Raw genomic sequence first — 57,545 nt, forward strand, 5'->3', positions numbered from 1 at the left:
GTGATCATTTTCAGTGAATATATAACATGCAAGCGGTTTAGGAAGAGTCTGCTGATATGCAATTAAATCTTCGAGGTGCTGATAGGTAATAATCGGTAAAATAGGTCCGAAGATTTCTTCTTCCATGACTGTTGAATCAAAAGTACTGTTTGGCAAGAGAGCCGGTGCAATTTTTTGAGCCTCTTCGTTTAAGCTGCCGCCAAGGACCATTTCATCTTCAAGCAGGCTGCTTAAGCGCTGGTAATGTTTTTCATTAATAATTTTAGGATAATCTTCACGATATTCAGCACCCTTGTAGCGTTCTTCTATTTCAGCGAGTATGCTGTCGATAAAGGCCTGCTTTTTTGATTCGTGAATAATCACGTGATCAGGGGCAACACATGTCTGTCCAGCATTTATAAATTTACCCCAGGCAATTCTTTTGGCCGCAATATCAATATTTGCTGATTCATCGATAATTGCAGGGCTCTTACCGCCGAGTTCTAAAGTGACAGGTGTTAGAGATTGACTGGCAATACTCATAATCTCCTTGCCGACACTCGTGCTGCCTGTAAAGAATATATAATCATAATTCTGTATGTTGACGTCATCGTGCGGTGTATCCGCTGGAAGACAGTGGATATATTCTTTGGCAAAAGTATAATTCAATATTTTCTCTATAATTTTCCCGGTGTGAGGACTCGTTTCCGAAGGTTTGACTACTGCACAGTTACCGCCTGCGATTGCGCCGATGAGCGGCATCATAGTTAAATTAAAAGGATAATTCCATGGTGATAAAATAAGAACGACACCGTATGGATCACGAAGGATATAATTTTTAGCAGGAAAACTCATCATGGATGATGAGATTTTTTTTGGTGCATTCCATTTCCTGAGATTTTTAATCACGTGATCGAACTCCTGGTAGACGATACCGATTTCCGTCATAAAAGCTTCGGCTGATGTCTTACCAAGGTCTTTATTTAAAGCTTCCAGTATCATTTTTTCATTGGACTGAATATTGGCTTTAAGTTTCTTTAGCTGACGTATTCGAAAGCTGACTGATTTAGTGTGCGCTTTAAAGTAATATTCACGCTGATCATTAACAATAGATTCTATCGTCATAATTGAACTCCTCTCAATAATTCTATATATCGTATTCCCTTTTATTTTGTTTTTAATAGGGTATATAGGATTATTCCCTATTTTAATACATATAAATAACTTCTGAAAATTTAGAGGAGCGGATCAGATGATAGAGTTCAAAAATGTAACGAAAAAATACGGCAGTAAAAAAGCTGTAGATAATGCAAGTTTTCGAGTAGAAGAAGGAGAATTTTTTGTGCTGATTGGTCCTTCGGGCAGCGGTAAAACGACGACGCTTAAAATGATTAACAGACTGATTCCGCTGACTGAAGGATACATATATTTTAAAGATAAGCCGGTCAGCGACTATGAGGTGTATGAAATGCGCTGGGATATCGGCTATGTTCTGCAGCAAATCGCGCTATTCCCGCATATGACAATTGGTGAAAATATTGCCCAAGTACCAGAAATGAAAGGCTGGAAAGACAAAGAGACATTAAGCCGCACAAAAGAGCTGATGGAAATGGCGGGCTTAGATCCGGATACATATATCGACCGTAAGCCGGCAGAACTGTCAGGCGGTCAGCAGCAGCGTGTTGGGGTAGTGCGGGCACTGGCGGCAGATCCCCCAGTTGTATTAATGGATGAGCCATTCAGTGCGCTCGATCCGATTACACGGGAAAGTTTTCAGGATGATTTGATTAAGCTGCAGCATGAAATAAAAAAAACAATCGTTTTTGTAACGCATGATATTCAGGAAGCTATGAAACTCGGTGACCGCATTTGTTTATTTAATGAAGGAAGAATTGAACAAATCGGTACACCTGAGGAATTTAAAAAACATCCGAAAAATAAGTTTGTCGAAGAATTTATCGGAAATCTTATAGAGCAAAGAGTCACTGCAGGTGATTTTGTCAGTGACAAGCATGTAACAGATAATATTGATGGATACCCTGAAATTGAAAGTAATATGGATATTAAAGAAGCTTATACATTATTTACAGAATATGAGACGGTTGCTGTACAAACTGAAGCGGGATTTAAACTGCTGAGCAGACAGGATATATTTAAGTATTTAACAGAGAAGCCGGGTGACAGCGCATGAGTACATTTTTAGAAACATTGAATTCCAGAAAAGGTGAATTGTTATCAACGCTGATTGAACACATACAAATTTCATTTATCGCTTTGCTGATTGCAGCACTGATTGGTATACCCCTTGGTATTATTTTAACTAAAACGAAGCGGACGGCTGAAGTCGTTATAAATATCGCTGCAGTACTGCAGACGATACCGTCGCTGGCCTTACTTGGATTAATGATTCCGCTGTTTGGGATTGGGGTAGTACCGGCGATTATAGCGCTCGTTATTTATGCGTTACTGCCGATTCTGAGAAATACTTATACTGGTATTGCAGAAGTGGATGAGTCGCTGACTGAAGCGGCTCGTGGTATCGGGATGAAACCGATGCGGCGTCTTATAAAAGTGGAAATCCCGATTGCGATGCCCGTCATAATGGCAGGCGTCAGGACTGCTATGGTGCTGATTATCGGTACAGCGACACTGGCTGCTTTAATCGGTGCCGGCGGACTGGGTGACTTAATTCTCCTTGGGATAGACAGAAATAATACGCATTTGATTTTAATTGGAGCAATTCCTGCAGCGCTGCTTGCGATTGTCTTTGATGTTGTACTGAGAATGATTCAGAAACTGTCTTATAAAAAGGGAATAACGCTTATCGTTACTATATTTACAGCTGTCCTGCTAGTTGCCTTGGCTCCGCTCTTATCAAGCCGTGGAGACAGCATTACAATAGCCGGTAAACTGGGCGCTGAGCCATCGATTATAACGAATATGTATAAGATTCTAATAGAAGAAGAAACAGACTACAGTGTAAATGTTGAAGACGGGATGGGTAAAACAGCCTTCCTATTTAATGCATTGGAATCGGATGAAATTGACGGCTATTTGGAATTTACAGGTACAGTGCTCGGTGAACTGGTGAATATACCGCCGGACTCAAATGAAGCGGGTGCAGTATATGAACAAGCGAACACAGCACTGGATGAACAATATAATATGACTATGCTGGATCCAATGGCATTTAATAATACTTATACACTGGCTGTTAAAAGAGAATTTGCAGAAGCGAATGGTCTTGAAACGATTGGAGATCTTAAAAGTGTAGAAGATATCATTAAACCAGGCTTTACTATGGAGTTTAACGACAGGGAAGAAGATGGTTATCCTGCCATACAGGAGGCTTATAATTTAAACTTTAACGATGTAGTGACTATGGAACCGCAGCTTCGCTATCAGGCGATTGAGAGCGGTGATATTAATCTGATGGATGCTTATGCTACAGATGCAGAGCTGAGAGAATACGACATGATTATTTTGGAAGATACTGAAGCGGTATTTCCGCCTTATCAAGGGGCACCGATGTTTAAACAGGAATTCCTGGATGAGCATCCTGAGATTATCGACCCTTTAAATAAACTGGGCGGTCAGATTACCGATGAAGAAATGCAGGATATGAATTATCGTGTTTCGGTAGAAGATGAAAGTCCTTATGATGTTGCAAAAGAGTATTTAGAAGAAAATAATATTTTAGAATAAATAATCCGTACGTCAGCTATTCCCTCGAGGAAAGCTGACGTACGGATTTTATCTGTTATATATTCTGTGAGCAGTTGTCCGAGTTTTTGACTATTTAAAACTCTTCATATTCGTTTGGGTTTTGATTATCGATACGGCCTTCTTCTTTTGTCAGGGCATCGATGTTCTCCATTTCTTCATCTGTCAGTTCAAAATCAAAAATATTTATATTTGCCAGCTGGTGTTCAGAACTGGAGGCTTTAGGGATGGGCACAACACCATGCTGATAATGCCAGCGTAATATAATTTGTCCAATATCTTTATTTTTCTTCTCGGACATATTTTTCAAAGTCTCATCGTGAATAACAGTGCGTGCACGTGACAAAGGACTCCAAGCTTCAGTGATAATATTATTGTCTTCGTTAAAAGCTCTGACTTTAGCCTGATTAAAATAAGGATGCATTTCAATCTGATTGACGACAGGTTTTACGCCGGTTTCATCGATTAGACGATTGATATGCTCGGGTTCAAAATTAGAGACACCAATCGAACGTACAAGGCCATCCTTTTGAGCTTGTATCAGTGCTTTCCATGCCTCGACATATTTATCCTGCTTTGGGTTTGGCCAGTGCAGCAGGAACAAATCGATGTAGTCGAGCCCAGTACGATACAGGGATTCTTCAATTGATGCGAGCGCTTTGTCATAATCATATAAGCCGCCGCGCAGTTTGGATGTGACGAATAATTCTTCTCTGTCTACACCGCTTTGTCTGATACCTTCACCGACAGCACCTTCATTATCGTAGCGAATAGCAGTATCGATTAGACGATATCCATTTTTAATAGCATCACTGATATCTGAAGCGCCTTTACGTCCATTCATATATACTGTGCCAAAGCCAATGGCAGGTATTTTGTATCCGTTATGGAGTTCATATTCGGGTATATTTTGTGTCATGAAATCAGCCTTTCTTTCTTTAATAGTTTAATTATCAATCAAATTTGAGAAAACATAAAAGAATCAGCTCATCATTAATTTTCGTGCTGACTTTCCTCGTAGCGTAAGCGCTGACGATAACCATAAGTACTTTTCTGAATGGTTTCTTTATCCTGCAAGCCGGCACCAATTGCTCCGGCAACGGTTGTAATCGATGCTGCAAACCAGGCAAGCTCTAAGTAAAATTGAATGCCTATATTGTCAGCCTGCAGAGTTTCAGCAACGAAATCAGGCGGCAGTAAAACCGCACTGCCTGCAAGGAAAAGCAAGTAGAGCAGCAGGTAGTAAAGCAGCAAGGAAATAAATAAAGTCAGCAAAGTCGTACTGTTATACAAAGAAACAATACGCCGGCTTTCTCCTTCTTTCTGATTTTCCCACAGGTCATGGGAAAATATAATCCATATCAGCATGCCGATAATTGATAGTACTGATACTGCCACCAGGCGCCAAGTCGGAAACAGATAGGATAAATTCCACATCGTAGAGAATATAATACCGAATGAGCCGGTAGCAAAAGCAATGGCTGTGACACCGCTTAAGCTTTGCATCATGTTATAGGGGTTGTTTGAAAATGTCATGCCGCTGATCAGCCTGGCCATACCGCCAATTTTAGAACGCATATAAAAAAGCAGGTGTTTTTCTTTGGAGTTCTCGATATATCCTCTTGAAGATTTAAGTTTAGAAAAGGTGAATAGATTATTTAATGCATGGACTTCCTGTTTTATATGGTATTCATTATCGGCTGTTTTATCGATAATGCTGACGGTATTAATAATGGCATTTTTAATTTTCTGTTTCATGGGTCTCCAGCCGAAAGCCGGCAAAGATATCATGGAAATGCCCTTTGTGGTATCAATATCAATAACGACAGGTTTATATTCATAGAAAAGCGGTAAGTCTGTCAGACTGATTAAATAATCCAGACTGTTTTCCCTAAGGTATTCATCAATACGTGTATATATTTTCTCTGAGAGTTCGGTCTTTCCTGTCAGAGGATCGGTAAAGATATCGATTTCCCAATCACTGCCGTCTGCCAGCTCGGCTTTTAATTCAGCAGTTAACTCGTCCTTAATTTTATTTACAAAATCTGCGGCAATGCCGGGTGCTGTGACTAGTGCGAGACGTCTCATTATTTACCTCCTCAAGTACTTTCATTCCAGTCATTATCTTCCTGTAATTTTTCATGACGGTAGGCCTGTCTGTATGAATAAGTGACATTTCTTATCTTCTCTTCACTTTCTGCAGTTGATCCAAGTGCACCTGCCATCATGCCGAGGGATGTAGTGAACCATATTAGATTCATATAGTTTGGCACTGTTGAATTGGCATCAGACTGAGTCCAATCATTGAATAGAGCAGGCGGCACAAATATAGTGATAGAAATAGTCAGCAGAATGTAAAGAATGATGTAGTTAGCAAAAGTGATGAACAAGAGTGTCATAAATGTCGTGAAGTTATATAAACGCCGGTAATGATGGTGCGTTTTATAAGACGAAGGTTCCCATAACTTATGCGCATACATCAGCCAAATAACCATACCGATGATTGAAAAAAACGTGAGTAATATTAGCCGCCAGGGCTGATAATCAATACTGAGCTGCCAAGGGTTAGAAAAGATTGCGATATAAGTGCCGGTAGCAAAAGCAAGGGAGACCAGAGTTTTAAAATTAGTAATAATTGTCCAGGGCTCATTAATATAAGTCATACCTAAAAGGAGCTTCAGCCAGCCGAGAATGTATGAGTTAATAATATAGCGCTGTGTACTGTCGCTGCCTTTTATTGGCGTTTCTAAACGAGTCTGTCCAACTTTTGGTGTTGATAAATCATCGCTGGTCTTAGATGTGTTTTTATCAAATTTATAAAGATATTCCAAGTGGTGAATAATCATCCTTTTTAACTTGGTTTTTATAAAAAGGAAACCCAGGGAGGGCAGAGAAAGCAATGATACCGACTTTGGAGAATTAAATTCGGAAATGACAACCTGCCGGTGAGATAAGCTGGGCAGATCGCTGACAGCCACGACAAAATCCCAATCATTCCGTTCTTTAATCGCTACCATGTTATGAACGGATTCATTTATATATTCAGACGAACTGGTCAGGACACTGACTTCCATTTCGAAAGTCCATTGGCAATCACTGCTTATATTTTCTGCAGCCAGTTCAGACAGATCATCAATAATGTTATCCAGCAGTTTTTTTGGCAGGCCGGGTGCTGGTATTAAGCCGACTTTAATCGCGGTCATAAAATTCTCCTTTCGTAAAAAAAATGAATGAAGCAACAATAAAATATTACCCTGTTTTAAGAGTTTTTAAGCTGATTTTGTCTAATGTGAACAAAATCACATTATATTATCGTTCTTTCTCCTATGTTGTCTGAAAATTTAGATGATATAACAAGAGTAAGCAAGAAAATCATTTTGGAGGTAATAAAATGGCAAAACTACAAGACAAAGTCGTCATTATCACAGGTGGTATTTCAGGAATCGGAAAAGCATCAGCAGAATTGTTTAATAAAGAAGGCGCAAAACTAGTACTTGTTGACCTGGACGAGAATAAAGGGAACGAAGCGGCAAAAGAAATCGGCGGAGAAACGATTTTCGTGCAGGCAGATGTTACTAGTGAAGAAGATGCAAAAAAAGTATTTGATACAACTATAGAAAAATTTGGACGTGTGGACATTCTATTCAATAACGCTGGTATTGGTGTAACTAAAGCAACGCACGAAGTTACTTACGCTGAATACCGTAAAACGGTAAATGTAGACCTCGATGCAGTGTTCTTGTATTCTAAACTGGCAATAGACTACTTCCGTGAGCAGGGCAGCGGAAATATTATTAATACAGCATCGATGTACGACTGGATCGGTGCCGCAGGTAACGCTGCATATAACGCTGCAAAAGGCGGAGTCATTAACTTAACACGCTCACTGGGTATTGAGTACGCAGCAGAAAACATTCGTGTGAATGCACTTTGCCCGGGCTTCATTGATACACCGATTATTCCGGTTGAAATGAAAGAAGCACTGATAGGAATTACACCAATTGGCCGTCTGGGTACATCCGAAGAAATGGCTAAAGCGGCGTTATTCTTAGCGTCAGATGATTCTTCATTCATGACAGCAAATACACTCACTGTAGACGGCGGCTTTACAGCGCAATAATAAATTACGAAAGCAATTAAAGGCTGAGGTTGCAACCTCAGCCTTTTTCTTGCGCAATATAGAAGTTTAGCTGATAAAACATTGTTTATGTTCTATATAAATTATGGTATGATATATTTCATTATTCAGAAAATTAGGTGTTGCCATATGTCCATGGATTTTATTCTATCTGTTTTACCGCCAGTTATTGCAATTGCACTCGCATTTATTACAAGAAATGTTATTATCTCATTATTTATAGGCTGTCTGGCTGGTGTTCTTATTATTTTAAATGGTAATGCGTTGATAATGATACAAACACTTATCGGTGATTACTTTTTTGTTCAGCTGACTGAGGGGTACAATGCAGGTATAATTGTTCTGTTGTTATTTATAGGTGGATTTGTTACTTTAATTGAACAATCCGGAGGTGGACAGGCATTTGCCGGAATGTTCATTAAGTATATTAAGACACGTGTATCTGCTCAACTCGGCGCTTTTATAGGCGGACTGATTATATTTTTCTCAGATCTTGGATCACCACTGATCAACGGTCCCGTATTTGAATCTATTTTTGATAAACTGAAAATTTCCCGAGAAAAACTCGCTTGGATTATTGACTCCACAGCATCTCCAGTAGCAGTTATGATTCCATTTATAGGCTGGGGAGTATACATAATGGGGCTGCTAAACTCACAAATCGAGCAATTATCTTTAAACATTACCGACTGGGATTTATTTATGCAGTCTCTGCCGTATTTTATTTACCCTATACTTGCTGTTACAGTCGTACCAGTGATCATACTTTCAAAACGTGAGATTGGTCCAATGAGAAAAGCTGAGATTCGAACGCTTCAAGGTAAAAAGTACTGGGATCAATCGAAACCGATGAGAAATTCAACATTGCTTGGTAGTGATTCAAAGAAAGCCAAACCCATCATGGTATGGCTACCGCTTTTCGTTATGTTGGCTGTACTAGTTACTTTACTCATACCTCTCGGATTTCCATTTGGACAAATTGATGGTAATGGCTTTAGAGTGGCGCTAACGACTTCTTATTTTCTGGCAGCAATGGTCATGATTGCTTTACTCGTCTACTATAAAGTTGATACTGCAAATAATGTATTTACCATTTATCTGAATGGTATGAGTAAGATGACTCAGATTATTATCGTGCTTATTTTAGCATGGTCTCTTGGAGCTATTATAGATGAACTCGAAACAGCTAGTAACATTGCACAGTTATTGGATGGTAATGTTCCTGCATTTATCATTCCAGCATTGATTTTAATTGTTGGTGCCTTTATGTCTTTTGCAAGTGGATCTTCATGGGGGACTTTTGCAGTTATGATGCCGTTAGCTATTCCACTAGGCGAATATTTTAATTTACCATTAATGATTTGTGTAGGTGCAGTTATATCTGCAGGGCTTTTTGGCGATCACTCGTCACCTATTTCTGATACTACAATTTTATCGTCGACTGGTGCAGGCTCAGATCTTACAGATCATAACAAAACACAAATACCAATATCTTTAATGAATGGTGGAATTACATTAATCACGCTGCTAATCGCGCCAATTCTAACGGTACCTTGGCTCGTTTTCCTGAGTATCGCACTTATGATTGTTTGCGTATTTATATTTGGGCGGAAAATAATTATAAAACAAGAAGTATAGAATTTATAAGTTAAATAGAAACAGCTTGGAGATCAATAGTTTGATTTCCAAGCTGATTTTTATTAGATGTATGATGACGGTCGAATGAGTTATATGATTGTTACTAGTTAAGATATCGGTGTTTCATTAAAGTTTTCAGCATATCAATTTCATATCTCAGACGCTTGCCGATTTCTGTATCTCTGACTTTTTTTCGCTCGAGTTCTTCGTCGACGATTCTTCTGACGGCGAGAACGTCTGACTCGTTTTCCAGTACCTTATCTTTTGAATTGAACTCCTGATGCGCTACCAGCTGCATACCGTATGAATTAAACAGCAATGTATAGCCGGCTATACCTGTTGTTGACTGATAAGCTTTAGAAAAACCGCCGTCAATTACAATTAATTTACCGTCAGCTTTAATCGGGTTTTCCCCTTCTTTTTCTTTCACAGGTGTATGGCCGTTGACGATGTGTCCGTGTTCAGGGTCAAGATCAAATTCCTTCAAGAATTTTTGTGCCATTTCCGGTTTTTCACGTAAAGAGTAGTATGGGTTTTTCACTTCTTTATGAGTGGCCTTATCACTGATAAAGTATCTTTCAAAAGTTGTCATCGCACGTTTTCCAAATAGAGAAGATTTTTTACCTGTCCATAAGTACCAGATTAAATCTGTTGCCAGATCTTCAGTATCGTCAAGGTGTGTAAAGGCATGGCGTAAATATATTTCGAACTGATCAAGCAGTTCTCTGCCGTAATACATTTCACCATTGATTTCCATACCCTCCATATCGCAGTTTTCAGTGACTGGAATACAGCCGTGAATTAAAAGATTGCCGTTATAACGTAAGTACAGACTGCCTTTTTTCATCATAAAATTCATATGGCGTTTCAATTTCTCTGACTGCTGCACCGAGATAAGCAGTGTATTCATCACGTCTGCTTCTTCGTCAGTCAGCTGGGATGGGTTATTTCTGTTTACAGTGCTGAAACAAGTATTTTCAAGCGGATAAGTTTTATCTCCGACAGTATATTCCATCGTGTCGTAATTAATGTTTTCCAAGACGAGACGGTCATCCATATCAAATGACGGCCGTCTTTTAATAATTGGTGATTCTAATTTGAACTGAATCATCGATATTGCCTGCTGCACTTTAGTCATCTGCAGCTGCTCATCTTCTGTTAAGGGCTTGCCGGACGTTTTCTTTGGATGAAAGGCCGGGTTATCATCATAATATTTATCAGCTAAAGTAAAGAGCGGTCGGAGATTAATACCGTACGCATCTTCAATAATATCGAGGTTATTGTAACGGGCACAAATCCGTATAATATTCGCAAGACAGACCTTTGAACCTGCATAGGCACCGAGCCACAGCACATCATGATTTCCCCATTGTATATCTACGGAGTGATAATCAATAAGCGTGTCCATAATTTTGTCGGGCTCCGGTCCGCGGTCGTATATATCTCCAACGACGTGCAGGTGATCGACGACTAAACGCTGTATGGTAAATGACAAGCCGGTAATTAATTTGTTAGCCTGGCCGAGTTCGATAATCTCGTTTAAGATTCGATCATAATAGCGTTTCTTATTATCGTGCTCATCTTTTTTATAGAGCAGTTCTTCAATAATATAGGCAAACTGGGGCGGCAGTGCCTTACGCAGTTTTGAGCGCGTATATTTTGAAGAAGAATGGGCAACCAGCTCGATGAGCTGTTCAATTTTAGATTTATACCATGCTGCTAATTCTTCTTTATCCGTAAACTGATTTTTAATCAGCGTGAGTTTTTCCTTTGGATAGTAAACGAGGGCAGCCAGCTCGCTGAGTTCGTCATCGGTCAGCCGGTCTTTGAAAATATCATCAATTTTTACTTTAACATTACCTGAACCATTGCGAAGTACATGCTGAAATGACTGGAACTCTCCGTGTAGGTCACTCACAAAGTGCTCGGTTCCTTTTGGCAGCTCCAGTATAGATTCTAAATTTATAATTTCAGTTGCTACTTTTTCTTCTGAATCAAACTTCTCAGCCAAAAGCTGAAAATATTGGGATTTATAATCTGTCGTCATATTTGATACAGTCACTGTCTAACACTCCTATAGTAAAGTCTCACATTATCTCTATTATATCCGTTACTGTATAAATGATAAATGATTGTATGAAAAAGTCGTATTATATTAGAGAAGTAACGTTTGACAGATTTTATCTGGACATGTTTGGCAGGGCAGACCGCCGATCTTTATAAAGCTTAAACAGGACATTATGACTGGGTTTCTCGACATAGTGCAGTATCAGATGTGCAAGAATCAGGCTGATGCCTATCGGTATAATTAAAAACACTTCATGCATGTAGCCCATTGATTCCAGCTTGTGAATAATAATATAACCAATGTTCTGATGAATTAAATACAGCGGGAAGGACAAGGCACCAAGATATACGAGCGTATCTGATTTCAGCCACTGCATTTTATCGTTTAAAATAAGATAAAATACGCCGATGAAAAATAGAGTGAACATGCCGTTAGTGAACCCTTCAAATGAAAAATCATATACGACGGCTACAAGAATCATTAACGTGTACTTTAAATGATTGCCGTGCTGCCAAATATAATAGAACATAATACCAATAATAAACATCTGGCAGTAATTGGACATTGAGAATTTTTCCAGCAGAGATGTCATTTCAGTATCCATGACCCCGTTTGTCAGCTGGATAGCTGCTGAGACCAGGAGCCAGAGGCCGGTGAAAATCATCACCTTCCGTTCCAGTTTAAAGATTAAAAGTATTGCCATTAAAAGATAGAAGGTCAGTTCAACACGCAATGACCAGTAAACACCGTCGACATTTTTAAAGCCGAAGAAATCCTGGAACATTGTAAGGTTAACGAGCATGTCGGCCGCACCGGTTTTCAAAGTGCCGAGCGAAGATATACCGACGACAGCAAAAGTGACAATAATAGCAAAAATATAAGTTGGATACAGACGGATTGCCCTTTTAGTTAAAAAATCGGACGTTGATCTTACCTTTAGGACAGACATGTAAATCACAAAGCCGCTGATTATAAAAAACAGCTGTACACCGTAATGTCCAAATGAAAATATTTCGATATAATTTTCTTTTATGTGTCCAAATTTTTCATCATATAAAATTATATAGTGATATAAAACAACAATTATTGCTGCGATGCCTCTTAATGCATCGATTTCTGTAAATCTTTTCTTTTCACTCATTATGATACTCCTCATAATCCGACAGATTTATATATTCTGCGTATTTTGCGGTGTGTTCTAATAATTGAATCAATATATAACATCACCCTTGAGAAATTCAAATAAAAAGCGGCTGGAAAAGAAAAAACTGTTCAGGATACTCACCCTGAACAGTTGATATTATAAATCATTTTCTTCTTTTTTCTTCGTCACATAGCTGAGTAAATCCAGCATAATCCGTGCTGCAGTTTGTCCGGTCATTCCGGTTAAATCGTAAAAGAGGCCAAATCGCCAAATTCTCCAATTCTTAATTCATAGTAACGCATACCGTTATTTTAATCTGTCCAATACTGTCTTATAACCTTCACTGCCGTAGTCTAGGCAGCGTTTTACACGCGATACAGTGGCGCTCGATGCACCCGTTTCTTCTTGTATTTTAGAATATGTTTTTCCTTCATCGATGAGTTTTGCAACTTGAAAACGCTGCTTCAATGCAACGAGTTCATTTGATGTGCAAATATCATCAAAAAATTTATAGCAGTCCTCTTTTGTTTCGAGTGACAAAATTCCATCGAACAAATCGTCCAGTTCCTGGCCTTTTAATTTGTCTATTTGCATAGCTTCAACTCCCAGTACTGATTTTAATATTACTTTAACATACTAAATCGATAAAGAAAATGGTTGTATATATAAATTATCTTTGTTACTATTTTAATTATTAAGTAATTCTTTATCTCGCTAAAGTGCTAAAGGAGAGTAATTATGACAAACAACATTTTAATTTTAAAAAGACTGGATCTCGGTCAGAAATATTTAGAGCAGCTCGACACTGCAGGCTACACACTGGTGGATATGAATATGATTGAGCCATTTTCTATCGATGATAAATACCACCATCCAACAAGTGTTGTTTTCGAAAGAAATAATACGATGTATGCCATACGGAGTGACTGGACACGTACATTGATGAACTTTAACAGCAATTATTACTCTGACGATATTAGATTCGGCTATTTTGGTCCTGTAGTGAGAGAGAATGAATCATTCTACCAGGCAGGTGTTGAATTATACCGGGCAAATGAAAAGGATATGATAGAAGCCGTGTTAATGCATATGAATTTTGTTGAGGACTATGCAGAAACTTCTATTAAAACTATGGTCATTAATAATGATCAGTTGATCGATTTATTCATTGAAAAATATCAGCTGTCAGAGGATATACGACAATTAATTTACAGTAAAAACATCTCAGAGCTGAGAAGAGTGCTCGGCAAAGATCATGATTTATACAAAATAATCAGTGCAAAAGTCAGTGATCAGTTCGATATGGTGAGTAAAATTTTTGGAGACACAAAAGCCATGCAGGCTATCGCTCATTTAAAAGAAGAAATTACCGAAGAAAACACTAAATTTATTTTAGATTTATCATTCCGTTCGCCCCAAAATTATTATAATGGTTTGTATTTTCAAGCATTTTTAAATTCAAACTCTCCTATATTGAGCGGCGGAGAGTATAACAGCAATGCATTCGGTATCGGTTTAAATTTAGCAGACGGAGGACTTATATGATTACAGTAGCTTTATCCAAAGGACGTTTATTTGATGATTTCGTGTCCTATTTAGAAAAATATGAGCTATATAAATACAGCAAAGTGCTGCAGGATGAATCCCGCACCTTATACACCATTGTCGATAATATCCGCTTTATTTTTGCTAAAGGTCCGGATGTTCCTGTTTACGTTGAACGGGGTGTGGCAGATATCGGCATCGTCGGCAGTGACATTATTGAAGAGGAAGTCTTCAGTTACTTAAATGTATCAGAACTGCCGTTTGGTAAATGCCACTTCGCACTGGCAGGCCCGCCGAATGTAGAACATTTCAATACGGTGGCATCGAAATACACAAATATAGCGAGAAAATATTTTAATACGCAGCAGCAGCCTGTCTCTCTGATTCATTTAAATGGATCTGTCGAACTGGCGCCGATTCTAGGACTGGCCGATGGTATTGTCGACATCGTTCAAACAGGGAATACGCTTCGCGACAACGGTTTGATTGAATACGAAAAAATTCTAGATGTTCAAGCACGTTTAATCGCAAATAAGCAGACTTTTTATACTAAAGAAGACAGCATCTATGAATTTTTAAGTGAAATTGGAGTGATTGAATGAACGCCGAAACTTTTAAGAAAAAATTTGTAACTTTTGATGATACAGACAAGGAAAGTCTAGAAAATGTTCTTTCTATTATAGAAGATGTTAAGAAAAATTCAGACTCAGCTTTAAAAAAATATACAGAACAATTTGACGGTCAGACGGTTGAAGATTTCAGAGTACCTGAAGAAAAACTTAAGAGGAGCTTTGAAAATTTAAGTGATGAAGAAAAGAATGCGCTGATTTTAATTAAGGACCGCATTGCTGATTATCAGCAGTCGATTAAATATAAGGACTATCAGGACGGTGAGTTCTCTTATGTTTATCATCCGCTGGAACGTATCGGTATTTACATCCCGGGAGGAACGGCATTATACCCCTCCAGTGTACTGATGTCAGCTGTTCCAGCAGCGGTTGCCGGCGTCAAAGATATCGTTGCAGTAACGCCAACTTTTACTGACGAAAACATTACATTAGCAGCACTTTATATTGCCGGAGTCACAGAGGTGTATACGGCAGGCGGCGCCCAGGCGGTCGCAGCTTTAGCTTATGGGACAGAGTCGATTAAAAAAGTCGATAAAATAACAGGGCCCGGAAATAAATACGTTGCTCTGGCAAAAAAACAAGTATTTGGCGACGTCGGTATCGATATGATTGCGGGGCCAAGTGAAATTCTTTTATACGTGGATGATACGGCTGATTACACAGCGATTGCCTATGATGTTTTTGCTCAGGCAGAGCACGATGTAAATGCCCGGACATTTCTACTGGCAGAATCATCAAATGTGATTGAAGCTGTACAATCCGAAATAGATCGTTTAATCGGTGAGCAGCAGCGTACGGATGTGATTCGGGAATCACTGAACAATAATCACTATCAGATTATCGACAGCAGAGAAAATTTGCTGGAGATAATTAACTATATTGCGCCTGAACACGTATCAATCCAGCACAGAGAAGAACAAGTTATCAGCAAAAATATTCGTTATGCCGGTGCGGTTTTTATCGGCAAATATTCTCCGGAGGCTATCGGTGATTATGCAGCGGGACCATCTCACGTACTGCCGACAAATCAGACGGGGCGTTTCAGCCACGGACTGAATGTCAATGACTTTTTAACGAGTCATGCAGTAATTCAGCTGAAAGAGGGAACATATAACAGTATTGCAGATGCTGCAAAAACTATAGCAAAAAAAGAAGGACTCTATGCACATTATGAATCCTTAAATATTAGAACGGAGCGATAAGATGATTAGTATGGATAGAAACACGTCACCGAAATCACCGCTTTCAAAAGCGCAGATTACAGATGCGGTGAATCAGACCAATATTGAATTGTATCCGGAAGAAGAACTGGACCGTTTTAAGTCACTCTATGCAAAAAGGAACGGCTTTAAGCCGGAAAATATTGAAGTAGCTAACGGCTCGGATGAATGGCTGCAGAAAATTGTAATGACACTGGGGAAAAATGGTGTGATGTCTCTGAGCCCGGATTTTGTAATGTATCAGGTCTATGCCAACCAGGCAGGATTCCGTTATTATTCAGTCCCTTCAAGAGAAGATTATTCATTTGATTATGATTTAGTCATCAATGAAATCAAGTCAAAAAAACCATCCTTATTTTTAATTTCTAACCCGCATAACCCTACAGGCGTACTGCTGCCGAGTCATTTTATAAATGATCTGTCAGATGCGATGAAATCTGTCGGAGGGACGCTTGTAATTGATGAAGCATATGGCGAGTTTGCACTGGGTCATCCGCTGCCACAGGGAGAGCATATCGTTATCGTCAGAACCATGAGTAAAGTGTATGGTTTAGCCGGTCTACGAATCGGTATCGCAATTGCTCAGGGTGAGACATATCAGTCGATTACGAGAATTAATCATCCATATCCTTTAAACAGCCTGTCTTTAAACCTCGGCAGTGAATTACTGAAAGATAACGAACAGCTGGATGACTGGTTCAGCTATCAAAAGCAGCTGCAGAAATCACTGGTTGAAGCCTTCGAAACTGTTAGGCGGCATGTGAAAATTAAACCGACGCATACGAATTTTATATTCATCTATGGAAGCAAGGCGAGAGATCTGTATGAATATCTTTATAAAAATGGCTACAGAGGCCGTGCTTATGATGAAGTTAACCTTAAAAATGCTGCGCGATTTTCAATTGTCCATGAGGATGAATATCCGAAGCTAAAAGAATTAATCAAAAAGTGGGGAGAGTCTCATGACTAGTTATGCTAAAAAGAGAGAGACGAAAGAAACGAAGTTAACAGTTGAAATCGATGATGAGAAAGATTTTAAAACATCTGAAATAGATACAGGGATCGGCTTTTTTGATCATATGCTGACCCTGTTCAGCTTTCACTCGGAACTGTATGTAAACATACAGGCAGAAGGTGATTTATACGTAGACGGGCATCATACGGTCGAGGATATCGGCATCGTTCTCGGACAGCTGATTCAGGAATTATATTCCGAAAAAGAAAGTTATGTGAGATACGGGGCGATGTATTTACCGATGGATGAATCACTGGCGCGAGTTGTGCTGGATTTATCGGGGAGACCGCATCTCAGCTTCAATGCAGAAATTTCTAAAGAAAAAGTCGGAGATTTTGATACAGAACTCACCGAAGAATTTTTTAATGCTGTGGCGATGAACGCGAGAATGACGCTGCATGTCGATTTATTAAAAACAGGTAATTCTCATCATGAGATTGAAGCGGTATTTAAAGGGTTTGCACGCAGCTTAAAAATCGCACTGCAGCCTTCAGACAGCGGTGTGCCATCATCAAAGGGTGTAATAGAATAAAGTCTTTAAGAATTTAAAAATGATGCAGGGGTGTTTTTAGAGTGAAGATTATTCCAGCTATAGATTTAATAGACGGACAAAATGTGCGTTTATCACAAGGTGATTATAAAAAGCAATCGCAAATGAAAAAGACACCGCAGCAGGCACTTGAATTTTACTCGGGCTACCAATCAGTCGAACGGATTCACGTCGTGGATCTGATGGGGGCGCTACATAAAAAAGCGGTGGAGTCGAATCTCGTCAGTGAACTGGCTGAACAATCAGCGCTGCCGCTTGAAATAGGGGGAGGCATCCGCTCTCTTGAAACGCTTAAAGCCTACCATGACATGGGTGTGGAGTATTTTATTTTAGGGACACGCGCCATCATAGATGTGCCCTGGTTAAAAGAAGCTGCTGACTTATTTCCCGGGAAAATATTCGTCGGTGTCGATGCTAAAGAAAATGATATTTATATTAACGGCTGGACTGAAAACAGCGATGTCACGATCGATGAATATTTAGCGGATGTGGAAGATATCGACTTAGCAGGTATTATTTACACAGATATCGACAAAGACGGTATGGGGCTCGGACCCAACTTTGAGAATACAGCAAGGATAAACAAACTGACCCGACACAAAGTTGTTGCCAGCGGCGGAATTAGAAATAAGGCAGATTTGGATGAACTGGAGACACTAGGCATAGAAGAAGCAATCGTAGGAAAAGCAAGTCACACTGAAGAATTCTGGGAGGGCATCAAATGAAGCCAAAAAAAATAATCGCATGCCTCGATGTAAAAGACGGCGAAGTAGTTAAAGGTGTAAACTTTATTAATTTACAGCATATTGGCAAGCCCGCTGAACTGGCTAAAAAATATAATAATGAAGGTGCAGATGAAGTGGTCTTTTTAGATATTTCTAAGACCCAGGAAGGTCACGATTTAATGCTTGAAGCAGTCAGTGACACTGCAAAAGAACTCTCTGTCCCGCTGACTGTAGGCGGGGGGATTCAGTCAAACGACGATATTAAACAGCTGCTGGATGCCGGTGCTGACAAAGTCAGCATTAATTCCGCTGCACTTAAAAACCCGAACTTTATCCGCCAGGCCAGTAAAACATTCGGCAGTCAGTCGATCATACTTGCTGTAGATGTAAAATATGATACTGAACTTGAAGATTATTACGTATACACTCATGGCGGAACAAAAAGAGCGGATAAGAAAGCTTTTGACTGGCTCGTAGAGGGTGAAGCGGCTGGAGCAGGAGAATTGCTGATTACCAGCATGGATCACGACGGAGTTAAATCAGGTTTTGATACTGAATTTCTTAAAAAAGCGGCAGAAATCGTCAATATCCCTGTGACAGCGAGCGGAGGTGCAGGAAATATCAGTCACTTTGTTGATCTGTTCCAAGAGACAAATGCTGCTGCTGGTCTGGCTGCTTCTATTTTCCACAGAGACGAAGTGAACATCAGAGATTTAAAACAGGAATTGAACCAGAATGGAATTGAGGTGGGTATGTAATGCAGCCGGATTTCAGTAAAAATAACGGGCTCTTGTCAGTTATACTGCAGGACAGCCATACGAAACAAGTGCTGATGAATGGATTTATGAATGAAGAAGCTTTTAAAAAAACAACGGCGGACAATGTTGTTTGGTTTTACTCGCGCTCTAAAGAGCGGCTTTGGAAAAAGGGTGAAACGAGCGGTAATATTCAGGAAGTCGTTTCAATGGCATTAGACTGTGATCAGGATGCACTGCTCATTCAAGTTAATCCCAAAGGCCCGACTTGCCATACCGGGACACAGAGTTGTTTTGGTGATGACTATTTCAGTATTCAGAAGCTGGAAAGCACTGTGCAGAATAAAATTGAGAATCCTAAAGAAGGGTCTTATACTAAATATCTTGTTGAAAAGGGACTCGATAAAATATTAAAAAAATGCGGCGAGGAAATGACTGAAGTGGTGATTGCTGCAAAAAATAAAGATAAGCAGGAACTAATCGATGAAACGAGCGATTTACTCTATCATGTTTTGGTTATGTTAAATAACGAAGGTGTTTCTTTATCAGATGTTGAAGCGAAACTTGAAGAAAGACACGGTGAAAAGCAGGACTACAGTGTTCGTGAAGACATTCAAAACTGGTAGAGTAAAACTTATAAAATATAGACATAATCCGTATGCGATGCTCTTCTGGAGCATCGCATACGGATTATTTTTTCTGACGGACAGAAGTTATCTTTTCGTCATGACCAAACATGCGCCGGCATATTTTACGTGCGTCGATCTGGTCCCTCGCACATATTTCCTTAACAGCCGTACGTCCGTTCTTTTCAACAGTAATTTCAAAACGTTTTGTACCGCACCTCATGTACACTCACCCTTAATTATTTCTCTCTAATTTCATATGCATATTTCAGCTGACTTATAATCATAATAAATCCGATGATTACAATACTGAAAATTTGAGATTCTTCCGTGATAAATGAATAGAAAATCATGAAGATGATAGCAAAGAACAGCATAGTGCTGGTCAGTGTCCACGAGCGGTATAGTGCTTTCGCCATAATGAATATCTCACCTTCATCTGAAGCGGCAAACAATTTCTCTGCGTATTTATTATCGGAAATTTCCGGTAAATCTTTATCCGGATAGATAATATTAACCAGTGCTGATGCCTGGAAACTCATAAACATTGAAACGAACACCAATACTATCGTCAGCGCGACAAGCCAAGGGCTTTCTGCAGCTAAGGCTTGAATTGCAAGTGCCATAAGTGACAATACTAATGGTACTGCTGTGGCAACTGTAACAACATTGAATGTATTATAGCTGTATACATCAAAGTCATCGTCATCTACTTTTCTATTATTATCTTTAGTCATTTTAATCAGTTTTTTGCGGCGTATAAATGCATATACAAGCAGTGCAGCAGCGAGTACAATCATTACGATACTCAGCCAGAAGTAGATAGTTTCCAATAAGCCCTCCGAATTTCTTCCGTAAAGCAGTTCCAGTGTCAGATAACCTGCGGCAAAACCGATTGCGGCATACAGCAGCATTTTTAATAAGAATTTCATTTATAACTCCTCCTCATCGAATATAAAAATATTCTCGATCGGTTCGTTAAATATCTTAGCCATTCGTTTTGCAATTAACAGCGATGGAATATACTCTTCGCGTTCGATTAAGCTGATTGTCTGCCGTGATACTTTAGCAAGTTTTGAGAGCTGGGTCTGGTTTAAACTGTCCCTGGCGCGCAGTTCACGCAGCCGTGTTTTCATTTGTCATAACCTCGCTTTGTAATTACAGGATACATATATGTTCTGTATTTATAATGTATCATATTATTGTCATTTTGACAAATATACTTGTCAAAAAGAAAACTAATATTGTCATTTTTAATTGTATTATTTGAAATGTTATATTTAAATAGTGAAATACAGGTTTAAAACTTGAGGGGTGAAGTATATGGGCTTGTTATATTTGGCCGGTGCTGTCGTTTCAGAAGTATTCGGCTCCAGCATGATGAAAGTGACTGCTGACAATTATTCAATAAAAGCAATCTTAGGAATTTTAGCCGGTTATATCTTGGCCTTTTACTTGCTGTCACTTGCCCTTCTGACATTACCGCTCAGCTTTGCTTATGCAGCGTGGAGCGGTGCAGAGACGATGCTGACGGCTGTTATTGGATTTGCAGTATTTAAACAGGAATGAATAAGATGAAAATCACCGGTATTATTATTTTAATTATCGGGCTTATTTTAATGAGAGTATAGGAGTAGAATAGATGAAAGCAGCTATATTTTTATTAGGCGCGATTATATTTGAAGTAATTGGAACAACTATGCTGAACTTATCTGATGGTTTTACGAATATATTACCGACTGTCATTATGTTTATATGTTTTGCTTTATCATTTGTCTGTCTGATCGGTGCACTGAAGACGATTCCATTAAGTATTGCATACAGTGTATGGGCCGGACTCGGTACCGCAGGTGCAGCAATTATTGGTATTTTTCTATTTCAGGAACAGCTGTCTGCAGTAAATATTTTGGGATTATTTGTCATCATATTGGGTGTTATTGTAATGAATTTTTCTAGTAAAGAGAAGAGAGAAATTCCGGAATGAACATAAAAAGCCGTCCTGATATCAGGACGGCTTTTTTTATAAGTCTAACTGTTTTTCAATATCTTTCTGTAAGGCAGTGAACGTGTCTTTATCAATCTCCAAAGCTTCTCCGCCTTCAGCAATACTCTTGATACTTTCTGTTTTGAACTGCCAGCCGGCGAAATCCCGTGCGACATTATCAAATGATGCAGGCAGGCGTTCATTGAGAATTAGCTGTGTACTATTTTCTGCGTCTTCAAGCAATATTTCCACCTCGCCGGTGTCCCATGTAAAATGTATAAAATTAGGGTTATCATAGCGGAGTACATCCATTTTTGCATATTCATCATTTCCAAGGTTAAACACCATGCGTTTTGGACCTTTAAAAGAGAGTTCCGGAAACCACTCCTGAATGCCTTTTGTTGTAGCGAGATGTGCGAAGATCTCTTCTTTGCTGCTGTTAATTTCAACCATCACTTTCTGATAAGCCTGATTGTCTTTAGTATGATATGAAGTCTGCATAGTTAAGATACTCCTTTATAATTTGTTAACGATTTTAATCAAGACGAACTGTAGCGGTACTCTAGCCCAGAGCAGCGGTTTTGGAACGTCGATATTACCGAGAGGCAGAGATTTTCTCGCCATATAAATGTTTGCGGGCAGTACGATGACTAAAAAGCTGTTAATTACAGACTTAAAAACAGTGCCCGGCCGTTTTAGGCACAGCAATATACTGATCATAATTTCCAAAACACCGCTTGCTTTCACTATAAATGTCTTGCATGGCAAGTAGCCTGGAACGATATTTGAAAAACCTTCTGTTCTTGTAAAATGCGCAATACCTGCGATGCCGAACACGGCAGCAAGTACATATCTCATTACTATTTTCATTAATTTACCTGCTTCCTAAAAAACGATTATTTATATTTACCCTGAAATTTATGAGTCACACACTGATTTTGAATATGATGAAATATTTTTAATGCGTGCATCTTTCTTGTGATTTTCAAACTCGATAAAGTACGCCCAATGATGTGTTTGTCCATCTGCTGTTATGACTGTGCCATTTGCGGCGCCTTCTTTGCCATGAGTGAGTATATTGTAAATATGAAGCGCTGTAATCTGCGAAGGCAGCTTCGGCAGAAGCATTTCTGTAACCAGCAGAGCTTCAGCTTTTTTATCGTTCATATAAGCAAGGATTAAAAAATCGCGTATGACTTCTCTTTTCGGTGCGTTATTGCAGCAAAGAGAACCGGAGATTAAAAAATCCGGCGAATAAGTGAGCTGTTCCTCTTCTTTAAATTTCAAACCGGATGTCTGGAGCGCATCTTTTAGAATACGAGCTGCTTTGGGACCAAGACCATGGAGTTTTAACAGGTTCTTCTCATCGAACTGGGTTAACTCTTCCAGCTGTGTGATACCGATGTGTTCAAGAGCACTTGCTGCAGGTTTGCCGATATTGGGAATCTGAGTCATAAGAACACCGCCTTAAAGCATTTTAATAATATTCAAGAAAATAAAGCAGGCAATAACAAAAATTGCCGCTGCAGATAGTTTATTGATCCAAAAAGTAATCGAGCCGTTTTTATCAATGCGGCCAATGATTCTGCCGATCAGAACAAGTATTATAAATGCCAGCCATGATACAAAGATGCAGGAAACAGTAAAGATAATCAGATTTGTCCCGGTGTAAGCTGTAGAGTTTGTTCCGATAATCCCTGCAGTATCTAATATGGCATGGGGATTTAATAAAGAAACTGAAAGTGCATACGCAGCCTGTTTATAAGGTGTGAGCAGAACAGGTGCATGAGATGACGTGTCAGCTTTAGTAAACCATAGAGAAACTGCTATGTACATTAAAAATATAAATCCAATAATATACATAGTCAGCTGCAGAGCAGGTATAGACAGAATAATTAAAGATACGCCAGCCACCGAGAAAATAATCAATAATGTATCACTGAGTCCGGCAGTCACAATGGCAGGCAAAGCATGGATAAATTTCTTCTGATTGGCCCCCTGGTTAATTAAAAAGACGTTTTGAGCACCCGGCGGCAGTATGAGCCCAGCTGATAATATAAAACCGTGCAGAAACGCGATAAGCATAATTTTGTCTCCTGACGTAATCATAAATAATGTTAATTATCCGTATATTTTACACACAAAAGAATCCAGAAAATAGTTTGTAAATCATGAAAACGTTTTCTATAATGAGGGGGGAGTGAGTAAAGAAATAGGTGCAGAAATATAGGTAAAGTTCAAAAATACTAGCACTTGGATTTTTACTATGGGATACTTATGGACAAGAAATGAATAAAAATTGGGAGTTGGAAAAATGTCTGCCAAAAACCAGACGAGAACAGAATTAGATAATACGATGTCAAAACGTTTTATATGGGCCATCGCTTATGGTTCATCGATTGGGTGGGGAGCGTTTATACTTCCGGGAGACTGGCTGATTTCATCCGGTACGCTCGGTGCGACGCTTGGTATTACAATCGGCGGCTTGCTGATGCTGATTATAGCGGTTGGCTACGGTGCATTAACAGCTAAATTTCCTGTTTCAGGGGGAGAATTTGCATTTACCTATGCAGGTTTTGGGAAATTCAGTGCCTTTATCGCATCATGGTTTTTAGTTTTAGGTTATATATGTGTCGTCGCACTTAACGCGAGTGCCTTTAGTTTACTGTTTAAGTTTGTATTGCCTGACTTTTTAGAAGTTGGTTATCTATATACGATTGCAGGCTGGGACGTTTATATAATGGAAGTTATTCTTTCTTCCTTAATACTTATAATATTTGCCTGGATCAGTATGAAAGGGTCAGGGTTATCAGGAAATCTTCAATTCATTTTCTGTCTATTTATGGCTCTGGTTGTGGCTGGTCTGTTCCTGACATCATTCTTTACTGGAGAATTTTCTCTGCAAAATGCTGCACCGCTTTTTAATGAAGAATCCGGTGTATGGACTTCTATTATTCTAATTGTTGCAATTGCACCGTGGATGTATGTCGGTTTTGATAATATCCCTCAGGCAGCTGAAGAGTTCAAATTCAGTCCTGACAAAACATTTAAATTAATCGTCTTTGGTATTATTGCGTCGATCTTAACTTATGTTGCTATGATTTTAGTGACATCATGGATATACCCTGACCAGAACGCTATGGGTGGTGCCGTCTGGGTAACGGGCTCTGTAGTCCAGTCTTCCATGGGAACTATCGGTATGGTGGTCTTGGCGTTTTCAATTTCATTTGGTGTATTTACAGGTTTAAACGGCTTCTATATGTCATCATCACGATTGATTTTTGCTATGGGGCGTGCAAACTTCGTTCCTGCTATATTTGCAAAAGTACACAAGAAAAACAAAACACCGCATTACGCTGTGCTGTTTGTTCTGATAGTATGTCTGATTGCACCTTGGCTTGGCAGAACTGCCTTGAACTGGATTGTTGATATGTCTTCAGTAGGTGTATCGGTTGCCTTCCTGGCAACGAGTGCAGTGACAGTTAAATTCTTCAGCCGCAGGGAACATAAAAATACGACCTATGTAATATTTGGTGCCATGGGTATTATTATTTCGCTGGTATTTTTAGTTCTGCTCTTATTCCCGGGTTCTCCAGCAGCATTATCGCTGCCGTCCTACTATGCACTGCTTGCCTGGATCATTATCGGGGCTATATTCCTGATGACCAAATACAAAACACTTAAATCTATGTCTAAAGAAGAATTGGATTATATGATTTTAAATAAAACCAGAGAAGAAGCAATGAATGAAACGAGAAAAGACGGGTAGAGAATAATATATTATATTATTCGGAGATGAGATAATGCTGAAAATTAAGCGTGTCTATGATGACGTTTCAGAACAGGACGGCAAACGTATTTTAGTTGATGGTGTATGGCCGAGAGGTATTAAAAAAGAAGATTTGCAGCACGATGAGTGGTATAAAGATATCGCGCCGTCAACAGATTTGAGAAAATGGTTTGACCATGATCCTGATAAGTGGGAAGCGTTTAAAAAGAAATACAAAAAAGAATTAAAAGAGCATCAATATCTTGTAGACGATATTAAAAAAGCTTCAGACGGTCATAATGTTACGCTGCTGTATTCTGCAAAAGATACAGAATATAACCAGGCAGCAGCTATAAAAGAATATATTGAAGATAAATAAAGAAAGACGGCATCGCCGTCTTTTTTTGTCAAATTTTTAATTTTGCTCTGAAACCGCGGGCGCCGTAGTATGAATCAGCACCGTTATGGTAAAGGAATACTGTGTTATATCTTTTATCGCAAAATAGAGCGCCGCCGAGCGCTCGTATATCTGAAGGTGTGTCGACCCAGCTAGATGACTTCAAGTCAAAGTCACCATACTGCTGAAGCTGTCTGTAATCATTTTCTGTCAGTAAATCTGCGCCAATTTCTTTTGCCAGATCAACAGCAGTATTCTCAGGCTTATGTTTCTTTCTGGCCTCAAGCGCCGCACGATCGTAGCATATGCTTCGGCGTCCTTTAGGACTTTCTTTTGAACAGTCTATAAAATACAGTTCGCCGTCCAGCGCTATAACATCAGGTTCGCCTTCTGTTGCTTCCATATTGTGCAGTACAAGAAGCTGCTTATCATTTAATTTTGATGAGATATCCTCAAAAGATATATTTTCGTGACGTTCTTTATGAGTATTGAAACGGGATTCTAAAGCATTTAGTAATTCAGCCTGCTCTGATTCATTCAATTTCTTTTTTAAGGTCATTGTCCATCCTCCAATTATCTGATTTAATTTAATCATACCATGTTACACTGGTCGTACAAAGATAATATAAAGAACGGAGAACGATGATGATAGTGACAACAGGCGGCCGCTATAACGATGAAACGCTCAGTAAAGCGAAAGATATCGCTAGGCGTTATAATATAAAGTTTGTAATGCGAAAAAAACGTGCGGTAGAAGAGATGAAGACCCATTACGATGACGATATTATAGTGGTAGGGAATGACGAGATAAGTATTTCGCCGAAAGAAAAAGTCGCTGTAAAGTATCATCCCAATTTTGCTTTAGTCCGTGCCAAACGTTTGTTAAATAAGGAAAAAGATGCACTTATTGAAGCGGCAGAGCTGGAGTCGGGAATGTCATTTTTGGACTGTACAATGGGACTCGCTGCAGACAGTGTCATTGCCAGTTTAGCGGCAGGACCAGCAGGTAAAGTGATTGCCCTTGAGCGCAGTTTTATTATATATCTAACCACGCGGGAAGGGCTGGCATCATACGATACAAATATAAAAGAAATTGATGATGCGATGCGCCGTGTCGAGACAATTCATCAAGACTATACAGACTATTTGAAAACATGTTCTGATAACAGTTTTGATATAGTATATTTTGATCCGATGTTCACATCCGAAATCAGCAGTTCTCAAAGTTTAAGGGCAATTGAAAAGGTCACGCATAATGAAAGTTTAAACAAAGAAGCTGTGGATGAAGCCAAGCGTGTTGCCCGTAGAAAAGTAGTACTGAAAGATCATTTTAGGAGCACAAGATTTGAAGAATTTGGATTTAAACAGCACATTAGAAAAACGAGTAAAGTACATTACGGTGTGATCAGCATGAATTCTGAGTTTGACTTTTAGAATAATATATTTTAAGATAAAATCAACTGAATAAGAAGTTCTCTAGGGTTCCGTTAAATTATTAAGTCTGGACCGAGAGAGGATGCCGGGCAGAAGTTCCGGTACACGGAAGGATAAAAGCCTGGGAGAGTAACGAAAGTTATTCTCCCGGGCCTTTTTTATTCTTAATCTTATGAGGATTTATTTAAAGGAGAAATATTATGTGGATACTCGTAATTATCGCTGCCTTGTTTGAAATCGGCTGGGCGACAGGATTAAAATATGCTGATTCAGGGCTTGAGTGGAGTTTAACAGTACTGGCTGTCTGTGTCAGTTTTGGTCTTTTAGTTTACGTTTCAACAAAAATGCCTGCCAGTACAGTCTACGCAGTATTTGTTGGAATTGGGGCAGTAGGCACAGTACTTGTAGATATTATTGTGTTCGGCGGAACTTTTAATATTGGCATCATTCTGTTTGTTGCATTACTGGTCATTGGAGTTATTGGTTTGAAAACTGTCACAGATCATGAGGAGGATGTTAAATGAGCTGGATAATATTAATACTCGCAGGATTGATGGAAGTAGCTGGGGTGACAGGTATGTCACTCATCGGTCAGGGTAAAAAAATAAGCGGCTGGTTAACGCTTCTTATCGGTTTTCCAATCAGTCTCGCTCTGCTCAGCATGGCAATGGAAACAATACCGCTCGGCGTTTCGTACGCAGTATGGACAGGGATTGGTACTGTTGGCAGTGCTTTAATCGGCATCATTTTTTATAAAGAGTCTGCAAGTTATAAAAGAATTATGTATTTATCGATGATTATTATTGCAGTGATTGGGCTCAGATTAGTCACAGGTTAAAATTCACAGTTTCACATGAAACATAAAAAGACCTTATGCATTTGCATAAGGTCTTTTTCAACTAATCTTGTTTAAACACGCTCGTACTGTGTTTCGGCTGAACACGTGATTTTGGATCGTATGACGATTTAGCATATGATATAGCGACTGGTGCTTCTCCGAAGCCGGTAGCAATCAGTTTTACTTTGCCTTCGAATGTTGTAATATCACCGGCTGCAAAAATACCCGGGATGTTCGTTTCCATATGAGCATTAACTTGGATAGAGTTTTTCTCAAGCTCCATGCCCCATTCTTTTAATGGTCCAAGTGACGAAATATTACCGAAGTTTACGATCAGCTGATCCGCTTTAATCACTTCTTCAGTACCGTCTTTTGCAGTCAGTACTAACTCTTCAATCTGTCCGTTCTCACCTTTAAGTTCAGTGACATTCAGTGAAGTTTTAACATTTACAGGTGAGTCCATTAATTGCTGTACGCTCGTTTCATGAGCAGTAAAGCGTTCTCTGCGGTGGACGAGTGTAACTGATTTTGCATGTTCCTGCAGCATCAGTGCCCAGTCGAGGGCAGAGTCTCCGCCGCCTAGAATAACGACATCTCTGTCTCTGAATTTTTCGATGTCTTTAACCGCGTATTGTAGTGATGTGCCTTCGAAATCAGCTTCATTATCCAAACCGATTTTACGCGGCTGGAAAGCACCGACACCGGCAGTGATTAAAATTGTTCTGGTTAAATATTCACCCTGATCTGTTTTTAAGATAAAGTGATCGTCTTCACGCTCGTATGACTGCACTGTCTCACCAAGGTGAAGATCTGGTTCAGCATACTGCGCCTGCGTCACAAGATTTGAAACCAGGTCTTTTGCGAGTATTTTAGGGAATCCACCGACATCGTAAATATACTTATCAGGATATAGTTCCGTCAGTTGGCCGCCGAGTTCAGGCAGGCTATCTATAAGTCTTACAGACATTTGTCTCATGCCCGCATAAAAAGTAGAAAATAAACCGGTCGGTCCTCCGCCGATTATCGTTACATCTACAATTTCGTCTTTCATGAATATGACCCTCCAGTAATATGCAAAAAATGTTTTTATATTTTCATTCCATTAAACATTATTGCACAGCTTGGAGGGGAATTAAAAGCTTTTGACATGCTGTAACGTCGATGTAACGCGTAATTCAGACTTTTGAATGACATTATACCTTCCTTGGATCTCTCCAGAAAAACACGGTAATAATAAATCCAATCAAGAGAATGACCACACTGAAGTAATAAGGGAAGTCCATATTGATATCAAACAGAATACCAGCAAGTACCGGACCGATAACATTGGCAAGCGACGTAAAGAATGAGTTCATACCGCCTGCAAAACCCTGATTATTCCCGGCAATATGAGACAGGAATGTTGTTACTGCAGGACGGACTAGATCGAAACCGATGAAAATAATAAAAGCAACGGCCATAACACTCCAATATGAATCTAAAAATGTAATGACAAAAACCAGCACCGCTGTATATATAATGGCTGCTCTAATAATGTTCAGTTCACCGATACGCCGGATGAGCGGTTCAAACAGTACGATTTGTGCAAAGGCGCCAATCATTGCACCGCCGGTAATGGCAATAGCGATATCAGAAGGTGTAAATCCGAGCTTGCGGTCAAAGTATAAACTGAAGAATGATTCAAATGAGGCAAGACCAAATGACGCGATAAAGATAACGAGAAAAGCAATGAAAAATATCGGTGTAAATAAGCGTTTGAAATTACTTGTCGTTACTTCGGTTTTATCTGCAGCAACTTCCGTTACTTTTTTAGGTTCTGTCAGCATAAATATAGATAAGATTCCACCGATCAGGCCGAGGGCAGCTGCGACGAAAAATGGCAGCCGTGTACTGATTTCAGCGAGCACCCCGCCGATACCCGGACCGATAATAAAACCGAAGTTTATAGCTGCGGTCATATAACCGAGTGAGCGGGCTCTGTTTTTATCTGTCGTTAAATCAACGATAAAGGCAGTAACAGCAGGCATAATAAATGCCCCAGCCAGGCCGCCGAGCATTCTTGAAATAAACAGAACTTCAATTGTTTTCCCGAAGCCGAAAAGAAGTTCAGAAAAGCCGAATATGAAAAGGCCGATGACAATAATGATTTTACGGCCGAACTTATCAGCGGCACGTCCTGTAAAAGGTGAGAAAATCAGCTGTGTAAATGCGAATGCAGCAGTTAAGTAGCCGAGGACGGCACCGCTTATATTCAGTTCGTTCATAATTGACGGCATAACAGGGATGACGAGACTAATTCCTAGAAAAACTAGGAAAATACTGCTATATAATAAGTAGAGCTGATATTTTTTCTTCATAAAAATTACACCTTCTTGTGTTATGTTAAAATATATATTACACGTGAAACAGCAAAAATAATAGTCAAATTAGACACAGAGCGGGGTGAAGTATATGGAAGAACATGCACACAGTCATCATCATGACCATACACATGGTGCGAATAAAAGAGCATTGACCATCAGTTTAATATTAATCGTCTCATTTATGATTGTTGAAGTAGCAGGCGGTGTGCTGACAAACAGCCTGGCACTGTTATCCGATGCCGGTCATATGCTGAGTGATGCGATTTCACTTGCCGTGGCCCTTGCTGCCTTTAAAATGGGTGAGAAAGCAGCGGATACAGCGCGCACTTTCGGCTACAGAAGGTTTGAAATACTTGCCGCTGTTTTTAATGGTGTAACCCTCATTGTTATCGCAGTTTTTATCGTTATAGAAGCAGCTGGACGTTTCATTAACCCGCCTGAAGTGGCAACGACAGGAATGCTGGTTATCGCAGTACTCGGTCTCCTGGTTAATCTTGCGGTAGCAAAAATCCTGATGTCAGGGGATACACATGATAATTTAAATATGAAAGGGGCACTGATGCACGTTCTCGGAGACTTGCTCGGTTCAATTGCAGCAATTATTGCTGCCTTATCCATTATGTTTTTCGGATGGGGAATCATGGATCCGCTAGCAAGTGTAATTGTGGCAGTGTTAATTTCAATCAGCGGTTACAGAATACTGAAACAGTCGCTGAACGTACTTATGGAAGGTGTTCCGGAAAATGTGGATTTTGATGGGATTATCGATAAGATTAACAGTGTAGAAGGTGTTGAAGATGCCCATCATATACACATTTGGAGTATTACGAGCGGAGTGAATGCGATGAGTGCGCATATCGTCGTGAATGGAATGCTGAACGTTCATGAAACTCAAAAGATTATTCAGCGCTTAGAAGAACGTATGAAACATGAAAGTATCGATCACGTAACAGTTCAAGTAGAGTGTAAACACCACGACCATGACGATGAAATCTTATGTAATTAAAGGGGATATAAGAATGAATTATAAAAACATAGATACACCTGCATTACTTATTGATGAAACTGTGCTGAATAAAAACCTTGAGTACATGGGTGCTTATGCTAAAAAGCAAAATGTTCAGCTGCGGCCGCATACGAAAACACATAAGATGCCGCATTTAGCACTGAAGCAGCAAGAACATGGTGCCACAGGAATTACAGTCGCCAAAGTTGGTGAAGCGGAAATTATGGCAGTTTACGGACTGGATAATATATTCATTGCGAACCAGATCGTCGGCAAGCAAAAACTTGAAAGAATTAAAAAGCTGGCTGAGCAGGTTGATGTTTCCTTCGGAGTGGACAGTATTCATCATATAGAAGAAATCGATGAAGTATTTGAAGGTGCCTCTAAAAAAGCGCAGGTACTCATTGAAATCGAAGTTGGTGAAGAACGCTCCGGTATTATTGAAGAAATTGATTATAAATTACTGTTAAACAGTATTCGTGCGTCTAAAAATGTAGAGTTTAAAGGGATATTCTCACATGATGGTCACACTTATAAAGCAGTTGATAAGGAAGACTGTTATGATTTATTTATGACAGCAACCACGCGTACGCTGCATTTTGCAAATGTGGCGAGAGATATGGACTTTGATGTAAAAACAGTCAGCATAGGCTCGACACCGCCATTTATGTTTGGTTTCGATATACCTGAAGGGGTCACAGAAATCAGACCGGGAACTTATATACTGATGGATGGTTCACAGTCTAATGCCATTGATTCATACGCACATTCTGCAGCAAGTGTACTGACAACCGTAATCAGCAAACCGACTAAAGAACGTGTGATTACTGATGTTGGAGCTAAAGGTTTAACCGCCCAGTCTAGATCGAAAGGACTGACTGCAACTGAAGGTTTTGGTAAAATCAAAGAATTTGAAGGTGTCCACGTTCACGGTGTATTTGATGAACATGCGATTATATATAATCGGGATTTTAGTGAAAAAGTTAATATCGGCGATAAAGTCCGTATTATTCCCAATCACATATGCCCGGTTTCAAACTTGTATCATAAGGCATACTTAATTAATGATGATGAAGTAGTAAAAGAAATCGATATTGCAGCGCAGGGAAAACTTCAATAGACATAGAAAAACAGCAGTGACTAAAAAGTCACTGCTGTTTTTAAATATTATACACCTCTCGGCTTATCTTCATCAGCATAAGCATCGAGTTCTTCATGGTAATCTTCAAGAGAGCTTTCTTTATAATTTTTCATACGCTCTTTGTTAGGTGTAATAGATAACCCTAAATATTTACGTTCATTGTTTGCATCTTTGTAAAAGGCAACCATCATTAAAATAACGACTAAACTAAACGGCAGAGCTGCGATAATTGCGGCAGACTGGAGAGCGTTTAATCCTGTTTCTCCACCTGCAGCGAGCAGTGTAAATGCAATCGCTGACAGTGCAATACCCCATACAAGTTTAGTTTTGCTGGAAGGTGTAAGGTCACCGTGCGATGTCTGCATTCCGAGTACGAAAGTAGCCGAGTCTGCAGATGTGATAAAGAATGATGATACTAATAAAATAGCGAGTAATGATAATATTGTACCCATTGGCAGCTGATCAAATATAGCGAACAGCTGTACTTCGGTCGCCATATTAAATATTTCTGTATTTTCAAGACCAGTTGAAATACCGGTAATACCGAATACGCTGAACCAGATAATACCGATTAGAGTCGGCACCATAAGTACTGCAATAATAAACTCTCTGATTGTACGGCCTTTAGAAACACGAGCGATAAATATACCGACGAATGGGCTCCAGCTCATCCACCAGCCCCAGTAATAAATCGTCCATGTACTCAGCCACTCCTGTTTCTGTCCATTTAAAGGTGCAACGTCAAAACTGTTGTAAAGGAAAGAAGTTAAGTAACCGCCAGTTCCGGTAGTCATCACGTTCAGAATGAGCATTGTCGGCCCAACGATCAAAATGATGACGAACAGGAGACCTGCGAGAATCATGTTTAAGTTACTTAAATACTGGATCCCTTTACTGAGTCCGCTCCATGCACTGATTAAGAACAGTACAGTTACGATGGCAATAATTACTGCTTGAGATGTTAAACCGACAGGAACGTTGAAAAGGTAGTTTAACCCTCCGTTAATCTGCATTGCACCAATACCAAGAGATACGGCAACACCGATAACTGTTGCAAATACTGCGAGTACATCTACGACAATTCCGAGCCAGCCATCGACTAAATCACCGAATAGAGGACGGAGTGTTTTTGATAATAGACCCACTTCCCCTTTTCTGAAACTTGAGTATGCCAGTGCTAAAGCAACGATACCGTAAATAGCCCAGGCGTGGATACCATAGTGCAGGAAAGTTGAGCGCATAGACTCAGCTAAAGCTTCTGTTGTTCCAGGATCTGCTGTAGGCGGCGACATAAAGTGAGCCATTGGTTCTCCGGCACCGTAAAACACGAGCCCGATCCCCATTCCTGCACTGAACAGCATAGTGATCCAAGAAATTGTACTAAATTCAGGTTCATCATCAGGCAGACCTAATTTAAGTTTGCCGATTGGGCTGAATATGAGGAAAATACAAAAGAATACAATGACTGTGACGAGTATCATATAATACCAGCCGAAGTATGTAGTTACCCATCCTGAAATTGCGCCTGAAATTTCACCGAATTTGTCGGGGAAAATAGCACCTATTATAACTAGCAATCCAACGATTATTGCTGCGAATACGAAAACATAAGAAATTTTATTTGACTTCTCAGACGATGACGAATGATTTGTCATTACTTCACTCCTTTATTAAATTTTTTGACACAACGTCTAAATAATAACAATCTACACTTAACAGTTCAACAGTAAAATTCTAAGTATAAGTTATCAGTGTCATAAGTATTACTTTATACATAGCCATCTAGAGAGGGAATAAACAAAAAAAGAGATAAAATCATTATGATTTTATCTCTTTAATAATTAACTATTAACTAAAATTCATTTGTAAGCAGCTGGGCTGCAGTAAGTAAAGTTTGAACTGCAGGTGCCATACTGTCTTCATTAATATCAAATTTCTCATTGTGATGGCCGGCAGCAAGATCAGTACCGAAAATGCAGTAGGAAGCCAGTCCGCCGCGTTCCTGTACACGATTGATGAAGAATGTCGCATCTTCACTGCCGCTCGGTTTATTCTCTTCAAGTGAAGTTGTCAGACTTGCACTATCTGCTGCTTTAACGAGTACCTCTGCAAGTGCTGTCGACCCTTTGGCACTTGTACCTTCGCCGACCGTTTCCATAGTGCTTTCCACCTGGAACATTTGTGCAGCACCTTTAATTATGGATTCAGCGTACTGCTTCATGTAATCATTGAGCTCGGCAGTAGTACCTCGTGTTTCGATTTTAAGATTTGCACTGCCAGCAATGACATTTCTTCCGCTGCCTGCATGCAGTTCCCCAACGTTAATGCGTGTTGCACCGCCCGAATGGCGCGGGATAGCATTTAGATTAATTACGGCATTTGCTGCAGCGAGCATGGCATTCTTACCTTCTTCAGGCTGACCGCCCGCATGTGATGATACGCCTTTAAAAGTAACATCTATTTTAGAAGTTGCAAGAAAACCGTTGTTCGAAGCAAGAAAATGATTATATGGCACGCCTGTTCCGATATGGGAAGCGACGAAATAGTCCACATCATCTACAACACCTGCTTCAACCATTGAACGTGCACCGCGTGTGCCTTCTTCAGCCGGCTGGAACAGGAGTTTAATCGTTCCGTTTATCGTATCCTTGTGTTCCATTAACAGCGTGGCGAGACCGAGACCGATTGACGTATGCACGTCGTGTCCGCAGGCATGCATTTCGTTGTTTACTGAGCGGAAACCCTCTTTAAGGGGGACATGACTGCTGTCTTCAGACTCATAAATAGGAAGTGCATCCATATCTACGCGAAAAGCTGCAGTGGGTCCTTCACGCCCGGTATCGAGAGTTGCTACGATGCCGGTGTAACCTTCGGACACCTGATCGAGATATTCGAGAACTGCACCATTTTCTTTAGCCCATTCGTAATGTGCTTTAGTTTCTTCATCAGAAGGTTTACCCATCGTAAAATCAGGATTCATTACTTGGCGGCCAATTTTAATATCATAGCCTAATTTCACAAGCGTATCAGCAACGATTGTTGAAGTTCGCATTTCTAAAAAACCAAGCTCAGGGTGACGGTGGAAATCTCTCCGCCATTCTATAAGCTGTTTGTGTAATGACACTGAAAATCATCTCCAGATTAAATTATTGAACTCTGTCTTCTAAGAACGTGTATGCACCTGGACCTAATGGTAATCCTGTGAAGTAGAACACACCGAGCAGGATAATCCAAGCGATCAGGAAGACGATTGAGTACGGAAGCATCAGTGACATATATGTACCGATACTCGCATTCTTATCGTACCGTTTCATAAACGCCAGAATAATAACCATATATGGGAACAGCGGTGTAACGATGTTAATTGATGAATCGGCGATACGGTAAGCTGCCTGTGTAAAGGCCGGGTCATATCCAAGCTGCATGAACATCGGTACAAATATTGGTGCTTCAATTGCCCATTTAGCAGAACCTGAAGTAATCAGGAAGTTAAGTAGAGCAGTGAAGATAACGTAGCCGATAATTAAACCGAGCCCTGTAAATTCTACGCTTTCAAGGAACTCTGCTCCGTTAACAGCAAGCCATGTTCCAAGGTTACTCCAGTTAAAGTAAGCGATAAACTGAGCAATCGCAAAAACAAGAACAATATATCCAGCCATATCTTTAATGGATTCAGTCATATAGTATGTTGCATCTTTAGTCGATTTAATTTTGCCTGTTGTAATACCAAAGGCCAAGCCGATTAAAATAAAGAAGATCAGTATGATTGGAACGATACCGTCGATAAATGGTGAAGGTATTATTCCGCCTTCTTCGTTGGTCAGCGGACTGTTTGGCAGGAAAATCACAACGACGATAATGCCCCAATATACGAGACCTGTAATCACTGCTGCAATAAGACCTTTTTTAGCATTGGGAAGTTCCTCTTCATTTTCATCTTCAAGACCATCGCCCTTATACTTCCCAAGACGAGGTTCGACAAAGCGTGATGTCAGCAGTCCACCGATAATTGTCAGCATGAATACTGAGATAATATTGAAATACCAGTTATCAACTGGTGTGATAACGATTGTATCGTCGATCAGACGGGCAGCTTCTGTAGAAATACCAGATAAGAGAACATCTGTACCGGCGATAAATAAGTTTGCTGTAAAACCGGCACCGGCACCAGCGAAACCTGCAGCAAGACCTGCAAGCGGGTGTCTGCCTAATTTATAGAATACGAGTGCACCGAGCGGCGGGATGATAACAGCTGCGGCATCTGACGCAAGGTTACCCATTATACCGACAAAAACTACAGTATATGTCACTAGAAACGGCGGTGACTTTAAGATTGTTTTTCGAATTGCATAATCAAGGAGGCCGACTTTTTCAGCTAACCCGATACCGAGCATCATTGATAATACAAGTCCAAGCGGTGCGAAACCTGTAAAGTTATCGAGCATAGATGTCAGTATAAACTGAAGTCCTGCTCCTGATAGAAGACTGTTGATAGGCAGTTCTTCACCATTGCCTGGATGAATTACCGAGGCATCGAATAAACTGAATATCCATGAAATAATGATGATTAGAAATGCTAAACCAATAAAGAGTGCAAACGGATCCGGCAATTTATTTCCGACGCGTTCGATGACATCCAGGAATTTATGGAAAAACCCTTTTTTCTCTGTTTTGTCTGACAAATGAAAACCCTCCCATAATAATATGTATTTAAGACCTGTTTATATGAATTTGAAATATAAACAAGATATAAAGAGTTTACATAAATTTCAGTCAATTGTCTATGGTGAATTTCTTTATATAAATACGCAAACGATATTAATATACTTATAGTTCGTTTTTTATTATACTTACTATAAGATAACAAGGGAAAACACAGTAGGAGGCAGGACCATGAAGATTGCGTATATCGTTGACAGCACTGCAAGTTTAAATGACGAACTTGCTGCACGATCAGATGTATTTCAGGTGCATTTATCTGTAACATATAAAGACGGAACGATTTTTAAAGATACGACAGACGAAGCGTCTTTGAAATCATTTTATCAGCGTCTGGGGACAGAAAAAGACATTCCTAAATCATCTCAGCCTCAAGTCGGTGAATACTATGAAGTGCTGGATCAGATTATTTCACATGGCTATGATACAGTGATTGCTATTCATATCGGCAGCGGTATCAGCGGCACATATCAAAGTGCTGAAATGGTTTTAAGTGAATACAAAGAAGAAGGCAAGTTAGACTATTATTTAATTGATTCAAATGGGACATCGTTTATTATGGAACACTTTTTACAACAGACGATCGAGCAAATAGAAAAAGGTGTCTCTGTAGAGGAGACTGTCAAACAAGTTGAAGCACTTGTTGATGACTCGCGTATCTACTTAGCCGTCGATGATTTGAACTATTTAGTAAAAGGCGGGCGTCTTGGTGCGGGGAGTGCTTTTATCGGCAGCCTCTTTAAAATTAAACCGATTGTTTACTTTGCTGAAGACGGCAAAGTTAAACCGTATGATAAAGTACGTACGAAAAGCCGCGTGATTAAATTATGGGAATCACTGATTGAAGAAGCGTTGGACAAATTTAACGGCAAACTTAAAATTGCCATTGCTCACGGTGACATTCCTGAAGAAGCAGAGCAGCTTAAGAAAAGATTTGAAAATATGTATCCGGGCGTTACTTGCCGTGTCGGCTATTTAACACCGGCACTTGGCGTGCACGGCGGTGTCGGCTGTCACGGACTCGGTATAATACCGTATATCAGCTAAAGAGAAACAGCAGAGTTCCTATGAAAATAGGAACTCTTTTTTTATACTTATCTATAGAGGTGAAGAGTATGAGCACAAAAAAATTAATGAAAGACTACTACGATAAAGACCTGGCGGAACGATATGCTGAAAATATCAGCCAAGTATATCCTGAATTCGACAGTAAAGCATTTGTTGACAATACCGTTATAAAAATTGAAGACGGCCGTATGTCAGAAAGAATTCAAGTATTCTCAGAGCAGTTGAGAGAATACTTACCGAATGATTATTCCCGAGCAATAGATATTATTATAGAAGTACTCGGCGAAGAAAATGAGGAATTTTATTTCCCCGTTGAAAAAACACACTACTTCAGAGCATTGTCCAAGTTTGTTGAAATGTACGGACAAGAAGATTTTGATCAGTCAATCAAGGCAATGGAGGAAATAACAAAACGGCATTCGTCGGAATTTGCTGTGCGTCCGTTTATTTTAAATAATTATGAAAAGATGGAGAAAGTTTTAAAGAGATGGGAAGTGAGCAATGATGCTCACTTAAGGAGACTGGTCACAGAAGGTACGAGACCTCGGCTGCCGTGGGCGAAAAAACTGCCTTATTTAAAAAATGATGTAAACGAAAATTTAAAAATACTGAAACCATTTTTAAATGATCCGTCCAGATATGTAGAAAAATCTGCAGCAAATCATTTAAATGATATTTCAAAAGAATATCCAGATAAAGTGATTGCCTTTCTTAAAGCACATATGAACCAAACGTCTCCGTTTATAATACGGAGAGCCTTAAGAACTCTTAAAAAAGCTGAAGATACACAAGCGCTGTCTTTATTGCAGGAATTAAAATAAGGCTGTCATTTTTTAATCATCCTTTAATAATTGTTTAACTGTCCATTAGTTCAGCCCGGATATACTATGAGTAACAAATAAAACAAACCCCGAAAAAACGGGAAACAAAAAATGGAGGATGATTATAAATGAAGAAGCACAAAAGTTTATTTATCGGCGGGACATTGGCAGCAGCGTTAATTTTAGGAGCATGCAGTACGGACGGCAGCGCGAGTGCAGATGATATGGAATGGGAAACAGAAGAAAGAAGCGGGACTGTAACTGTTCAGGAAGATGAAAAAGCAAATGCAGAAACGTCAGCACAGGATGCGGTAGATAAGGCACTTAAAGAATTTGACGGTACTGTGACTGAAGTTGAATACGATGAAGACGACGGTGTGTATTATTACGAGATTGAAATTGAAAATGGTGATGAAGATTTCAACGTAAAACTTAATTCAGAAGATTTAAGTGTAATTGAGCAGGATATGGACCGTGACGATGACAGAGATGATCGCGATGATGATGGAGAAGACGATAGAGATAACCAAGGTGAAGACGACCGTGATGATGACGAATCAGCACAGAACAGCACAGACAAGCAAGCTGAAAATAAAAAAGGCAGCACGGATTTAGCAGATGCATTTAAAGATGACGGTGCAGAAGAAGCAATTACAACTGCAAAAGAAAACTTCGATGGTATTTTAGAGAGCATCACTTATGAAGAAGATGACGGCAGATATTACTATGAAGTACAACTTGAAAATAAAAATGAAGAGTACGAAGTGAAGCTCGACAGCGAAGACTTCTCTGTACTTGAAGAAGAGCGTGACGATGATAATAACGACCGCGGCTTTAAAAAATTAGAAGCAGCTCATGAAGAACAAATCATTTCTTTTGAAGAAGCTGTGAAACTTGCTAAAGAGAATGTGAATGGTGAAGTCAGAGACTGGCAGTACGATGTGGATGATTTTGAATTCGAATTTGAAATCAATGATACAGAAGTTAAAATAGATGCAAAATCCGGACAAGTAACAGAACTGGATGATTAACACATAACGTCCCTCGGGACGTTATTTTAAAATCGATTAGATTCAGAAGCAGTAATGTACATGGTATAATTACAATAATTAATAAATATTGTGAGGAGATATCATGGAGAAAATTTTAATAGTGGAAGATGATGAAAAAATTGCTCGTGTCGTTCAGCTCGAACTTGAATTTGAAGAGTACGAAGTAGACATAGCATACACTGGCAAAGAAGCACTTGAAAAATATGATTCAGGAGACTTCTCATTAATTTTGCTGGATGTCATGATTCCGCAGCTGAATGGTTTGGAAGTGCTCAGACGGATCAGACAAAAAGATTCAGGAATAAAAATTATAATGCTTACAGCAAGAGATGCTGTCATGGACAAGGTGAGCGGATTAGATTCCGGTGCAAATGATTATATGACCAAGCCTTTTGAAGTCGAAGAGCTGCTTGCGAGAATCCGTGTACATTTAAAATCTGTTTCGACAAACGAAGTGAAAACCGAAGAAATTAAACATCGCCATTTGCTGATTAAACCGCTGGCCCGAGAAGTATACAGCAATGGAAAACTTGTATATCTGACTCAAAAAGAGTACGACGTGCTTCTTTATCTTATAAACAATAAAAATCAGGCATTGTCCCGCGATCAGATTATCGATGCTGTATGGGGTTATGATTATTTTGGCGATACTAATACAGTGGATGTATATGTCCGGTATATTCGAAAAAAATTGGATGACTCCAAACCATCACTTATTTCCAGTGTGCGCGGCATTGGTTATATAATAAAGGACTAGCTATATGAAACTTGGTACAAAAATACAGTTGTATACGACGGTGATGATTGCCATAGTCGTTATACTTTCAAACTTATTAATATATTTTTCCTACAAACACTACTCCCTTGAAGCGGAGATGGGGCAACTGGAAAACAGAGGCAGTAATATTATTACAGAAATGCAGCAGGCACAAGAGAGCGGCATAAGCGGTGAAACGGTACTGCAGTATTTCTCCTTGTCAGATGGCTATGTCACCATGCTGAATTCACAGGGAGATCATCTTGTCAGAATTGCAACTGAAGAAAGCTACCTCGAATTAAACCAGCCGTACAGCACTTCACAATATACAGATGAAGTGACATACAATGAAGAACATTTTGTCATGGTATCTATGCCTGTTATATGGGAAAACGGTGCAGTACACAGTTTACAAATTTACGAGAATGTATATTTCCTCTATGAAACCTACAATATTCTGAAATGGATATTAGTGATATCCTCTATTATTTTAATCGTGCTGGTATTCATTTTAAATCAGCTGATTACCAATTTAATTATCAGTCCGATTAAACGTCTGGTAAGAAGAATGAATGATACAGAAAATGTCCGCCGTTATAAAACAATACCGGTGAATAAATCAGATGCTGCTGAATTGAAAATGCTGACGGATTCTTATAATGATATGATGCTGATGCTTAAAGCACATGATGATAATCAGCAGGCATTTATTATGAATGCGTCTCACGAATTGAAAACACCGCTGACAGTGATCAGTTCATACGCTAAGATGCTGGAACGTTTCGGTAAGACACGTGAGGATCTTCTCGACGAAGGCATTACAGCAATCTCTGAAGAAACGACGCGTATGAAGTACTTAACTGAACAATTTTTAAGTTTTACTAAAGTAACGCATAGCGATACAAGTGCTGATAAGGAGCATATACCGGTTGTACAGCTGGTTAAAAGTGTTGCAGCAAGGCTTGAGAAAGTATTTAAGAGAAATATTAGCGTTATTTCTGACGATACAAACCCGCATGTCTATGTATATCCGGATGCGCTGGAGCAGCTGCTGCGTATTTTCCTGGACAATGCATATAAATATAGTGAAAAAGATATTGATGTCACGATTAAAAAAGACACTGGAAAAATTACTATTGCAATACAGGACTATGGAATTGGTATTCCAAATGATGAGCTGGATGATATTTTTACGCGGTTTTATCGTGTCGATAAGGCAAGAACTCGTAAGAGCGGGGGTTCCGGCTTAGGACTGTCGATCGCTAAACAGCTGGCAGAGAATAATGATATCGACATTGAGGTTAAGAGCGTTATTAAGGAAGGCACAACGTTTACACTTATATTTAAAGAGGAGGTTCGAGATGGCGAAGCGGAGTAAATTTTTATTTGCGTTTTTCGGCATCGCTGCAGGAATCATTATAGGTATTCTGTGGGTGACGCTGAATCAGCAGGATTTTATATCCGAAGATGAAGCACGTGCCGTAGTGACAGAACGATACGGCGGAGAGGTAGATTCTGTATCGCTGACAGACGATGACCGTTATTTCGTTATTAACTTAAAAGGGAACTCTGCAACGCATAGTATTAAAGTAGACCGCGAAGATTCAAGTGTTGTAGGGATTGAAACAGTTTCAGAAAGTAAAGATACAGAACAGACTGCAGAAAATACAGATTCTAAAGAGACCAGCACCGAAGAAAAAGACAAGGCGGACTCAGAGAATAAAGACAAGACGTCTAAAGAAAATCAGAAATCTGATAACAAAAAAGATAATGAGCAGACCAAGCAGGAAGACACAGCTGACGAAGCGGACAAAGAAACAGCCGAGAAGCAGCCACTGACAGCTGAGGAAGCGATTAATATTGCGGCGGGTGAAGTTGGCGGAGTAAATGTCTATTCGACATGGAACGGCGACGGGACGGCCCGGGAGTATTATATACTGCAGCAGGTTAATGACGAGGATGAAGGCGCGCTTGTGTCGATCAACGGGGCTACAGGGCATATCAACAAAGTAGTCTGGCTGGAGATAGACGACGATTATGAAGAAATGGAACAGCTGGTCTACGAAGCAGCGCAATATGCAAACATGTATGACAGCAGGTACATCGAATACGATGATGAATACTTTGATGATGACGACGGCAACGATGATGATGATTATGACGATGACAATGATGATGACGATTGATGTTCAGCGTTGACACATTTTTCTTTTAAGTATATAATTTGTAGGATTTAAAGCGCTTGAGGAGTAATTTCATGAATAGAGTAGAAGAAAGTTTAAAAGCATTTGTCGGTATTAAACGGACAAATGATGTCTTAGAAAAAACAGTGAAAAAAGATGCGCAGCAATACGGATTGAATATTAGTGAATTTGCCGTTATGGAGCTTTTATATAATAAAGGCGAACAGCCAATTAACCGGATCCAGGAGCGTATACTGATTGCCAACTCGAGTACGACGTACATTTTAGATAAATTGCAGCAAAAAGGTTACATTGACAGAAAGCGCGACGAGAATGATAAACGGAGTATGAAAGCTGCTTTAACCGAAGAAGGTTACAAGCTGATTGAAGAGATTTTCCCTGAACATAGCGAGCTGCTGGCAAGTCTGTTTTCTGATCTCAGCGATGAAGAGCTGAGTGCATTTCGTGAAACTCTGAAAAAAATCAGTGCAAAGGCACATTCAAAATAATTAGAATTCAGGACTGATTTAAGCGGCACATTAATATGTGCCGCTTTTTTTATGTTCTAAAGTGTTCTATAGTAATGTTAAATCTTAAATTGAAAGAATGTGTAACTATGCTGGAACTTTTAAAGGAAAAAGAGTTTGATCAATTTTACGCCTTGCTGGAAGACTCTTTCCCAAAATCTGAAATCAGAAGCTTTCAAGGTCAAAAAGAGCTGCTTAATCTTTCAGTTTATAACGTCTATGTATTGAAAGAAGATGAAGTAATTCTCGCATTTTTTGCTGAATGGCAAAATGAGTCACACCGCTTTTTAGAGCATTTGGCAGTTAATGAAAAGTATCGCTCACGCGGCCTTGGTTCAAAAACACTGCAAGCTTACACAGCACAGAGCGATAAGCCTGTAGTGCTGGAAGTAGAACCGCCGAATGACGATATCCAAATCCGCCGGGTAAAATTTTATGAGAAAAATGGTTTTCATTTAACTTCTTACGGCTACGTTCAGCCAGTAATTAACGAAGGATACGAGGGGGTTCCTCTCGTGATGATGACATATCCGAAGAAATTAAATCACACTGAACTTGCACTTGTTAAAGATTGGCTGGATGAGACTGTATATAAATAACAGCACGAAATCTTACCGGGGGGGATGGATTTGGATTTTATAGAACAGGGATCTAAAAATTATAAACAGACAGCACTTGCATTCTTCGCTGCAGGATTCAACACATTTGCAATACTTTATGTCGTTCAGCCGATACTGCCGGACTTGACTGAATATTACGGGGTATCACCGACAACTGCGAGTTTATCGTTATCTGTAACGACTTTTACTTTAGCGATTAGTATGCTGATTTTTGGCTCTGTTTCAGAAGCGGTCGGCAGAAAAAATATAATGGTAATATCGATGCTCGCGGCGTCGATATTCTGTATATTTACGGCATTCAGCCCAACCTTTGGAACACTTATAGTCATGAGGGCTCTGCAGGGTGTGGTTTTGGCAGGCCTCCCTTCTATCGCAATGGCTTATCTGGGAGAAGAGATTCACCCGCGAAGTCTGCCCGGTGCCATGGGTCTATACATAAGCGGGAATGCGCTAGGTGCGGTGTTTGGCCGTGTGTTTTCAGGCGTTGCAGCCGGACTTTGGGGCTGGCAGTTTGGTTTAATTGGTGTCGGCGCTGTGAGCTTAGTGGCAACGATTATTTTCTGGTACGCTTTATCACCGTCAAAACATTTCGTAAAAAGAGAATTTAACGTTAAAGATTTATTTAAATCTCTGACTGAACACTTAAAAAATCCATTGCTTATTATTTTATTTATAATGGGCTTTTTACTTCTCGGTACCAACGTGTCTTTGTATAATTATGTTTCGTTCGTACTGATTGAAGATTTTAATATCAGCCAGACGATTGTCAGCTGGGTATATTTGATCTTTTTAGTCGGTGTATTAAGTTCTATGTTTTCAGGGCAGCTTGTTTATAAATTCGGCAAGGTCGTAATGCTCTATGCAGGTATTATTATTGCGGTTTGCGGCTTATTAGTTGTCTTAATACCATCGGTGTGGATGATCGTAATTGGTTTAGTATTATTCACATTCGGCTTCTTTATTGCCCATTCACTGACAAGCGGCTGGGTTGGCAATATTGCGCACAGCAATAAAGCGCAGGCATCATCACTGTATTTGTTTTTTTACTATACAGGCTCGAGTGTTGGAGGAACAGCTGCCGGAGTATTTTGGATGCAGGGCGGCTGGCTCGGAGTATCTTTGATGAATATTAGTTTCCTAGTTATCTGCTTAATTTTGTTTATGACATTTTTATATTTATTGAAGCGGAGAATATGGCACTTCAAGTAGATTATCCGGTCTTAAAGTATGTAAAAAAAGCAGGTGAACTTCCTTTTGGAAGCACCTGCTTTTTTATTATGCGAAGTAACCTTTAATAGATTTAACTTCTAAAAATTCTTCCAGTCCGTAGTCGCCCCATTCACGGCCGATACCTGACTGTTTATAACCGCCAAACGGTAATGTTTGAGGACCGGTGCAATCATTAATTGATATTGTTCCAGCTTCGATAGAACGTGCAACTTTCTGAAGTTTGTCTTTATCTTTGCCTACAACGTAGCCTGCTAAGCCGTATACAGTATCGTTCGCAATACGAATCGCTTCGTCTAAGTCGCCATATGTGATAACACTCATCACTGGACCGAAGATTTCTTCCTGAGCGATTGTCATACCGTTATCAACATCTGTGAAGATCGTCGGTTTAACAAAGTAGCCTTTTTCCAGACCGTCAGGTTTTCCAGTGCCGCCGTAATATAAAGTGGCGCCTTCTTCCTGCCCTTTTTCTATATAACCTTGAACTCTGTCGAATTGTTTTTTACTGATTAAAGGACCAACTTCAATGCCATCTTCACGCGGATTTCCAACTTTAACAGCGCTAATTTTTTCTTTAAGTTTTTCTAAAAAATCATCTTTCATATTTTCAGGTATGAGCGTACGTGTTCCAGCAGTACATACTTGTCCTGTATTTCTGACGACTCTGTTTACAGCTGATTCTGCTGCTTCATCCAAATCAGCATCGTCGAGAACAATCAGCGGAGATTTACCGCCGAGTTCAAGGGCAACTTTTTTGAAGTCAGCTGCTGATTTTTCCATAATACTTTGTCCAGCGCGGCCGGAGCCGGTAAATGACATCATGCGGACGTCGGGATGTTCGCTGAGTGGTATACCCACGTTTTCACCGTCACCGTTAACCAGATTAAAGACACCTTTTGGCACTTCTGCAGCTTCAAATATTTCTGCTAAAATACATGCAGTCACAGGTGTTTCCTCACTTGGCTTTAAGACAACTGGGGAACCTGCTGCGAATGCTGCAGACAGTTTTAATGCAGTTTGATTCGTCGGGAAGTTCCAAGGTGTAATCAGACCTGCAACGCCGATACTTTCTTTAACTATTAATGCATCTTCACGCTGTTCTTCAAATTCAAAAGTGTCCAGCGTTTTTGCTGCAGTTCTAAAATGATTTAAACCTGCAGAGAAGTGGGATTGATCAGAAACCTTCAGCGGAGAACCCAATTCATTTGTAATAGTATCTATTAAATCGTCTTTACGTTTCTCGTATTCATCAGCTATACGTTCCAGCATTGCTTGACGTTCTTTAACAGGAGTATGACGGAATTCGAGATACACACTGTTGGCTGCGGCAACAGCTTTATCAACATCTTCTTTATTACCGCTTGCAACTGTTGCGAATACTTCTTCTGTTGCAGGATTAATGACTTCAATTGTTTCACTGCTGGTGCTGTTTACCCATTCACCGTTTATAAATTGTTTATTATAATTTTTCAAAATGGACCCTCCATATAATTGCGTATATTTATATTTATCCTTATATACTAGCTGTTAAACAGAAAAAACCTGGAGAATGTCTCCAGGTTTAGTGATTATTTACGGAATGTTTCAAGGAAACTCAAAGTATTAATTCCGAAAAGTTTCAAGGCGTTTTTACTGCCTTCATAGCCGTGTCCAGCTTTAAGGTGTTTCACAACAGCAACACCAAGTACGGCATTAATTAAAAATATACCGGCACGTGTAAAAGTTTTTCCTAAGAAAGACAGGAATAAGAAGATTGCACCGATTGCTTCAAAGTAGCCCGCTGCTTTCATTTGATCGTTGTTGACGTTGAATTCAGATTCAAATTCTTCCCCCATATTGCCATCAGCTTTAATTTTATTGAGCCCGCCTTCAAAAACTTGTGAGCCGACATAGGCATTAACTAAATACTTTATCATAAGATATCCTCCTGGAAATTTTTCAAAATTTCATAATGATTTATGTTCCCATTTTAGCATAGAGTTAAACAAAATTACTCGAATTAAAATTGACTAAAAAAAATTCGTGTGGTAACTTAATCTCATTGCATTTTCATGAAAGACTTTTCATAAATATAACCATTATAGATAAATATTTGGGGGTTTTGACAATTGACGAGCTGATAGGAATTGGTCTGCTGCTGGTTATTTTAGTATTTTTCACACTGTTTACTCACTTTGCACCATATGGCTCTAAAGTGATGGGGGCTTTTGCAGGTGCTGCAATCGCCACATACTTAGTTGAAGCATTAAACAGTTTCGTAATTGGTGATTTATTTAATATCGAATTCTTTCAGACTGCTGGAACGGTAGCAGGGGGGCTGGACGGAACAATTGTTGTCATGCTTGTTGCATTAGCAATGAAAGTGAATCCGGTGAATGCTGCTATTTTAGCAGCAGGTTTTGGTGATATGGGACTGATTCCTGGACTATTCGCAGCTTACATAGTGTCATTTGGGGTGCTGTGGCTGCAGCGGGTCATTCCAAAAGGCCTGGACTTTATCGTCGTTATTTTAGTAGCATTGCCGATTATCCGGGTGATGGGGTTAGCAATCACACCTCTGGTAGATAATTCATTGCTGGAAATAGGGACGATTATTCAAACAGCTACAGATACAAACCCGATACTGATGGGGCTTATGCTGGGCGGTATAATCACTGTAGTAGGAATTTCTCCTTTAAGCTCCATGGCTTTAACAGCATTGCTTGGTTTAACAGGTATTCCGATGGCAGTTGCTGCACTGTCAGCATTTGCTTCATCTCCTGCCAGTGCCTGGCTGTTTTATAAACTGAAGATCGGTGATTTGAAATCCATCATTTCAGTATCAATAGAACCGCTTTCTAAAGCGGATTTGATAACAGCCAATCCATTGCCGATGTACGGGACGAATTTTGTCGGCGGTGCATTGTCGGGTATGGTCATTGCGACTTCAGGCATGATTAATGACGCACCGGGAACCGCAGCGCCGGTACCGGGTCTGCTTGTTATGTTTGGTTATAACGATGCAGGACAAGTTATAATGTATGCTGCAATTTGTGCAGCAATTTCTTTCCTGGTTGCAGTTGCCGGGTCATATGTATTCAGAAATGTTAAAATTTATAATAGTGAAGTACTTGAAGAAGAACGCTAAAAGAGCGCCGGAAAATTCCGGCGCTCTTTTAATTTTAGCTATGAATTATTCTTCTAATGTTACATGGTATATATAATAAAAACAAAGATTTAAGATTTATAAAACGAAATGATTAAATTATTTGAAAACATTGTGACATATGCTGATGAGAGCAAGAAATATTGTGAAAAAAATGTTATATTAGCAGTGATAAAACGATAAAAAAAGGAGTGACTGTCAGCATGGCAGACAAAGAAGAGAAACAGGCAAAAGGATACAAACCGGTCTGGATTATCGTTGCTTTTCTTGTACTAATTATTATTAACTTTTTACCTGCACCTGATGAACTCAGTGTAGTTGGATTAAGAGCACTGTCAGTACTGGCATTTGCTGTAATTATGTGGGTAACTGAAGCGGTTAAATACCCCGTATCTGCAGTAATGATTGTCGGTCTGCTCATTATTTTACTCGGACTGTCACCAGTTCCCGGGAATGAAATTGGTGAAGCGCTCGATGTAGCAGACGGGACGGATCAGTTCGGTACTAAAAATGCCTTGTCCCTGGCATTTTCAGGCTTCTCAAGTTCAGCTCTGGCACTCGTAGCAGCAGCGCTGTTCTTAGCGAGTGCAATGCAGATTACCAATCTGCATAAACGTTTGGCACTTTACGTACTCCGTATAGTCGGCAACAAAACAAATGCTATTGTACTCGGTACAATTCTCGTATCTATCTTACTGGCATTCTTCGTACCGTCAGCAACGGCGAGAGCGGGTGCGGTGATTCCAATACTTATTGGTATGGTGGCAGCATTCGGCATGTCGAAAGACAGTAAACTAGCAACACTGCTTATCGTCACAGCAGTTCAGGCAGTTTCAATTTGGAATATCGGTATTAAAACTGCAGCTGCACAAAACCTTGTTGCGATCGGCTTCATTAATGAAGCGATGGGAGAAGATGTATCATGGATTCAGTGGTTCATTTACGCAGCTCCATTCTCAATTATCATGAGTATACTGCTTTACTTTGTTATGACACGTTTCTTCAAAGCTGAGACAGATGAAATCAGCGGGGGACGTCAATTAATCGACAGCGAGCTTGAGAAACTCGGCCCGATTAAACCAGTAGAATGGCGTTTAATCACGATTGCAACACTGCTCTTGATCTTCTGGGCAACAGAAGGCATCTTACATCCGTTCGACTCATCATCAATCACATTGATTGCATTGGCAATTATGCTTGCACCTAAAGTTGGAGTGTTTACTTGGAAAGAAGTTGAAAAAACAATTAACTGGGGTACCATTATTGTTTTCGCCATTGGTATTTCACTCGGTACTGTACTTCTCAGAACCGGAGCGGCTCAGTGGCTGTCGGACGTAACATTCGGCGCTATGGGACTGGATGCATTGCCGCTCGTAGGGGTAATCGCACTCGTTGCAATATTTAATATTATTATTCACCTTGGATTTGCGAGTGCAACATCGCTTGCATCTGCCTTAATCCCAGTATTTATCGCATTGACGACAACACTTAACATGGGCGACTCATCATTAGGATTCGTTCTGATACAGCAATTTGTAATCTGTTTTGGTTTCTTACTGCCTGTCAGCGCACCGCAAAACATGCTGGCATACGGTACAGGTACATTCACAGTAAACGACCTGTTGAAATCAGGTATATTCCTGACGGTCGGCGGTTACATCTTAATCATTATCATGTCAGCAACTTATTGGCAGTGGTTAGGACTCCTGTAAAATCGTTATAGAAAAAGAAATAATAAAAGCCAGCTGATTTCAGCTGGCTTTTTCTTATATAATTGCTGCGATATAAAAAGTAACTATAGATAACAGGACCGATGTGATGACTAAAGCATACAGCGGTTTTAAAGCTTTTTCTCTGATCGACTGCAGCGGTACGCTGAGTCCCAATCCAACCATTGCCATAACCATCAGAAGTGTCGTCAGCTGATCGATGACCGTGCTTAAGCTTGCCGGTAACGTGATAAAATTATTTACAACAGCAACCAGGATAAAGAAGAACAGGAAGTAAGGAATATCGACCTTGCCTTCTGTTTTTTTGTGCTGTTTTCTAGAAACAAAATACATAATCAAAAGACTGACAGGGATTAGCAAAAATACTCTGCTCAGCTTTGACAAGAGAGCCATTGCCATACCGTCATCGTTAGCACTGCCGCCAGCGAGAACGACCTGAGCAATTTCATGAAGACTAAGTCCGCTCCAAATACCATAGACAGTATCATTCATATCGAACAATGGACCAATAAAAGTATAACTTAGGGCGAACACTGTACCGACAACAGATATTAAGCCGATGCTGATCGCAGTATCTTCTTCTTTTGCTTTCACGATAGAACTGACAGCTGAAATAGCGGCGGCTCCGCATATTCCAGTTCCTGCTGCAAGTAAAAACATAATGGATGAATTTGTTTTAAAATACTTATTCAACAAATACATGAGTGCAAAACTGAATAAGATCACAGCTGCACCGAGCGGTATCATCACCCAGCCGTCATTAATAATTAATTGCAGATTTAATTTGAACCCATATAAGACGATAGCAAAACGGAGCAGTTTTTTGGCAGAAAAAGTAATGCCCGGACGTAAAGGCTCAGGGTATCCGAGTATCTGCCGGTAAAGCACGCCAATTAACAGAGCGACTGCAAGCGCTCCGATACTGGAAATCACAGGCAATCCAGCAAGAGCAATACTGATTACCGCGACTGCCAATGTAAATAAGATACCGAAAATAAAAGGTCTGTTTAAATATTTATATGTCATTGTATGCACCTCGTTAAAGCTAATATTAGCATTTAATGAAGAGTCTGGGAATCAATAAAAAAAGATGAAAATAATCTATTAAATTATAGAATTTTCTAATTATTGAAAGCGATTTATGTTACATTATTGGTAGGAAAGTAAAAAAATTGAAGGGAGAACAAAATTTATGAATAAGAAGTACTGGCTGTTAATGATGTTTAGTGCTGTATTACTGGTGTTAGCTGCTTGCGGCGGTGAGTCTGACGAAGAGGGAAGTGAAGAGGATTCAGGTGAAGCAGCTGGGGGGGACGGCTGGGTAGAGAATATTACTTTACTTACCGGCGGTGAAGCTGGTGTTTATTTCCCGCTTGGTGTAGCCATGGCAGATATCATTGACTCTTCATTTGATAATGTCACAGCGACAGGCGTTTCATCAGGCGCATCTGTATCAAATGCTGAACAGTTAAACAATGGGGAAGCGCAGCTGGCTTTAGTCCAAAATGATATTGCCTTTTACGGTGCTGAAGGCGCTAATATGTTTAGTGAAACACTGGATAACTACAGTGGTGTATTTACTATTTACCCTGAGACAATTCAATTGGTAACTTTAGCAGATTCAGGTATTGATTCAGTTGCGGATTTAGAAGGTAAGCGTGTAGCAATTGGGGATATGGGTTCTGGTACAGAGGCAAACGCGACGCAAATTATCGAAGCGCATGATATGACAATTGACGATGTTGATGCACAGTATTTAGATTTTGCAGACGCATCTACTAACTTGCAAGATGGTAACGTCGATGCTGCATTTGTAACTGCTGGAACACCAACTGGCGCAATTCAGGAACTTAGCGCAAGTGCGGATGTGAAAATCGTAAGTTTTGATGAAGAAGCTATGAATAACCTGATGGAAGAATATTCATATTATACACAAGTAGATATTCCAGCTGATGCATATGATAACTTTGACAGTACTGCTTCAACAGTGGCTGTTCAAGCGATGCTGATTGCATCAAATGATATTCCGGAAGATCAAATGTATGAAATGACAAAAGCTATTTTTGAAAACTTAGACTCTATGGCAAACGCTCATGTCAGAGGTGAGGAACTAAACCTTGAAACAGCAGAAGACGGTATGTCTATCGATCTTCACCCTGGTGTACAGCGTTATTACGACGAGCAGTGATTAAATGGGAGATTATACTTACAAGAAGGCATTGCGTATCAGCAATGCCTTCTTATCCCTTGCGGGGATCTTTCTTATTGCAGAACTGGCAATTGTTTTCTATATTAATCAGCCTTTGAAGATTGCAGTTGTAGACATGGCGACTGAAGAGACGATCTTCTCAGAAGAAGTTGAGTATGGAGAGCGTTTTAAAGTCAATTATATTCATTCTGTTGAACGTTCTCCCGTCAGTGAGATTTTTGAAGTAAGAAAAGACGGCATATATACAATGGAAAGTCATACTGAATCTTTCGGTGCTGGTATGCCGTATGAAGGCGAGGAAACAGTTTTAGAGGATGGGAAATTTATAATTAAAAATATTAATCGTAAAGTACACGGAGGAACATTGAAAATAAGACCTTCGTCAGTTTTTCCACATCACATTTTAATAGGGAGTCATGACTTGCTTATTTCTGAACCTCCTTATAAAGGGAAAAATTTAGAGATTAAAATAATAAAAAGTTATTTTAGGGGTGATTAAAGAATGGATGCTAAGGAACAACAGAAAATGATTCAAGAATTAGAAGGCAGTGACAGAGACCTCGGGAAAAAACTGGGTATATTTGTCAGTTCTATTTCAATTCTGCTGGCTGTCTTTCATTTATACGTCGCTGGATTTGGCTTGCCTGGAATTGGATCTAGAACCTTTCTGATTATTCACCTGACACTTGCAATAGTATTGGTGTTCTTAATATTTCCGATTAAGAAGGGGATGTCTCAAAAGACAATTCCTATTTACGACTTTATACTATCGGCATTTTCACTCGGGTTAGGTATTTACTTAATACAAAGACAGGACGCACCTGAAATTATGTCGGCCAGACCGACAGATATTGATTTAATTATTGGTGCGCTGTTTATTGTCATTGTAATTGAGGCGACACGCCGGGTAGTTGGTCTGCCTCTCGTCATCATTGCCTTAATTGGTATTGGATATTTCTTTGCAGGAGAGTTTTTACCAGGACAGTTTTATCATAACAGAGGTGATTTCTCAAGATTTGTCTATGAGATTACATACAGAAGTAACGGTATTTTCGGTACACCGATATACGCATCAGCTCAGTTTGTATTTATTTTTATTTTGTTCGGCGCCATATTGGAGTCGACAGGAGCAGGAAAAATGTTTATCGATCTTGCGATTCGGGGCTTCGGTAAATACAAGGGCGGTCCTGCCAAAGCGAGTGTTGTCGCAAGCGGAATGATGGGAAGTATATCAGGAAGTTCAACAGCTAACGCAGTAACGACAGGTACTTTCACTATACCGTTAATGAAAAAAGTAGGATTCCCGCCGCACGTTGCTGGCGGAGTAGAAGTCGCAGCCTCATCCAGCGGTCAGTTCTTACCGCCTGTTATGGGAGCAGCTGCATTTATAATGGTTGAGTTCACAGGTATACCGTATTTTGAAATTATAAAAAGTGCATTAATACCTGCACTCTTGGCTTACGTCGGAATATTGTTTATGGTTCATTTTGAAGCCAATAAACACAATATCTCAGGTATTGACAGGTCGGAAATGACTTCAGCGAGAAAGCTGCTGATTAGTCATGGTTACTTGATAGTGCCCATTTTAATTCTACTGTACTTCTTAGTAATTGAACGTGCATCAGTGAATGCATCGGCATTCTATTCAATTATTGCCATGATAATAATAGCATTTTTTGCTTATCGATTTAAAACGAGTATGGGCCGAACGATAATATTTGCTGCGATACTGTTGGCCATTACATTCTCAATGCAGTATCTGATCGGCTTTGTAAATGGTGGATTGATTATAGTTAATGACACTCTCGGCCTTGATTTATTCAATGCAGAAACAATACGCTGGAGAAGTCCGATATTTACAATGGTACTCGGAGGAATTATTGTTGCACTCCTTTTCGCACTCTTTCAGAAAGCTGCGAAACGCGATGCTGAGCCTCAGAAATACGGTTTTAAACAGCTTACAGAAGGATTCGATAAAGCATCCAGAAATGCCCTTAGTATTATTGTTGCCTGTGCAACAGCGGGTATTTTAATTGGGGTAATTACTACTAGCGGATTATCTACTAAGTTCACAAGAATCGTCATCGATTTTTCAGATACAATTGAAGGATGGCTGCCGAACTTTATGATTACTGACAATACTCAGCTCTATATCGCTCTGGTTCTTACAGTATTTGCATGTTTGCTGCTCGGTATGGGGCTTCCCACTACAGCAACATACGTAGTGCTTGCTGCTGTTATCGCGCCTGTGTTGACGAACATGGGGCTGCCTGTTATCGTAGCTCATCTATTTGTACTGTATTATGGCGTTCTAGCGGACGATACTCCGCCGATAAACTTGCCAGCCTATGCTACAGCAGGAATAGCGAAAGCCGGACCGATACGGACTGGAGTCCAAGGGTTTAAATATGACTCAGCCGCTCTGCTGTTGCCGTTTATGTTTGCAATAAATCCAACTATTCTGTTGATTACAGAGGCAGGACCGCTTGAAATGATTTGGGCAATTATTACTGCTGCTGTTGGGATGGCAACATTTGCATCCTTCATTCAAAACTTTATGTTTGTGAAATACAATATTATTGAAAGAATTGTTGCGGTAATTACTGCATTACTATTTATTCAAAGTGATATTACAACAGATGTAATTGGGATAGGATTGTTTGTTCTGCTGGTTCTTTACCAGCTGTATAAAAAGAAAAAGCAGACACCTGTAACCGTATAATTTAAGAGCATAAAAAATACGCGCTTCCGAGATCTCGGAAGCGCGTATTTCCATTCGAAGATGTATTATTTATCTTCTTTTAAAATTCTTACAGTTTCATTAAACTCTTGTTCCATTTCTGGTTTAAGTTCGTTTTGAGTCATCTTACTTACGATAATACCGGCAAGAGTTGACACGATAACACCAGGAACAATTTCATACAAGCCTGTGCCGAATGAACCAGCTGCGATCCAAATAATTACTGTTGCGGCACCGCCGACAATTGCTGCGATAGCACCTGAACGTGTAATACCTTTCCAGTGAAGTGACATCACAACTAATGGACCGAATGCAGCACCGAAACCAGCCCATGCGTTGGCTACAATATTAAGGATCACTGATTCGTCATCCCAAGCAATTATAATGGCAACAAGCGCAACGATCACAACAGAAATTCTGCCGACTAAAACGAAAAGCTTATCTTGTTCAGCTTCAGTTTTAGTTTCTGTACCGCCAATCATTTTAAGGCGGATCATCTTATAGAAATCCTGTACCAGAGAACTGGATGTTACTAGCAGCTGAGATGAGATTGTACTCATAATTGCCGCTAAAATCGCTGCCAGGAAGAATCCGCCGACTAACGGGTGGAATAAGACCTGACTCATGAGTACCAGAATTGTTTCCGCATCTGCTACTTCATGACGAGTAGCGTCTGTAAATGCAATACCAAGCAGACCTGTCAGGCAGGCGCCGATAAGTGAAATAGCCATCCAAATAATACCGATACGGCGAGCTTTAGGTACAAGAGTGTGTGACTTGATTGACATAAAGCGCACGATGATATGCGGTTGGCCAAAGTAACCGAAGAACCATGCTAAGTTACCAATAATAGTAACGAGTGAGACACCGCTTACCAGAGATAAGTAGTTGATATCTGCAATGGCACCAAGTTCTTCAATTCTGACAAAAGGCTCAACGCCCTGACCAGTTAAAGTCATCCATGTAGCAATTGGAATCATCACGATAGCGATAAACATTATCGTGCCCTGGAAGAAGTCGGTCAGACTTACTGCTAAATAACCGCCGAAGAAAGTATAAATTACTACGACAGCGGCTGTTACAAATAAGCCCCAATGGTAGGGCAGGTTAAAGGCACTCTCGAATAACTTCCCGCCAGACACCATGCCGCTGGCTGTGTAAACAGCGAAGAATATAACAATTACAAGCCCTGCTATAATTCTCAGCAGATGTTTGCTGTCTTTAAAACGATTTTCAAAAAAGTCCGGGAGTGTAATCGAGTCGTTGGAAACTTCTGAATAAACACGAAGTCTCGGAGCGACAAGTATGTAGTTGACGTACGCACCGCACGTTAAACCGATTGCAATCCAAATACTTGAAATACCGACGCTGTACATACTTCCGGGCAGACCCATCAGCATCCAGCCGGACATGTCAGAAGCACCGGCAGACAATGCAGTCACCCAAGGACCAATATTACGGCCGCCGAGCATATACTCATTGAGATTTGATGTGGATTTATTATATGCATAAACCCCGATAGCAATTAGGATGATAAAATAAACTGCCATCATTGTGTACTGTTCCCACCCTGCAGTGAAGGTGAACGCAGATCCTGCTGTTGTGTTAAGAATCATTCAAAAACCTCTCCCCTTTGTGAAATATAGATGTCAAGGCTATGTAAATGTATGTAGAAACAATAGACATAGTCTTACGTGAAGTATTCTATTTTCTAAGAACAAAAGAATAGAATTACACCTAAAAAGATTATAACATCCTAGATTGTTATTACAACGTGATTTAGTGGAATTGTCTGTGAACTTAAAAGGGAACCGCCCGGCACTAGTGTGCTGGACGGCATATGTGACAATTATTTTATTTGAAAATATATTCTAATACTTCAACAGCTTGTTCCACATTATTGGTGACTATATTTGCTTTATTGGAGATTTCTTTTAGCGGATGAATCAGCTTTTCCGGACGAACAAGAATTAAAGGTTTGCCGGCATTAATTGCAGTTGTTGCATCCATAGCTGTATTCCACTGTTTGTATTCTTCTCCGAAAAGAGCGATGACAA

60 protein-coding genes and 1 riboswitch (2 of these 61 only partly in view) are annotated in these 57,545 nt (G+C 39.8%); of the genes, 35 read left to right on the top strand and 25 right to left on the bottom strand.

Annotated elements, in window-relative coordinates; genetic code table 11:
* Positions 1-1,197, bottom strand: partial view of an aldehyde dehydrogenase gene (locus IEU81_RS07605; protein ID WP_308807834.1) — the 5' portion only. Its footprint begins 258 nt before the window's first position; only the first 1,197 of its 1,455 coding nucleotides appear in the window; it begins with the start codon at positions 1,195-1,197; its stop codon lies beyond the left edge, outside the window.
* 34 nt (positions 1,198-1,231) lie between these two features.
* On the opposite strand from IEU81_RS07605, the gene IEU81_RS07610 reads away from it, so the two are divergent.
* Together IEU81_RS07610 and IEU81_RS07615 are read left to right on the top strand one after the other, a co-directional pair.
* On the top strand, positions 1,232-2,170 hold the full coding sequence (locus IEU81_RS07610; RefSeq protein WP_186089459.1) for an ABC transporter ATP-binding protein: 939 nt from the start codon (positions 1,232-1,234) through the stop codon (positions 2,168-2,170).
* The gene (locus IEU81_RS07615; protein WP_092595822.1) at positions 2,167-3,684 is read left to right on the top strand and encodes an ABC transporter permease/substrate-binding protein; all 1,518 of its coding nucleotides are present in this window, start codon (positions 2,167-2,169) and stop codon (positions 3,682-3,684) included. Before IEU81_RS07610 ends, IEU81_RS07615 begins: the two co-directional genes overlap by 4 nt.
* A 94-nt stretch (positions 3,685-3,778) precedes the next feature.
* Here the strand turns inward: IEU81_RS07615 and IEU81_RS07620 are convergent, their stop codons facing one another.
* The 3 genes from IEU81_RS07620 to IEU81_RS07630 form a co-directional block, all read right to left on the bottom strand.
* Positions 3,779-4,621 (bottom strand): aldo/keto reductase, encoded by an 843-nt coding sequence (locus IEU81_RS07620; RefSeq protein WP_092595820.1) that lies wholly within the window; start codon positions 4,619-4,621, stop codon positions 3,779-3,781.
* A gap of 74 nt (positions 4,622-4,695) precedes the next feature.
* Complete coding sequence (locus IEU81_RS07625) at positions 4,696-5,790, bottom strand: 5,10-methylene-tetrahydrofolate dehydrogenase (protein WP_186089458.1); 1,095 nt, start codon at positions 5,788-5,790, stop codon at positions 4,696-4,698.
* Positions 5,791-5,801: 11 nt separating this feature from the next.
* Complete coding sequence (locus IEU81_RS07630; RefSeq protein WP_186089456.1) at positions 5,802-6,905, bottom strand: hypothetical protein; 1,104 nt, start codon at positions 6,903-6,905, stop codon at positions 5,802-5,804.
* Positions 6,906-7,093: 188 nt separating this feature from the next.
* Between IEU81_RS07630 and IEU81_RS07635 the strand changes: the two genes are divergently transcribed.
* A complete protein-coding gene (locus IEU81_RS07635) occupies positions 7,094-7,822 on the top strand; it encodes an SDR family NAD(P)-dependent oxidoreductase (protein WP_186089454.1) in 729 nt (242 codons plus the stop codon).
* Positions 7,823-7,969: 147 nt separating this feature from the next.
* Positions 7,970-9,478 (top strand): Na+/H+ antiporter NhaC family protein, encoded by a 1,509-nt coding sequence (locus IEU81_RS07640; RefSeq protein ID WP_186089453.1) that lies wholly within the window; start codon positions 7,970-7,972, stop codon positions 9,476-9,478.
* A gap of 103 nt (positions 9,479-9,581) precedes the next feature.
* Here the strand turns inward: IEU81_RS07640 and IEU81_RS07645 are convergent, their stop codons facing one another.
* The 3 genes from IEU81_RS07645 to IEU81_RS07655 form a co-directional block, all read right to left on the bottom strand.
* Positions 9,582-11,525: a fructose-1,6-bisphosphatase gene (locus IEU81_RS07645; RefSeq protein WP_092596088.1), complete on the bottom strand. Its 1,944-nt coding sequence runs from the start codon at positions 11,523-11,525 to the stop codon at positions 9,582-9,584.
* Between the two features lie 133 nt (positions 11,526-11,658).
* Entirely contained in the window at positions 11,659-12,687 is a 1,029-nt protein-coding gene (locus IEU81_RS07650; protein WP_186089451.1) for an acyltransferase family protein, read from the bottom strand.
* Between the two features lie 309 nt (positions 12,688-12,996).
* A complete protein-coding gene (locus IEU81_RS07655) occupies positions 12,997-13,284 on the bottom strand; it encodes a YerC/YecD family TrpR-related protein (RefSeq protein WP_092595806.1) in 288 nt (95 codons plus the stop codon).
* Between the two features lie 144 nt (positions 13,285-13,428).
* On the opposite strand from IEU81_RS07655, the gene IEU81_RS07660 reads away from it, so the two are divergent.
* Genes IEU81_RS07660 through hisIE form a run of 8 tightly spaced genes read left to right on the top strand, consistent with a single transcriptional unit; the run spans position 13,429 to position 19,755 of the window.
* The gene (locus IEU81_RS07660) at positions 13,429-14,235 is read left to right on the top strand and encodes an ATP phosphoribosyltransferase regulatory subunit (protein ID WP_186089450.1); all 807 of its coding nucleotides are present in this window, start codon (positions 13,429-13,431) and stop codon (positions 14,233-14,235) included.
* Complete coding sequence (hisG, locus tag IEU81_RS07665; protein ID WP_186089448.1) at positions 14,232-14,837, top strand: ATP phosphoribosyltransferase; 606 nt, start codon at positions 14,232-14,234, stop codon at positions 14,835-14,837. The genes IEU81_RS07660 and hisG overlap by 4 nt, the downstream gene beginning before the upstream one ends.
* Complete coding sequence (gene hisD / locus IEU81_RS07670) at positions 14,834-16,066, top strand: histidinol dehydrogenase (RefSeq protein ID WP_186089447.1); 1,233 nt, start codon at positions 14,834-14,836, stop codon at positions 16,064-16,066. The genes hisG and hisD overlap by 4 nt, the downstream gene beginning before the upstream one ends.
* 1 nt (position 16,067) lies before the next feature.
* Positions 16,068-17,054 (top strand): pyridoxal phosphate-dependent aminotransferase, encoded by a 987-nt coding sequence (locus IEU81_RS07675; protein WP_186089445.1) that lies wholly within the window; start codon positions 16,068-16,070, stop codon positions 17,052-17,054.
* A complete protein-coding gene (hisB, locus tag IEU81_RS07680; protein WP_092595796.1) occupies positions 17,047-17,631 on the top strand; it encodes an imidazoleglycerol-phosphate dehydratase HisB in 585 nt (194 codons plus the stop codon). Before IEU81_RS07675 ends, hisB begins: the two co-directional genes overlap by 8 nt.
* Positions 17,632-17,672: 41 nt before the next feature.
* Positions 17,673-18,374 carry a HisA/HisF-related TIM barrel protein gene (locus tag IEU81_RS07685; protein ID WP_186089444.1) on the top strand — a complete coding sequence of 234 codons (702 nt, stop codon included), beginning with the start codon at positions 17,673-17,675 and terminating at the stop codon, positions 18,372-18,374.
* On the top strand, positions 18,371-19,132 hold the full coding sequence (hisF, locus tag IEU81_RS07690) for an imidazole glycerol phosphate synthase subunit HisF (RefSeq protein ID WP_092595792.1): 762 nt from the start codon (positions 18,371-18,373) through the stop codon (positions 19,130-19,132). Before IEU81_RS07685 ends, hisF begins: the two co-directional genes overlap by 4 nt.
* On the top strand, positions 19,132-19,755 hold the full coding sequence (gene hisIE, locus IEU81_RS07695) for a bifunctional phosphoribosyl-AMP cyclohydrolase/phosphoribosyl-ATP diphosphatase HisIE (protein ID WP_092595790.1): 624 nt from the start codon (positions 19,132-19,134) through the stop codon (positions 19,753-19,755). The genes hisF and hisIE overlap by 1 nt, the downstream gene beginning before the upstream one ends.
* A 64-nt stretch (positions 19,756-19,819) precedes the next feature.
* Here hisIE and IEU81_RS07700 read toward each other — a convergent pair whose 3' ends face one another.
* From IEU81_RS07700 to IEU81_RS07710, 3 genes are read right to left on the bottom strand one after another with little or no spacing between them, the layout of a single operon-like run.
* On the bottom strand, positions 19,820-19,978 hold the full coding sequence (locus IEU81_RS07700; RefSeq protein WP_186089442.1) for a hypothetical protein: 159 nt from the start codon (positions 19,976-19,978) through the stop codon (positions 19,820-19,822).
* Positions 19,979-19,994: 16 nt separating this feature from the next.
* On the bottom strand, positions 19,995-20,687 hold the full coding sequence (locus IEU81_RS07705) for a DUF3169 family protein (RefSeq protein WP_186089441.1): 693 nt from the start codon (positions 20,685-20,687) through the stop codon (positions 19,995-19,997).
* Entirely contained in the window at positions 20,688-20,891 is a 204-nt protein-coding gene (locus IEU81_RS07710; protein ID WP_026859462.1) for a helix-turn-helix transcriptional regulator, read from the bottom strand.
* Between the two features lie 187 nt (positions 20,892-21,078).
* Here IEU81_RS07710 and IEU81_RS07715 point away from each other — a divergent pair, with 187 nt between their 5' ends.
* Positions 21,079-21,324 (top strand): SMR family transporter, encoded by a 246-nt coding sequence (locus IEU81_RS07715; RefSeq protein ID WP_231957211.1) that lies wholly within the window; start codon positions 21,079-21,081, stop codon positions 21,322-21,324.
* Positions 21,325-21,397: 73 nt separating this feature from the next.
* On the top strand, positions 21,398-21,739 hold the full coding sequence (locus IEU81_RS07720; RefSeq protein WP_186089439.1) for a DMT family transporter: 342 nt from the start codon (positions 21,398-21,400) through the stop codon (positions 21,737-21,739).
* 36 nt (positions 21,740-21,775) lie between these two features.
* On the opposite strand, the gene IEU81_RS07725 is transcribed toward IEU81_RS07720, so the two are convergent.
* Genes IEU81_RS07725 through IEU81_RS07740 form a run of 4 tightly spaced genes read right to left on the bottom strand, consistent with a single transcriptional unit; the run spans position 21,776 to position 23,824 of the window.
* On the bottom strand, positions 21,776-22,240 hold the full coding sequence (locus IEU81_RS07725) for an SRPBCC family protein (RefSeq protein ID WP_092595784.1): 465 nt from the start codon (positions 22,238-22,240) through the stop codon (positions 21,776-21,778).
* Between the two features lie 15 nt (positions 22,241-22,255).
* Entirely contained in the window at positions 22,256-22,609 is a 354-nt protein-coding gene (locus tag IEU81_RS07730; RefSeq protein ID WP_092595782.1) for a DoxX family protein, read from the bottom strand.
* Positions 22,610-22,657: 48 nt separating this feature from the next.
* Positions 22,658-23,194, bottom strand: a complete 537-nt coding sequence (locus tag IEU81_RS07735; protein ID WP_186089438.1) for a helix-hairpin-helix domain-containing protein — start codon at positions 23,192-23,194, stop codon at positions 22,658-22,660.
* A gap of 12 nt (positions 23,195-23,206) precedes the next feature.
* Positions 23,207-23,824, bottom strand: coding sequence for a LysE/ArgO family amino acid transporter (locus tag IEU81_RS07740; RefSeq protein ID WP_186089436.1), 618 nt, complete (start codon positions 23,822-23,824; stop codon positions 23,207-23,209).
* 229 nt (positions 23,825-24,053) lie between these two features.
* Between IEU81_RS07740 and IEU81_RS07745 the strand changes: the two genes are divergently transcribed.
* Together IEU81_RS07745 and IEU81_RS07750 are read left to right on the top strand one after the other, a co-directional pair.
* Positions 24,054-25,508, top strand: coding sequence for an APC family permease (locus IEU81_RS07745; protein ID WP_186089434.1), 1,455 nt, complete (start codon positions 24,054-24,056; stop codon positions 25,506-25,508).
* A 34-nt stretch (positions 25,509-25,542) separates the two neighbouring features.
* On the top strand, positions 25,543-25,887 hold the full coding sequence (locus IEU81_RS07750; RefSeq protein WP_092595773.1) for a DUF488 domain-containing protein: 345 nt from the start codon (positions 25,543-25,545) through the stop codon (positions 25,885-25,887).
* A 28-nt stretch (positions 25,888-25,915) separates the two neighbouring features.
* On the opposite strand, the gene IEU81_RS07755 is transcribed toward IEU81_RS07750, so the two are convergent.
* Positions 25,916-26,464 carry a DUF4256 domain-containing protein gene (locus IEU81_RS07755; protein WP_092595771.1) on the bottom strand — a complete coding sequence of 183 codons (549 nt, stop codon included), beginning with the start codon at positions 26,462-26,464 and terminating at the stop codon, positions 25,916-25,918.
* A gap of 86 nt (positions 26,465-26,550) precedes the next feature.
* Between IEU81_RS07755 and IEU81_RS07760 the strand changes: the two genes are divergently transcribed.
* From IEU81_RS07760 to IEU81_RS07770, 3 genes are all read left to right on the top strand, one after another.
* Positions 26,551-27,339, top strand: coding sequence for a class I SAM-dependent methyltransferase (locus tag IEU81_RS07760; protein ID WP_186089433.1), 789 nt, complete (start codon positions 26,551-26,553; stop codon positions 27,337-27,339).
* 31 nt (positions 27,340-27,370) lie between these two features.
* Positions 27,371-27,469, top strand: a riboswitch (guanidine-I (ykkC/yxkD leader).
* Positions 27,470-27,539: 70 nt separating this feature from the next.
* Positions 27,540-27,863 carry a DMT family transporter gene (locus IEU81_RS07765; protein ID WP_092595767.1) on the top strand — a complete coding sequence of 108 codons (324 nt, stop codon included), beginning with the start codon at positions 27,540-27,542 and terminating at the stop codon, positions 27,861-27,863.
* Complete coding sequence (locus IEU81_RS07770; protein WP_092595765.1) at positions 27,860-28,177, top strand: DMT family transporter; 318 nt, start codon at positions 27,860-27,862, stop codon at positions 28,175-28,177. Before IEU81_RS07765 ends, IEU81_RS07770 begins: the two co-directional genes overlap by 4 nt.
* Before the next feature lie 61 nt (positions 28,178-28,238).
* On the opposite strand, the gene IEU81_RS07775 is transcribed toward IEU81_RS07770, so the two are convergent.
* Both IEU81_RS07775 and IEU81_RS07780 read right to left on the bottom strand, forming a co-directional pair.
* Positions 28,239-29,228, bottom strand: a complete 990-nt coding sequence (locus IEU81_RS07775; RefSeq protein WP_092595763.1) for an NAD(P)/FAD-dependent oxidoreductase — start codon at positions 29,226-29,228, stop codon at positions 28,239-28,241.
* A gap of 142 nt (positions 29,229-29,370) precedes the next feature.
* Positions 29,371-30,534: an MFS transporter gene (locus IEU81_RS07780; protein ID WP_186089431.1), complete on the bottom strand. Its 1,164-nt coding sequence runs from the start codon at positions 30,532-30,534 to the stop codon at positions 29,371-29,373.
* 94 nt (positions 30,535-30,628) lie between these two features.
* On the opposite strand from IEU81_RS07780, the gene IEU81_RS07785 reads away from it, so the two are divergent.
* Positions 30,629-31,546, top strand: a complete 918-nt coding sequence (locus IEU81_RS07785; protein WP_186089430.1) for a cation diffusion facilitator family transporter — start codon at positions 30,629-30,631, stop codon at positions 31,544-31,546.
* A 13-nt stretch (positions 31,547-31,559) separates the two neighbouring features.
* Complete coding sequence (locus IEU81_RS07790; RefSeq protein WP_186089428.1) at positions 31,560-32,666, top strand: alanine racemase; 1,107 nt, start codon at positions 31,560-31,562, stop codon at positions 32,664-32,666.
* Between the two features lie 47 nt (positions 32,667-32,713).
* On the opposite strand, the gene IEU81_RS07795 is transcribed toward IEU81_RS07790, so the two are convergent.
* The 3 genes from IEU81_RS07795 to IEU81_RS07805 all read right to left on the bottom strand — a co-directional run bounded on the left by IEU81_RS07795 (position 32,714) and on the right by IEU81_RS07805 (position 37,369).
* Positions 32,714-34,342 (bottom strand): BCCT family transporter, encoded by a 1,629-nt coding sequence (locus IEU81_RS07795; protein ID WP_092595755.1) that lies wholly within the window; start codon positions 34,340-34,342, stop codon positions 32,714-32,716.
* A 197-nt stretch (positions 34,343-34,539) separates the two neighbouring features.
* A complete protein-coding gene (locus tag IEU81_RS07800; protein WP_092595753.1) occupies positions 34,540-35,811 on the bottom strand; it encodes an amidohydrolase in 1,272 nt (423 codons plus the stop codon).
* A gap of 22 nt (positions 35,812-35,833) precedes the next feature.
* Positions 35,834-37,369 (bottom strand): AbgT family transporter, encoded by a 1,536-nt coding sequence (locus IEU81_RS07805; protein WP_186089426.1) that lies wholly within the window; start codon positions 37,367-37,369, stop codon positions 35,834-35,836.
* 211 nt (positions 37,370-37,580) lie between these two features.
* On the opposite strand from IEU81_RS07805, the gene IEU81_RS07810 reads away from it, so the two are divergent.
* The 9 genes from IEU81_RS07810 to IEU81_RS07850 all read left to right on the top strand — a co-directional run bounded on the left by IEU81_RS07810 (position 37,581) and on the right by IEU81_RS07850 (position 45,643).
* Positions 37,581-38,453 carry a DegV family protein gene (locus tag IEU81_RS07810; protein WP_186089424.1) on the top strand — a complete coding sequence of 291 codons (873 nt, stop codon included), beginning with the start codon at positions 37,581-37,583 and terminating at the stop codon, positions 38,451-38,453.
* A 68-nt stretch (positions 38,454-38,521) separates the two neighbouring features.
* Positions 38,522-39,295: a DNA alkylation repair protein gene (locus tag IEU81_RS07815; protein WP_176760570.1), complete on the top strand. Its 774-nt coding sequence runs from the start codon at positions 38,522-38,524 to the stop codon at positions 39,293-39,295.
* A 128-nt stretch (positions 39,296-39,423) separates the two neighbouring features.
* Positions 39,424-40,326 carry a PepSY domain-containing protein gene (locus IEU81_RS07820; RefSeq protein ID WP_186089422.1) on the top strand — a complete coding sequence of 301 codons (903 nt, stop codon included), beginning with the start codon at positions 39,424-39,426 and terminating at the stop codon, positions 40,324-40,326.
* 103 nt (positions 40,327-40,429) lie between these two features.
* Positions 40,430-41,104: a response regulator transcription factor gene (locus tag IEU81_RS07825; protein ID WP_092595743.1), complete on the top strand. Its 675-nt coding sequence runs from the start codon at positions 40,430-40,432 to the stop codon at positions 41,102-41,104.
* A 4-nt stretch (positions 41,105-41,108) separates the two neighbouring features.
* Positions 41,109-42,482, top strand: coding sequence for a sensor histidine kinase (locus IEU81_RS07830; protein ID WP_186089421.1), 1,374 nt, complete (start codon positions 41,109-41,111; stop codon positions 42,480-42,482).
* Positions 42,466-43,290: a hypothetical protein gene (locus tag IEU81_RS07835; RefSeq protein WP_186089419.1), complete on the top strand. Its 825-nt coding sequence runs from the start codon at positions 42,466-42,468 to the stop codon at positions 43,288-43,290. Before IEU81_RS07830 ends, IEU81_RS07835 begins: the two co-directional genes overlap by 17 nt.
* 71 nt (positions 43,291-43,361) lie before the next feature.
* Positions 43,362-43,796, top strand: coding sequence for a MarR family winged helix-turn-helix transcriptional regulator (locus tag IEU81_RS07840; RefSeq protein ID WP_092595737.1), 435 nt, complete (start codon positions 43,362-43,364; stop codon positions 43,794-43,796).
* Between the two features lie 107 nt (positions 43,797-43,903).
* Positions 43,904-44,413: a GNAT family N-acetyltransferase gene (locus IEU81_RS07845; RefSeq protein ID WP_176760569.1), complete on the top strand. Its 510-nt coding sequence runs from the start codon at positions 43,904-43,906 to the stop codon at positions 44,411-44,413.
* Positions 44,414-44,443: 30 nt separating this feature from the next.
* The gene (locus IEU81_RS07850; RefSeq protein WP_176760568.1) at positions 44,444-45,643 is read left to right on the top strand and encodes an MFS transporter; all 1,200 of its coding nucleotides are present in this window, start codon (positions 44,444-44,446) and stop codon (positions 45,641-45,643) included.
* Between the two features lie 66 nt (positions 45,644-45,709).
* Here IEU81_RS07850 and IEU81_RS07855 read toward each other — a convergent pair whose 3' ends face one another.
* Both IEU81_RS07855 and IEU81_RS07860 read right to left on the bottom strand, forming a co-directional pair.
* Positions 45,710-47,137 (bottom strand): aldehyde dehydrogenase family protein, encoded by a 1,428-nt coding sequence (locus IEU81_RS07855; RefSeq protein WP_092595731.1) that lies wholly within the window; start codon positions 47,135-47,137, stop codon positions 45,710-45,712.
* A 95-nt stretch (positions 47,138-47,232) separates the two neighbouring features.
* Positions 47,233-47,580, bottom strand: coding sequence for a hypothetical protein (locus IEU81_RS07860; RefSeq protein ID WP_092595729.1), 348 nt, complete (start codon positions 47,578-47,580; stop codon positions 47,233-47,235).
* 191 nt (positions 47,581-47,771) lie between these two features.
* On the opposite strand from IEU81_RS07860, the gene IEU81_RS07865 reads away from it, so the two are divergent.
* Both IEU81_RS07865 and IEU81_RS07870 read left to right on the top strand, forming a co-directional pair.
* Positions 47,772-48,791: a PTS sugar transporter subunit IIC gene (locus IEU81_RS07865; RefSeq protein ID WP_186089711.1), complete on the top strand. Its 1,020-nt coding sequence runs from the start codon at positions 47,772-47,774 to the stop codon at positions 48,789-48,791.
* A 221-nt stretch (positions 48,792-49,012) separates the two neighbouring features.
* Positions 49,013-50,521 (top strand): SLC13 family permease, encoded by a 1,509-nt coding sequence (locus IEU81_RS07870; protein WP_186089417.1) that lies wholly within the window; start codon positions 49,013-49,015, stop codon positions 50,519-50,521.
* 54 nt (positions 50,522-50,575) lie between these two features.
* Here IEU81_RS07870 and IEU81_RS07875 read toward each other — a convergent pair whose 3' ends face one another.
* On the bottom strand, positions 50,576-51,565 hold the full coding sequence (locus IEU81_RS07875; protein WP_092595725.1) for a YeiH family protein: 990 nt from the start codon (positions 51,563-51,565) through the stop codon (positions 50,576-50,578).
* 166 nt (positions 51,566-51,731) lie between these two features.
* Here IEU81_RS07875 and IEU81_RS07880 point away from each other — a divergent pair, with 166 nt between their 5' ends.
* From IEU81_RS07880 to IEU81_RS07890, 3 genes are read left to right on the top strand one after another with little or no spacing between them, the layout of a single operon-like run.
* Positions 51,732-52,727 (top strand): TAXI family TRAP transporter solute-binding subunit, encoded by a 996-nt coding sequence (locus tag IEU81_RS07880; RefSeq protein WP_186089415.1) that lies wholly within the window; start codon positions 51,732-51,734, stop codon positions 52,725-52,727.
* Between the two features lie 4 nt (positions 52,728-52,731).
* The gene (locus IEU81_RS07885; RefSeq protein WP_092595721.1) at positions 52,732-53,247 is read left to right on the top strand and encodes a DUF1850 domain-containing protein; all 516 of its coding nucleotides are present in this window, start codon (positions 52,732-52,734) and stop codon (positions 53,245-53,247) included.
* 3 nt (positions 53,248-53,250) lie between these two features.
* Positions 53,251-55,470: a TRAP transporter permease gene (locus IEU81_RS07890; RefSeq protein WP_092595719.1), complete on the top strand. Its 2,220-nt coding sequence runs from the start codon at positions 53,251-53,253 to the stop codon at positions 55,468-55,470.
* A 65-nt stretch (positions 55,471-55,535) separates the two neighbouring features.
* On the opposite strand, the gene putP is transcribed toward IEU81_RS07890, so the two are convergent.
* Both putP and IEU81_RS07900 read right to left on the bottom strand, forming a co-directional pair.
* A complete protein-coding gene (gene putP, locus IEU81_RS07895; RefSeq protein ID WP_092595717.1) occupies positions 55,536-57,104 on the bottom strand; it encodes a sodium/proline symporter PutP in 1,569 nt (522 codons plus the stop codon).
* Between the two features lie 238 nt (positions 57,105-57,342).
* Positions 57,343-57,545, bottom strand: the end of a protein-coding gene (locus tag IEU81_RS07900) for a YtoQ family protein (RefSeq protein ID WP_092595715.1). The gene runs 238 nt beyond the window's last position; 203 of the gene's 441 nt are visible here — the last part of the coding sequence; the start codon falls outside the window, past its right edge; it ends in the stop codon at positions 57,343-57,345.

The organism is Jeotgalicoccus aerolatus, from assembly GCF_014635205.1.
GTDB lineage: Bacteria > Bacillota > Bacilli > Staphylococcales > Salinicoccaceae > Jeotgalicoccus > Jeotgalicoccus aerolatus.

Excerpts from the sequence above, each read along its gene's own strand:
- hisF (WP_092595792.1), top strand. The coding sequence starts at position 18,371 with ATGAAGCCAAAAAAAATAATCGCATGCCTCGATGTAAAAGACGGCGAA.
- IEU81_RS07765 (WP_092595767.1), top strand. The coding sequence starts at position 27,540 with ATGTGGATACTCGTAATTATCGCTGCCTTGTTTGAAATCGGCTGGGCG.
- hisIE (WP_092595790.1), top strand. The coding sequence starts at position 19,132 with ATGCAGCCGGATTTCAGTAAAAATAACGGGCTCTTGTCAGTTATACTG.
- IEU81_RS07715 (WP_231957211.1), top strand. The coding sequence starts at position 21,079 with ATGGGCTTGTTATATTTGGCCGGTGCTGTCGTTTCAGAAGTATTCGGC.
- IEU81_RS07820 (WP_186089422.1), top strand. The coding sequence starts at position 39,424 with ATGAAGAAGCACAAAAGTTTATTTATCGGCGGGACATTGGCAGCAGCG.
- IEU81_RS07610 (WP_186089459.1), top strand. The coding sequence starts at position 1,232 with ATGATAGAGTTCAAAAATGTAACGAAAAAATACGGCAGTAAAAAAGCT.
- IEU81_RS07735 (WP_186089438.1), bottom strand. The coding sequence starts at position 23,194 with ATGACTCAGATTCCCAATATCGGCAAACCTGCAGCAAGTGCTCTTGAA.
- IEU81_RS07740 (WP_186089436.1), bottom strand. The coding sequence starts at position 23,824 with ATGCTTATCGCGTTTCTGCACGGTTTTATATTATCAGCTGGGCTCATA.
- IEU81_RS07880 (WP_186089415.1), top strand. The coding sequence starts at position 51,732 with ATGAATAAGAAGTACTGGCTGTTAATGATGTTTAGTGCTGTATTACTG.
- IEU81_RS07870 (WP_186089417.1), top strand. The coding sequence starts at position 49,013 with ATGGCAGACAAAGAAGAGAAACAGGCAAAAGGATACAAACCGGTCTGG.
- IEU81_RS07770 (WP_092595765.1), top strand. The coding sequence starts at position 27,860 with ATGAGCTGGATAATATTAATACTCGCAGGATTGATGGAAGTAGCTGGG.
- IEU81_RS07815 (WP_176760570.1), top strand. The coding sequence starts at position 38,522 with ATGAGCACAAAAAAATTAATGAAAGACTACTACGATAAAGACCTGGCG.
- IEU81_RS07615 (WP_092595822.1), top strand. The coding sequence starts at position 2,167 with ATGAGTACATTTTTAGAAACATTGAATTCCAGAAAAGGTGAATTGTTA.
- IEU81_RS07790 (WP_186089428.1), top strand. The coding sequence starts at position 31,560 with ATGAATTATAAAAACATAGATACACCTGCATTACTTATTGATGAAACT.
- hisB (WP_092595796.1), top strand. The coding sequence starts at position 17,047 with ATGACTAGTTATGCTAAAAAGAGAGAGACGAAAGAAACGAAGTTAACA.
- IEU81_RS07650 (WP_186089451.1), bottom strand. The coding sequence starts at position 12,687 with ATGAGTGAAAAGAAAAGATTTACAGAAATCGATGCATTAAGAGGCATC.
- IEU81_RS07825 (WP_092595743.1), top strand. The coding sequence starts at position 40,430 with ATGGAGAAAATTTTAATAGTGGAAGATGATGAAAAAATTGCTCGTGTC.
- IEU81_RS07745 (WP_186089434.1), top strand. The coding sequence starts at position 24,054 with ATGTCTGCCAAAAACCAGACGAGAACAGAATTAGATAATACGATGTCA.
- IEU81_RS07860 (WP_092595729.1), bottom strand. The coding sequence starts at position 47,580 with ATGATAAAGTATTTAGTTAATGCCTATGTCGGCTCACAAGTTTTTGAA.
- IEU81_RS07830 (WP_186089421.1), top strand. The coding sequence starts at position 41,109 with ATGAAACTTGGTACAAAAATACAGTTGTATACGACGGTGATGATTGCC.
- IEU81_RS07720 (WP_186089439.1), top strand. The coding sequence starts at position 21,398 with ATGAAAGCAGCTATATTTTTATTAGGCGCGATTATATTTGAAGTAATT.
- IEU81_RS07750 (WP_092595773.1), top strand. The coding sequence starts at position 25,543 with ATGCTGAAAATTAAGCGTGTCTATGATGACGTTTCAGAACAGGACGGC.
- IEU81_RS07845 (WP_176760569.1), top strand. The coding sequence starts at position 43,904 with ATGCTGGAACTTTTAAAGGAAAAAGAGTTTGATCAATTTTACGCCTTG.
- IEU81_RS07890 (WP_092595719.1), top strand. The coding sequence starts at position 53,251 with ATGGATGCTAAGGAACAACAGAAAATGATTCAAGAATTAGAAGGCAGT.
- hisD (WP_186089447.1), top strand. The coding sequence starts at position 14,834 with ATGAACGCCGAAACTTTTAAGAAAAAATTTGTAACTTTTGATGATACA.
- IEU81_RS07645 (WP_092596088.1), bottom strand. The coding sequence starts at position 11,525 with ATGACGACAGATTATAAATCCCAATATTTTCAGCTTTTGGCTGAGAAG.
- IEU81_RS07635 (WP_186089454.1), top strand. The coding sequence starts at position 7,094 with ATGGCAAAACTACAAGACAAAGTCGTCATTATCACAGGTGGTATTTCA.
- IEU81_RS07780 (WP_186089431.1), bottom strand. The coding sequence starts at position 30,534 with ATGAAGAAAAAATATCAGCTCTACTTATTATATAGCAGTATTTTCCTA.
- putP (WP_092595717.1), bottom strand. The coding sequence starts at position 57,104 with ATGATTCTTAACACAACAGCAGGATCTGCGTTCACCTTCACTGCAGGG.
- IEU81_RS07835 (WP_186089419.1), top strand. The coding sequence starts at position 42,466 with ATGGCGAAGCGGAGTAAATTTTTATTTGCGTTTTTCGGCATCGCTGCA.
- IEU81_RS07730 (WP_092595782.1), bottom strand. The coding sequence starts at position 22,609 with ATGAAAATAGTAATGAGATATGTACTTGCTGCCGTGTTCGGCATCGCA.
- IEU81_RS07630 (WP_186089456.1), bottom strand. The coding sequence starts at position 6,905 with ATGACCGCGATTAAAGTCGGCTTAATACCAGCACCCGGCCTGCCAAAA.
- IEU81_RS07760 (WP_186089433.1), top strand. The coding sequence starts at position 26,551 with ATGATAGTGACAACAGGCGGCCGCTATAACGATGAAACGCTCAGTAAA.
- IEU81_RS07660 (WP_186089450.1), top strand. The coding sequence starts at position 13,429 with ATGACAAACAACATTTTAATTTTAAAAAGACTGGATCTCGGTCAGAAA.
- IEU81_RS07675 (WP_186089445.1), top strand. The coding sequence starts at position 16,068 with ATGATTAGTATGGATAGAAACACGTCACCGAAATCACCGCTTTCAAAA.
- IEU81_RS07840 (WP_092595737.1), top strand. The coding sequence starts at position 43,362 with ATGAATAGAGTAGAAGAAAGTTTAAAAGCATTTGTCGGTATTAAACGG.
- hisG (WP_186089448.1), top strand. The coding sequence starts at position 14,232 with ATGATTACAGTAGCTTTATCCAAAGGACGTTTATTTGATGATTTCGTG.
- IEU81_RS07795 (WP_092595755.1), bottom strand. The coding sequence starts at position 34,342 with ATGACAAATCATTCGTCATCGTCTGAGAAGTCAAATAAAATTTCTTAT.
- IEU81_RS07640 (WP_186089453.1), top strand. The coding sequence starts at position 7,970 with ATGTCCATGGATTTTATTCTATCTGTTTTACCGCCAGTTATTGCAATT.
- IEU81_RS07885 (WP_092595721.1), top strand. The coding sequence starts at position 52,732 with ATGGGAGATTATACTTACAAGAAGGCATTGCGTATCAGCAATGCCTTC.
- IEU81_RS07755 (WP_092595771.1), bottom strand. The coding sequence starts at position 26,464 with ATGACCTTAAAAAAGAAATTGAATGAATCAGAGCAGGCTGAATTACTA.
- IEU81_RS07700 (WP_186089442.1), bottom strand. The coding sequence starts at position 19,978 with ATGAGGTGCGGTACAAAACGTTTTGAAATTACTGTTGAAAAGAACGGA.
- IEU81_RS07875 (WP_092595725.1), bottom strand. The coding sequence starts at position 51,565 with ATGACATATAAATATTTAAACAGACCTTTTATTTTCGGTATCTTATTT.
- IEU81_RS07620 (WP_092595820.1), bottom strand. The coding sequence starts at position 4,621 with ATGACACAAAATATACCCGAATATGAACTCCATAACGGATACAAAATA.
- IEU81_RS07810 (WP_186089424.1), top strand. The coding sequence starts at position 37,581 with ATGAAGATTGCGTATATCGTTGACAGCACTGCAAGTTTAAATGACGAA.
- IEU81_RS07705 (WP_186089441.1), bottom strand. The coding sequence starts at position 20,687 with ATGAAATTCTTATTAAAAATGCTGCTGTATGCCGCAATCGGTTTTGCC.
- IEU81_RS07775 (WP_092595763.1), bottom strand. The coding sequence starts at position 29,228 with ATGAAAGACGAAATTGTAGATGTAACGATAATCGGCGGAGGACCGACC.
- IEU81_RS07625 (WP_186089458.1), bottom strand. The coding sequence starts at position 5,790 with ATGAGACGTCTCGCACTAGTCACAGCACCCGGCATTGCCGCAGATTTT.
- IEU81_RS07725 (WP_092595784.1), bottom strand. The coding sequence starts at position 22,240 with ATGCAGACTTCATATCATACTAAAGACAATCAGGCTTATCAGAAAGTG.
- IEU81_RS07710 (WP_026859462.1), bottom strand. The coding sequence starts at position 20,891 with ATGAAAACACGGCTGCGTGAACTGCGCGCCAGGGACAGTTTAAACCAG.
- IEU81_RS07785 (WP_186089430.1), top strand. The coding sequence starts at position 30,629 with ATGGAAGAACATGCACACAGTCATCATCATGACCATACACATGGTGCG.
- IEU81_RS07655 (WP_092595806.1), bottom strand. The coding sequence starts at position 13,284 with ATGCAAATAGACAAATTAAAAGGCCAGGAACTGGACGATTTGTTCGAT.